The 57,015-nt window shown below is 65.3% G+C and carries 52 protein-coding genes and 1 tRNA gene (2 of these 53 only partly in view); 21 read left to right on the top strand and 32 right to left on the bottom strand.

What is annotated here, in order from left to right:
* The 6 genes from ACUYV6_RS10310 to ACUYV6_RS10335 form a co-directional block, all read right to left on the bottom strand.
* Window positions 1–410 carry the beginning of a YidC/Oxa1 family membrane protein insertase gene (locus ACUYV6_RS10310; RefSeq protein ID WP_449278584.1) on the bottom strand. It extends 412 nt beyond the left edge of the window, so the window shows 410 of its 822 coding nt (coding positions 1–410); its start codon is at window positions 408–410; its stop codon lies off the left edge, out of view.
* A 194-nt stretch (window positions 411–604) separates the two neighbouring features.
* Window positions 605–913, bottom strand: a complete 309-nt coding sequence (locus ACUYV6_RS10315) for a hypothetical protein (protein WP_449278585.1) — start codon at window positions 911–913, stop codon at window positions 605–607.
* Window positions 914–1,003: 90 nt separating this feature from the next.
* Window positions 1,004–1,369 carry a DUF5655 domain-containing protein gene (locus tag ACUYV6_RS10320; protein ID WP_449278586.1) on the bottom strand — a complete coding sequence of 122 codons (366 nt, stop codon included), beginning with the start codon at window positions 1,367–1,369 and terminating at the stop codon, window positions 1,004–1,006.
* Window positions 1,370–1,429: 60 nt separating this feature from the next.
* Window positions 1,430–1,975 carry a nuclear transport factor 2 family protein gene (locus tag ACUYV6_RS10325; RefSeq protein WP_449278587.1) on the bottom strand — a complete coding sequence of 182 codons (546 nt, stop codon included), beginning with the start codon at window positions 1,973–1,975 and terminating at the stop codon, window positions 1,430–1,432.
* A 382-nt stretch (window positions 1,976–2,357) separates the two neighbouring features.
* Entirely contained in the window at window positions 2,358–2,546 is a 189-nt protein-coding gene (locus ACUYV6_RS10330; RefSeq protein ID WP_449278588.1) for a hypothetical protein, read from the bottom strand.
* Window positions 2,547–2,674: 128 nt separating this feature from the next.
* Window positions 2,675–2,750, bottom strand: a tRNA-His gene (locus ACUYV6_RS10335).
* 121 nt (window positions 2,751–2,871) lie between these two features.
* On the opposite strand from ACUYV6_RS10335, the gene ACUYV6_RS10340 reads away from it, so the two are divergent.
* From ACUYV6_RS10340 to ACUYV6_RS10350, 3 genes are read left to right on the top strand one after another with little or no spacing between them, the layout of a single operon-like run.
* A complete protein-coding gene (locus ACUYV6_RS10340) occupies window positions 2,872–3,219 on the top strand; it encodes a metallopeptidase family protein (protein ID WP_449278589.1) in 348 nt (115 codons plus the stop codon).
* A gap of 47 nt (window positions 3,220–3,266) precedes the next feature.
* Complete coding sequence (gene clpS, locus ACUYV6_RS10345) at window positions 3,267–3,524, top strand: ATP-dependent Clp protease adapter ClpS (protein ID WP_449278771.1); 258 nt, start codon at window positions 3,267–3,269, stop codon at window positions 3,522–3,524.
* On the top strand, window positions 3,521–4,186 hold the full coding sequence (locus ACUYV6_RS10350) for a DUF2017 family protein (RefSeq protein WP_449278590.1): 666 nt from the start codon (window positions 3,521–3,523) through the stop codon (window positions 4,184–4,186). The genes clpS and ACUYV6_RS10350 overlap by 4 nt, the downstream gene beginning before the upstream one ends.
* A 55-nt stretch (window positions 4,187–4,241) precedes the next feature.
* Here the strand turns inward: ACUYV6_RS10350 and dinB are convergent, their stop codons facing one another.
* A complete protein-coding gene (gene dinB, locus ACUYV6_RS10355; RefSeq protein ID WP_449278591.1) occupies window positions 4,242–5,453 on the bottom strand; it encodes a DNA polymerase IV in 1,212 nt (403 codons plus the stop codon).
* A gap of 94 nt (window positions 5,454–5,547) precedes the next feature.
* Here dinB and ACUYV6_RS10360 point away from each other — a divergent pair, with 94 nt between their 5' ends.
* Both ACUYV6_RS10360 and glpK read left to right on the top strand, forming a co-directional pair.
* A complete protein-coding gene (locus ACUYV6_RS10360) occupies window positions 5,548–7,287 on the top strand; it encodes an FAD-dependent oxidoreductase (RefSeq protein WP_449278592.1) in 1,740 nt (579 codons plus the stop codon).
* Window positions 7,288–7,361: 74 nt separating this feature from the next.
* Window positions 7,362–8,888, top strand: a complete 1,527-nt coding sequence (glpK, locus tag ACUYV6_RS10365) for a glycerol kinase GlpK (protein WP_449278593.1) — start codon at window positions 7,362–7,364, stop codon at window positions 8,886–8,888.
* A 108-nt stretch (window positions 8,889–8,996) separates the two neighbouring features.
* Here the strand turns inward: glpK and gatB are convergent, their stop codons facing one another.
* From gatB to ligA, 5 genes are all read right to left on the bottom strand, one after another.
* Window positions 8,997–10,508, bottom strand: coding sequence for an Asp-tRNA(Asn)/Glu-tRNA(Gln) amidotransferase subunit GatB (gatB, locus tag ACUYV6_RS10370; protein ID WP_449278594.1), 1,512 nt, complete (start codon window positions 10,506–10,508; stop codon window positions 8,997–8,999).
* Entirely contained in the window at window positions 10,508–12,028 is a 1,521-nt protein-coding gene (gene gatA / locus ACUYV6_RS10375) for an Asp-tRNA(Asn)/Glu-tRNA(Gln) amidotransferase subunit GatA (RefSeq protein ID WP_449278595.1), read from the bottom strand. The genes gatB and gatA overlap by 1 nt, the downstream gene beginning before the upstream one ends.
* An 8-nt stretch (window positions 12,029–12,036) precedes the next feature.
* Window positions 12,037–12,357 (bottom strand): Asp-tRNA(Asn)/Glu-tRNA(Gln) amidotransferase subunit GatC, encoded by a 321-nt coding sequence (gatC, locus tag ACUYV6_RS10380; protein ID WP_449278596.1) that lies wholly within the window; start codon window positions 12,355–12,357, stop codon window positions 12,037–12,039.
* Window positions 12,358–12,459: 102 nt separating this feature from the next.
* On the bottom strand, window positions 12,460–13,101 hold the full coding sequence (locus ACUYV6_RS10385) for a DNA-3-methyladenine glycosylase I (RefSeq protein ID WP_449278597.1): 642 nt from the start codon (window positions 13,099–13,101) through the stop codon (window positions 12,460–12,462).
* Between the two features lie 133 nt (window positions 13,102–13,234).
* The gene (gene ligA, locus ACUYV6_RS10390) at window positions 13,235–15,598 is read right to left on the bottom strand and encodes an NAD-dependent DNA ligase LigA (protein ID WP_449278598.1); all 2,364 of its coding nucleotides are present in this window, start codon (window positions 15,596–15,598) and stop codon (window positions 13,235–13,237) included.
* A gap of 171 nt (window positions 15,599–15,769) precedes the next feature.
* Here ligA and ACUYV6_RS10395 point away from each other — a divergent pair, with 171 nt between their 5' ends.
* The 3 genes from ACUYV6_RS10395 to ACUYV6_RS10405 all read left to right on the top strand — a co-directional run bounded on the left by ACUYV6_RS10395 (window position 15,770) and on the right by ACUYV6_RS10405 (window position 18,884).
* On the top strand, window positions 15,770–16,756 hold the full coding sequence (locus tag ACUYV6_RS10395; RefSeq protein ID WP_449278599.1) for an alpha/beta hydrolase: 987 nt from the start codon (window positions 15,770–15,772) through the stop codon (window positions 16,754–16,756).
* A gap of 99 nt (window positions 16,757–16,855) precedes the next feature.
* Window positions 16,856–17,863 (top strand): hypothetical protein, encoded by a 1,008-nt coding sequence (locus ACUYV6_RS10400; protein ID WP_449278600.1) that lies wholly within the window; start codon window positions 16,856–16,858, stop codon window positions 17,861–17,863.
* Window positions 17,864–18,020: 157 nt separating this feature from the next.
* Window positions 18,021–18,884: a substrate-binding periplasmic protein gene (locus ACUYV6_RS10405; protein ID WP_449278601.1), complete on the top strand. Its 864-nt coding sequence runs from the start codon at window positions 18,021–18,023 to the stop codon at window positions 18,882–18,884.
* 44 nt (window positions 18,885–18,928) lie between these two features.
* On the opposite strand, the gene mnmA is transcribed toward ACUYV6_RS10405, so the two are convergent.
* Genes mnmA through ACUYV6_RS10425 form a run of 4 tightly spaced genes read right to left on the bottom strand, consistent with a single transcriptional unit; the run spans window position 18,929 to window position 24,300 of the window.
* Window positions 18,929–20,095, bottom strand: coding sequence for a tRNA 2-thiouridine(34) synthase MnmA (gene mnmA / locus ACUYV6_RS10410; RefSeq protein WP_449278602.1), 1,167 nt, complete (start codon window positions 20,093–20,095; stop codon window positions 18,929–18,931).
* A 53-nt stretch (window positions 20,096–20,148) separates the two neighbouring features.
* On the bottom strand, window positions 20,149–21,336 hold the full coding sequence (locus tag ACUYV6_RS10415) for a cysteine desulfurase family protein (protein ID WP_449278603.1): 1,188 nt from the start codon (window positions 21,334–21,336) through the stop codon (window positions 20,149–20,151).
* A gap of 31 nt (window positions 21,337–21,367) precedes the next feature.
* Window positions 21,368–22,366 (bottom strand): tetratricopeptide repeat protein, encoded by a 999-nt coding sequence (locus ACUYV6_RS10420; protein WP_449278604.1) that lies wholly within the window; start codon window positions 22,364–22,366, stop codon window positions 21,368–21,370.
* A 2-nt stretch (window positions 22,367–22,368) separates the two neighbouring features.
* Window positions 22,369–24,300, bottom strand: a complete 1,932-nt coding sequence (locus tag ACUYV6_RS10425; RefSeq protein ID WP_449278605.1) for a glycosyltransferase — start codon at window positions 24,298–24,300, stop codon at window positions 22,369–22,371.
* A 258-nt stretch (window positions 24,301–24,558) separates the two neighbouring features.
* Here ACUYV6_RS10425 and ACUYV6_RS10430 point away from each other — a divergent pair, with 258 nt between their 5' ends.
* A complete protein-coding gene (locus tag ACUYV6_RS10430) occupies window positions 24,559–27,534 on the top strand; it encodes a hypothetical protein (RefSeq protein WP_449278606.1) in 2,976 nt (991 codons plus the stop codon).
* Window positions 27,535–27,539: 5 nt separating this feature from the next.
* Entirely contained in the window at window positions 27,540–28,061 is a 522-nt protein-coding gene (locus ACUYV6_RS10435; protein ID WP_449278607.1) for a ribonuclease H family protein, read from the top strand.
* A 13-nt stretch (window positions 28,062–28,074) separates the two neighbouring features.
* On the opposite strand, the gene ACUYV6_RS10440 is transcribed toward ACUYV6_RS10435, so the two are convergent.
* From ACUYV6_RS10440 to rpsB, 8 genes are all read right to left on the bottom strand, one after another.
* On the bottom strand, window positions 28,075–28,311 hold the full coding sequence (locus tag ACUYV6_RS10440; protein ID WP_449278608.1) for an ATP/GTP-binding protein: 237 nt from the start codon (window positions 28,309–28,311) through the stop codon (window positions 28,075–28,077).
* Between the two features lie 75 nt (window positions 28,312–28,386).
* A complete protein-coding gene (locus tag ACUYV6_RS10445; protein ID WP_449278609.1) occupies window positions 28,387–29,013 on the bottom strand; it encodes an aggregation-promoting factor C-terminal-like domain-containing protein in 627 nt (208 codons plus the stop codon).
* Between the two features lie 83 nt (window positions 29,014–29,096).
* On the bottom strand, window positions 29,097–29,696 hold the full coding sequence (locus tag ACUYV6_RS10450) for a DivIVA domain-containing protein (RefSeq protein WP_449278610.1): 600 nt from the start codon (window positions 29,694–29,696) through the stop codon (window positions 29,097–29,099).
* A complete protein-coding gene (locus tag ACUYV6_RS10455; RefSeq protein WP_449278611.1) occupies window positions 29,693–30,610 on the bottom strand; it encodes a phosphatidate cytidylyltransferase in 918 nt (305 codons plus the stop codon). Before ACUYV6_RS10455 ends, ACUYV6_RS10450 begins: the two co-directional genes overlap by 4 nt.
* A gap of 5 nt (window positions 30,611–30,615) precedes the next feature.
* Entirely contained in the window at window positions 30,616–31,170 is a 555-nt protein-coding gene (frr, locus tag ACUYV6_RS10460; RefSeq protein ID WP_449278612.1) for a ribosome recycling factor, read from the bottom strand.
* A gap of 52 nt (window positions 31,171–31,222) precedes the next feature.
* Window positions 31,223–31,942, bottom strand: a complete 720-nt coding sequence (gene pyrH / locus ACUYV6_RS10465) for a UMP kinase (protein ID WP_449278613.1) — start codon at window positions 31,940–31,942, stop codon at window positions 31,223–31,225.
* Window positions 31,943–32,077: 135 nt separating this feature from the next.
* Window positions 32,078–32,908: a translation elongation factor Ts gene (tsf, locus tag ACUYV6_RS10470; protein ID WP_449278614.1), complete on the bottom strand. Its 831-nt coding sequence runs from the start codon at window positions 32,906–32,908 to the stop codon at window positions 32,078–32,080.
* Window positions 32,909–32,972: 64 nt separating this feature from the next.
* Window positions 32,973–33,863, bottom strand: a complete 891-nt coding sequence (gene rpsB, locus ACUYV6_RS10475; RefSeq protein WP_449278615.1) for a 30S ribosomal protein S2 — start codon at window positions 33,861–33,863, stop codon at window positions 32,973–32,975.
* A 295-nt stretch (window positions 33,864–34,158) separates the two neighbouring features.
* Here rpsB and ACUYV6_RS10480 point away from each other — a divergent pair, with 295 nt between their 5' ends.
* Genes ACUYV6_RS10480 through ACUYV6_RS10495 form a run of 4 tightly spaced genes read left to right on the top strand, consistent with a single transcriptional unit; the run spans window position 34,159 to window position 38,432 of the window.
* Window positions 34,159–34,545: a YraN family protein gene (locus ACUYV6_RS10480; protein WP_449278616.1), complete on the top strand. Its 387-nt coding sequence runs from the start codon at window positions 34,159–34,161 to the stop codon at window positions 34,543–34,545.
* On the top strand, window positions 34,542–36,209 hold the full coding sequence (locus ACUYV6_RS10485; RefSeq protein WP_449278617.1) for a YifB family Mg chelatase-like AAA ATPase: 1,668 nt from the start codon (window positions 34,542–34,544) through the stop codon (window positions 36,207–36,209). Before ACUYV6_RS10480 ends, ACUYV6_RS10485 begins: the two co-directional genes overlap by 4 nt.
* Window positions 36,206–37,489 carry a DNA-processing protein DprA gene (gene dprA, locus ACUYV6_RS10490; RefSeq protein ID WP_449278618.1) on the top strand — a complete coding sequence of 428 codons (1,284 nt, stop codon included), beginning with the start codon at window positions 36,206–36,208 and terminating at the stop codon, window positions 37,487–37,489. Before ACUYV6_RS10485 ends, dprA begins: the two co-directional genes overlap by 4 nt.
* A gap of 10 nt (window positions 37,490–37,499) precedes the next feature.
* Entirely contained in the window at window positions 37,500–38,432 is a 933-nt protein-coding gene (locus ACUYV6_RS10495; RefSeq protein ID WP_449278619.1) for a tyrosine recombinase, read from the top strand.
* 128 nt (window positions 38,433–38,560) lie between these two features.
* Here the strand turns inward: ACUYV6_RS10495 and ACUYV6_RS10500 are convergent, their stop codons facing one another.
* Window positions 38,561–39,184 (bottom strand): M23 family metallopeptidase, encoded by a 624-nt coding sequence (locus ACUYV6_RS10500; RefSeq protein WP_449278620.1) that lies wholly within the window; start codon window positions 39,182–39,184, stop codon window positions 38,561–38,563.
* A gap of 199 nt (window positions 39,185–39,383) precedes the next feature.
* Window positions 39,384–39,707 (bottom strand): DUF2469 domain-containing protein, encoded by a 324-nt coding sequence (locus tag ACUYV6_RS10505; protein WP_449278621.1) that lies wholly within the window; start codon window positions 39,705–39,707, stop codon window positions 39,384–39,386.
* 110 nt (window positions 39,708–39,817) lie between these two features.
* Between ACUYV6_RS10505 and ACUYV6_RS10510 the strand changes: the two genes are divergently transcribed.
* The 4 genes from ACUYV6_RS10510 (at window position 39,818) to ACUYV6_RS10525 (ending at window position 47,203) form a co-directional block, all read left to right on the top strand.
* Complete coding sequence (locus tag ACUYV6_RS10510; RefSeq protein ID WP_449278622.1) at window positions 39,818–40,546, top strand: hypothetical protein; 729 nt, start codon at window positions 39,818–39,820, stop codon at window positions 40,544–40,546.
* Window positions 40,543–42,234, top strand: a complete 1,692-nt coding sequence (locus tag ACUYV6_RS10515) for a DNA polymerase Y family protein (protein ID WP_449278623.1) — start codon at window positions 40,543–40,545, stop codon at window positions 42,232–42,234. The genes ACUYV6_RS10510 and ACUYV6_RS10515 overlap by 4 nt, the downstream gene beginning before the upstream one ends.
* Window positions 42,234–45,761: an error-prone DNA polymerase gene (locus tag ACUYV6_RS10520; RefSeq protein WP_449278624.1), complete on the top strand. Its 3,528-nt coding sequence runs from the start codon at window positions 42,234–42,236 to the stop codon at window positions 45,759–45,761. Before ACUYV6_RS10515 ends, ACUYV6_RS10520 begins: the two co-directional genes overlap by 1 nt.
* A 164-nt stretch (window positions 45,762–45,925) precedes the next feature.
* A complete protein-coding gene (locus tag ACUYV6_RS10525; RefSeq protein ID WP_449278772.1) occupies window positions 45,926–47,203 on the top strand; it encodes a nicotinate phosphoribosyltransferase in 1,278 nt (425 codons plus the stop codon).
* Window positions 47,204–47,241: 38 nt separating this feature from the next.
* On the opposite strand, the gene ACUYV6_RS10530 is transcribed toward ACUYV6_RS10525, so the two are convergent.
* From ACUYV6_RS10530 to ACUYV6_RS10540, 3 genes are all read right to left on the bottom strand, one after another.
* Complete coding sequence (locus ACUYV6_RS10530) at window positions 47,242–47,529, bottom strand: DUF3039 domain-containing protein (protein WP_449278625.1); 288 nt, start codon at window positions 47,527–47,529, stop codon at window positions 47,242–47,244.
* Between the two features lie 68 nt (window positions 47,530–47,597).
* Window positions 47,598–49,169: a hypothetical protein gene (locus ACUYV6_RS10535; protein WP_449278626.1), complete on the bottom strand. Its 1,572-nt coding sequence runs from the start codon at window positions 49,167–49,169 to the stop codon at window positions 47,598–47,600.
* A complete protein-coding gene (locus tag ACUYV6_RS10540) occupies window positions 49,139–50,359 on the bottom strand; it encodes an ATP-binding cassette domain-containing protein (RefSeq protein WP_449278627.1) in 1,221 nt (406 codons plus the stop codon). The genes ACUYV6_RS10535 and ACUYV6_RS10540 overlap by 31 nt, the downstream gene beginning before the upstream one ends.
* 64 nt (window positions 50,360–50,423) lie before the next feature.
* Here ACUYV6_RS10540 and ACUYV6_RS10545 point away from each other — a divergent pair, with 64 nt between their 5' ends.
* Both ACUYV6_RS10545 and ACUYV6_RS10550 read left to right on the top strand, forming a co-directional pair.
* On the top strand, window positions 50,424–51,212 hold the full coding sequence (locus tag ACUYV6_RS10545; protein ID WP_449278628.1) for an ABC transporter permease: 789 nt from the start codon (window positions 50,424–50,426) through the stop codon (window positions 51,210–51,212).
* 61 nt (window positions 51,213–51,273) lie between these two features.
* On the top strand, window positions 51,274–51,975 hold the full coding sequence (locus ACUYV6_RS10550; RefSeq protein WP_449278773.1) for an ABC transporter ATP-binding protein: 702 nt from the start codon (window positions 51,274–51,276) through the stop codon (window positions 51,973–51,975).
* On the opposite strand, the gene ACUYV6_RS10555 is transcribed toward ACUYV6_RS10550, so the two are convergent.
* On the bottom strand, window positions 51,963–52,847 hold the full coding sequence (locus tag ACUYV6_RS10555) for a sulfurtransferase (protein WP_449278629.1): 885 nt from the start codon (window positions 52,845–52,847) through the stop codon (window positions 51,963–51,965). The genes ACUYV6_RS10550 and ACUYV6_RS10555 overlap by 13 nt on opposite strands.
* On the bottom strand, window positions 52,844–54,115 hold the full coding sequence (locus ACUYV6_RS10560; protein ID WP_449278630.1) for a hypothetical protein: 1,272 nt from the start codon (window positions 54,113–54,115) through the stop codon (window positions 52,844–52,846). The genes ACUYV6_RS10555 and ACUYV6_RS10560 overlap by 4 nt, the downstream gene beginning before the upstream one ends.
* 84 nt (window positions 54,116–54,199) lie before the next feature.
* Between ACUYV6_RS10560 and ACUYV6_RS10565 the strand changes: the two genes are divergently transcribed.
* A complete protein-coding gene (locus tag ACUYV6_RS10565) occupies window positions 54,200–55,264 on the top strand; it encodes a glycosyltransferase family 2 protein (protein ID WP_449278631.1) in 1,065 nt (354 codons plus the stop codon).
* A gap of 12 nt (window positions 55,265–55,276) precedes the next feature.
* On the opposite strand, the gene ACUYV6_RS10570 is transcribed toward ACUYV6_RS10565, so the two are convergent.
* Window positions 55,277–57,015: the 3' portion of a CDP-glycerol glycerophosphotransferase family protein gene (locus ACUYV6_RS10570; protein WP_449278632.1), read on the bottom strand. It continues 637 nt past the right edge of the window; only the last 1,739 of its 2,376 coding nucleotides appear in the window; the start codon falls outside the window, past its right edge — the gene reads right to left on this strand; it ends in the stop codon at window positions 55,277–55,279.

The raw sequence follows: 57,015 nt of genomic DNA on the forward strand, positions 1-57,015 counted from the left end.
TGCCCCAATAGCTCGTTCGGTGACCCCGCAATCTCAGGCAAGATGAAGAGCCCGTACACGCTCATCAGTACGGGCATCTGCGCGAGCACCGGCAGGCATCCGGCGAAAGGAGACGCTCGTTCCGCCGAGTAGAGCTCCATGGTCTTGCGCTGCAACAGTTCGGGGTTCTTCGAGTAACGCTTGCGGAGCTCAGCAATACGCGGTGCGAGACGTTCTCGCGTCAGACTGGCCCGCACCTGCGAGATGCCGACGGGGATAAGGATCACGCGGACCAGCAACGTCAGCGCGATCACCGCGAGCGCCGCGCTCGAGGCCCCAGCAATCGGAGCCAGCAGATCACTGATGCCATTCACCAGCCAAGCTGCCGCGGTGATGAGTGCTTTGATAGGGGCGAATTCGTAGATGTTCATGGGCTCACCATTCGTTTGTGCCAACCGGCGGTGCCGGTCAGCCGTGCCTGGCAGCCGCGCTCTGCAGCACGGGTGCTCGGCAGCGCCGTGTAGCGGTGCCGTTCGGCGGTGCAGCCGGCGCGAGCACAATGAGTGCCGGCAGGCGTGCGGAAACGGGGTCGACGGAGTGCGCTGGCACGCCCGGTCAGGGCGAGTCAGGCGCGGTGAGCCTCCGCAGGAGCACGAACCCTGATGCTGCCGGAGGTGCCCGGAGCAGCGGGAAGCCCTGTCCCCCTGACAAGATGGTGCGGGCAACGGCGCGCTGGACGGCCCAGTGCGCCCGCGAGTGCGGTGAGCGCGGCACGGAGCGATGCACGCACGGCGGGAGCGAGCGGCACGAGGATCAGCGCACCGACCAGTGCGATGATCGTGGCTCCGACGATGTCGCCGGAGAGCTGTGGCCCCGCCCAGACGAGCGCGCCGACAGCGAAGAACTGGAGCATCAGCCAGACAGCGGTCAGCATCCGCGCCTCACCTCCGCTCGCTCGTGGGACTCCCACTCTAGGCGCCTGGACGACATGTTGGCTGGGTGCTCTGCTTCAGGATAGATGGGTCTACTGGCAGGCGAACTCGTACCCGGCCCGTATCAGGCGGTGCAGCCACTTGCTGTTCGCTGCCCCCTCGGACTTCACCACAACATGGTGGTTCCATCGGTTCTTGCTGACCTGATTCACAATGTGGAAGTGCGGATCATCGACTTGCTCATCCAGTGCGACATTGAGATACAGCGTTCCGTCTGCAGTCTTTTCGTATGCCCAGAGCCACAGAAACTTGCGGTTCACGAAGAAGCTCGTTTGCGCCTTGAGCTCGGACTCGACGGGGCCCAGCGAAGCGGTGTACTGCGCAATGGCATCGAAAAATGCCTGCATCTTCGGCTTGTCAGGGAAGACGCCAATCATCTTGTTTGTGTCATTGGCCATTGCAGCTCCTGATCCCAGGCGGCTTCGGTGAGGGTGGGACAACTCCTGCAACCATGTTGTTCAGTAGCCCGACTCAATGCAGTAGCTCCGAAGTTCTGCGATCTTCGCAGTCTTGGAGGTACTGGCGAAGTGGATCGCGTGACTGAAGTCGATGCGCCGTCCCTCAGCTTCGAGATAGCCGTCGCAGGAGGCGAGCCGCCCGTGCGTGATCACCGAGAGAACTTCGATGCGCTCCGGAGCGAAGGGCGGGCCGACTGCGTGCACGGCCTCATCTCCGGTATAGGTTCCCCTCCCCACGAGCTTCCAGCTCGCTTCGTCGGCGAGCCATTCACTGAGGCCCTCAGTATCCCCTTCGGCCCAGCTCACCGCGAACTGCCCGACGATACCGAGCCGAGGTGCATTACCGCAATCGCTCGGGAGCTTCACATCCATGATGAGTTCCTCGCCTCCAGACGCTCCTTGCCTTCCGGGCTCGACGTGCTCATCGCGTCGATCCTGCGTCTCGAGTGTCTCAGGCAGCGACGATTTACGACACCCCGGAATGAAGCCGACGCCATGACAGAACCAGTTGACGGGTTGACCACGTCGCTGAAAGGGTGTTCGCATGCACTCTCCCGCCGCACGGCTCTCCGACTCACTTCAGCAGACGGATCCCTCTGCTCGTCTTCAAGCAGCCATGTCGGCGGGAACCCATCCTGACGACGAATTCTTGGAGCCGCTGGTGGTCAGGTGCGCGGTAGAACCGGATTTCTCCGTGCGGGAGATGTTGACATGGGCGCTCACCCGTCTCTCGCACGAACAAGTAGTTGACCGTGTTGTCGTGGAACTTGCTTCACCTATTGGGCAGGCTCGGTCTCAGGCGCTCCACACGCTTTCGAAGCTTCGAGATGCACGTGCCTGGTCTGCGATCACCAGAGAGCATCTCCACGATGTACATGATGAGGTCGCACGCACTGCGTGGCGAACAGCGGTTGGCCTCGCCCCTCCGTCAGAGCACGATTCGCTCGCCAACGAGCTGCAGCTTGAATTGGGACGGGGCGATCTCGAAGTCCAGCGCAGTCTTGCCCGAGCTCTTGCTGAACTCGGTGATCCAGGCGAGCAGGTTGCACAGGCCTCGCTTTCCGATCGTGACCCGGCGGTTCGCATGCATGCCGCAGCAGTCATCCGCCTCATTCACGATCCAGAAGCCACGTTCTACCTCGACCCCAACGACAGCTGAGCTGGGCGTCCGAGGCAAAGAAGAAGGCGAGGTCCAAACCTTCGCGAGAGTGGTTCCTCTCGTCGAGGGTTTGAACCTCGCCGCAATGGGGTGGACGACGGGACTTGAACCCGCGACCACCGGCACCACAAGCCGGTGCTCTACCAACTGAGCTACGCCCACCATGCTGACCACGGGAACCACTCGGGCCTCGAGGCAACTCTACGAGTATAGCCCATTCCGTACCTGCAAATGCACACCTGCAACACTGCACGCATGAGGCCTCGATGTGTAGGCTGAAGCCATGCTCGACGTCCCTCATGATGAGTTCGAGGCGCTCGTATCCGAGGGTCTCGACTCGTTGCATGATGACATGCTCGCCGAGCTCGACAACGTGATCTTCCTCGTCGAGGACCGCCCAGAGGACGGCAGCGACGTCCTCGGCATCTACGAGGGATTCTCGCTCGCGGAGCGTCAGGTCTACGGTTACGGTGAGGAACCGGATCGCATCATCCTGTTCCGCGAGAACCTTCTCGCGCACTGCAATGATCACGATCACCTGGTTGCCGAGATTCGCATCACGCTCGTCCATGAGATCGCCCATTTCTATGGTCTCGACGAAGCACGAATCCATGAGCTGGGGTGGGGCTGATGTCGTCGCCGTCGACGGATCGCACTCCGGGCACCGCGTCATCGGCGATGCTCGCCGAGCAGGCCGAGCGTCCGTGGCAGACCGTCGTCTGGGATGATCCAGTCAACCTCATGTCGTACGTGTCGTACGTCTTTCGCACGCATTTCGGCTTCTCCGCAGACCGGGCTGAACGTCTCATGATGCGCGTCCACACGCAGGGCCGAGCTGTCGTCGCCGAGGGTGGACGGGAGGCCATGGAAATGCATGTCGAGGCGATGCACGGCTACGGTCTCTGGGCCACGGTGCGGCAGGGGGACGAGACATGAGGATCCTCCCCCGGCACAGCGGCGGGCTTCGCCTGAGACTCGACACCGATGAGGGGGCACTGCTCGGGGCTCTCACGTCTCAGCTCATCGCGCTGCTCGACAGCCACAGTGGAACCGCGCTGGATCCGGATCCACTCTTCGCGAGTCTCGAGGTCGGAGGATCCGACACGACGCCGGAGGATCCGGCACTCGCGCGTCTACTGCCCGATGCCTATACCGATGATGCCGATGCCTCGCAGTTCCGCCGCATCACTGAGCAGGGGCTCCTCAATCGGAAACTGCAGGACGCGCTGGTCATTACCCGTGCGCTCGGCATCGACACGTATTCCTCAAACGGTGACCTCATCACAGACCAGCCTGATATTCAGAGCTTCGCGGTGGGCGAGGTCGAAGTCGAGATCACCGCTGAGACGCTCCCGGCCTGGGTGCGAACCATCACGGCTCTCCGTCTCGCGATCGCGGCTCGCATCGGGCTTGAAGAAGAAGCCGATCACGACCGTCTGGCAAACGATGAAGAGGCCCGCGGCACCGTGTTCGTGTTCGACTGGCTCGCAGCGCTCCTCGATTCGATTCTGCACCTCGGCGAGTCGACAACTGAGGAATCGGGAAGCGGCGAGTCAGGCACCGGCGAGTCAGGCACCGACGCGTCTGGCACCGAGTAAACAGCTCGCGCACCCCGTATCGTCGCCCTGCCCCAGGCCGACGGGAACGGCGGCACTACGTCGGAGGCTGCAGTGAGCGCGGATCCACCACTTCCTCACGCCCGCGCAAGAGCCGCGCGGGCACCACGCCCGCGGAGCCGAATCGATCCCTGACCTCGTCCACCGCCTGATCGACCGCGCGCCACTCTTCGTCCTCGCTCCACAGCGCTGCGGGTTCGCTTCCGGCCGGCACCAGTTGCTCGGCGCGCACGCCGATGAGACGCACCGGGCGTGGCGGCCCGAGCCCTGCGAAGAGCTCTCGCGCCGTACGGTACACGCGCTGCGTGGAATTCGTCGCTTCCTGCAAAGTGCGCGATCGCGTGACGGTCTCGAAGTCAGACCACCGCACCTTGATCGCAATCGTCCTCGCTTCCGCCCCATGGCGACGCAAGCGCTCTCCGGTACGTGTCGCAAGCCGGAGCAACTCGGATTCGAGGAATTCCGGATCCGACTGGTCCTCAGCGAAGGTCTCCTCGTGCCCGATGCTCTTCTCGATGCGCGAGGTCTCCACCCGACGAGTGTCACGCCCGTTGGCGAGGTCGTGCAGACGCTGCGCATTTGCGGCGCCGACGATGCGTCGGAGGCTCTCAAGCGGTTCGGCCGCGAGAGCTCCAACGGTCGAGATTGCTCGGGATCGCAGGGCACGGTTGGTCGCCTGCCCCACGCCCCACATCGCATCGACGGGCAGTGGGTGGAGGAAGTCGAGCGTGCGTTCCGGCGGAATCTCGAGAACACCGTCGGGCTTCGCGCGCTGCGAGGCGAGCTTCGCAACGAACTTAGTGCCCGCGAGTCCAACCGAGCAGGGCAATCCGGTCTGCTCCCGCACGCGGGCACGCAGCAGCCTCGCGATCTCACCGGGCGGCCCGAATAATCGCACGCTTCCCGCGACATCGAGGAATGCCTCGTCGATGCTCAACGGTTCGACGAGCGGCGTGAACTCGGTGAAGACCTCCATCACCTGCTGCGATGCTCGCCGATACTTTGCCATCTCCGGGGCGACCAGCACGAGCTGCGGGCACAGCTGCTTCGCCCGAGCGACTGGCATCGCTGAACGCACCCCGAAGCGCCGGGCCTCGTAGCTCGCACTCGACACGACCGAACGCGGCGTGTCATTCGCCGCAGCAACGGGGAGGCCGATCAGTTCGGGCCGCTCCAACAGCTCTACTGAGACGAAGAAGGAGTCCATGTCGACGTGCAGCATCGAAGCGATGTCACGCGTGCCGTCCATGCTCCAATTGGATCACATAAAGCGATCGACTCGCTGTCCGTCTGCCAGCCAGGTCTTGTAGCGTGGAGACACACGCTGGGGAGGGGTCGCCATCATGTCCGATCAGGAGGAATCACGCTCAGCAGTTCGGGCACTCCGCGTACGCCCGAACGCCGAAGTACTGGTCGTCGGTGCGGGCATCAACGGCATCGCCGTGTTCCGGGAACTTTCGCTGCAGGGCATCGATGTCGCCCTCGTCGATCGCAATGATTTCGTCTCCGGAGCGTCGTCTGCATCGAGCCACATGGTGCACGGCGGGATCCGCTACCTCGAGAACGGTGAACTGCGGCTGGTGCGCGAGGCGGTGCAGGAGCGCAACCGCCTGATCCGAAACGCACCGCACTACGTGCGACCGCTGGAGACCACGATCCCGATCTTCTCGACCTTCTCCGGCCTGCTCACTGCTCCCTTCCGGCTCCTGGTCTCGCACGGACGCGGACGTCCCCGAGAACGCGGCGCCCTGCTCATCAAGATCGGACTCGAGATCTACGACACCTTCTCCCGCGGTGGTGGGCGTGTCCCCCGTCATCGCTTCCACGGCCGCGGACGTTCGCTGAGAGATCTGCCTCGCCTGAACCGTGCGGTGAAGTACACCGCGACCTACTACGACGCTTCGATGCCGGATCCCGAGCGTCTCGCTCTCGACGTGCTCGCGGACGGTCTCGTCGCGGGGCACGCGCACGGCGACCCCGCATCTGCGACCGCCCGTGCCGCGAACTATACCTCGCTCGTGGGTTTCGAAGAAGGTCGTGCGGTGCTGCGGGACGAAACCACCGGCGAAGACTTCACGTTCACCGCACAGACCATCATCAATGCGAGCGGCCCGTGGACCGATCTCACGAACGAGGCACTCGGATCGCCATCACGCTACATGGGCGGCACCCGCGGTTCGCACATCGTGCTCGACCACCCCGAGCTGCTTGCCGCAACCGGTGGTCGCGAGATCTTCTTCGAGCATTCCGATGGTCGAGTCGTGCTCATCTACCCCGTCAAGGATCGCGTCATGGTCGGCACTACAGACATCGATGCGAACCCGCGGGTAACTTCGGTCTGCACCGACGACGAGATCTCATACTTCATCGACCTCGTCGCCCACGTCTTCCCCGACATCACTGTCGAGAGATCGCAGATCGTCTACACCTTCTCGGGAATTCGCCCGCTCCCGCGTCACGACGACACTGCCCCCGGCTTCGTCTCACGCGACTACCGCATCGAGCAGAACCTCGTCGGCGGTGTCCCGGTGCTCAGTCTGGTCGGCGGCAAATGGACGACCTTCCGCGCGCTCGCTGAGCACCTCGGCGATGAGACGCTACGGGTACTCAGGCGTCGGCGACGCGTGAGCACCCGCACGACGCCGATCGGCGGTGCGGTGGGCCTCCCCCGCGATGCGGCGAGCCGGCGACTCTGGATCGCACGTCATGGCGGCGATCACGGGGAGGCACTGACCGGGCGGATGCTCGACCGCTACGGCACGCGGGCGAGCGAGGTGTTGGCCGCGCTGCCGCCCTCGCCCGAACCTCTGCGTCACACGCCCGACTACCTCGCCGCTGAGCTTGCTCACCTTGCCACGACCGAGCACGTCGTACATCTCGATGATCTGCTGCTCAGACGAACTTCGATCGCCTTCACCGGTGGACTCAGCCGCACCGCACTCGAAGAGATCGCCGCTGCAATCGCTCCCGCGCTCGGTTGGGATCATGACCGGCAAGAAGCCGAAGTCGACCGTACCACTGAGCTTCTGCTGACACGGCACCGCGTACGCCTCGACGGCCCCGGTGTCGCACCACTCCCGTAGACTCGGCGCGAAGACCGGGTCCGGGATCCGCACCCCGCCTCACCTGTCACCTGCAGCGCAGCGAAGGAGCTCCTATGGCCGACCACATCATCGCCATCGACCAGGGCACGACCTCGACCCGTGCGATCGTCTTCGATCGCACGGGCTCCGTCGTATCGCTCGCACAGAAGGAGCACCGACAGATCATGCCGCGGGCCGGGTGGGTCGAACACGATCCGCTCGAGATCTGGCGCAACACGCAGGAAGTCGTCGGCACCGCCCTCGGCAAGGCCGACCTCACTCGCGACGACATCGCTGCCGTGGGCATTACGAACCAGCGAGAAACCACCGTGGTGTGGGATCGACGCACCGGGCACCCCATACACAATGCCATCGTGTGGCAAGACACGCGCACGCAGGAGATCGTGGATCAGTTGGCCGCCGAAGGTGCTTCCGACGGCGGTGTCGACCGCTTCAAGAAGATCACCGGACTCCCCCTCGCCAGCTATTTCTCCGCGTCGAAGATCGCGTGGATCCTCGACCATGTCGACGGTGCACGAGCCGCTGCTGAACGCGGCGACCTGCTCTTCGGCACCGCCGACTGCTGGGTGCTGTGGAACCTCACCGGCGGAGTCGACGGCGGAGTGCACGTCACCGATGTCACCAACGCTTCACGTACGTCGCTGATGGATCTCGAAACACTCGATTGGCACGACGAACTCCTCTCGGCATTCGACGTGCCGCGCGCGATGCTGCCCGAGATCCGATCCTCATCTGAGATCTACGGGAAGGCCGAATACTCCTCGCTGCTGCGCGGCGCTCCCATTGCCGGCATCCTCGGCGATCAGCAGGCAGCCACCTTCGGGCAGGCCGCGTTCGAGGCCGGCGAAAGCAAGAACACGTACGGCACCGGATGCTTCCTCATCGTGCAGACCGGCACCGACATCGTCAGGTCATCGAACGGTCTGCTCACCACGGTCGGGTACCAATTGGGCGACTCACCCGCACACTACGCGCTTGAGGGGTCCATCGCCGTCACAGGCTCCCTCGTGCAGTGGCTGCGAGATCAGCTCGGGATCATCTCCTCGGCCTCTGAGGTCGAACGACTCGCGAACGACGTCCCCGACAACGGCGGCGTCTACATCGTTCCGGCGTTCTCCGGCTTGTTCGCCCCGTACTGGCGCCCCGACGCCCGTGGCACCATCGTCGGGCTCACTCGATACTCCGACCGCCGACACCTCGCGCGCGCGGCCCTCGAAGCCGTCGCATTCCAAACCCGCGACGTGCTCGACGCCGTGAATGCCGACTCCCGCGTACCGATGCCAGAACTCCGCGTCGACGGCGGCATGGTCGTCAATGAGACGCTCATGCAGTTCCAAGCAGACCTGCTCGGGGTGCCTGTCGTGCGCCCGGCCGTCATCGAGACCACCGCGCTTGGCGCCGCCTATGCTGCCGGGCTCGCCGTCGGCTTCTGGTCAGGGCTCGATGAGTTGCGTGCGAACTGGCGAGAAGATCACCGCTGGGAGCCGTCTCTCGACCACACCGAACGGGAACGGCTCCTGCGCCAGTGGCGCAAGGCCATCACCAAATCGATGGACTGGGTCGACGACGACTCCCAGTAGGGAGGAAGGCTACGCGTACCGCTATCCGGCCGCCCGTCACCCCTCGCTCCGCTCCGTAGGCTGCCGCCGTGGACGGCACAACGGGCGCGACGAACGCTCCGCGTCCGTCTACTGCGCCCGTTCCAGCACGAGCTCGCGCACGCGCGCGGCGTCGGCCTGACCGCGCATGGCCTTCATGACGGCGCCGATGATCGCACCGGCGGCTTGCACCTTGCCGTCGCGGATCTTCTCGAGCACGTCGGGCTGCTGCGCGAGCGCGGCATCGACCGCTTCGATCAGCGCGCCGTCATCCGACACGATCGCGAGCCCACGGGCCTCCACGATCTCGGAGGCCGTGCCTTCTCCGTCGATGAGGCCCGCGATCACCTGGCGTGCGAGCTTGTCGTTGAGCGTGCCGGCATCGACGAGTTCCACGACCGACACGATCTGCTCGGGAGTGATGAGGTCGGTCGGCTGAGCTTCACGTTCGTTGGCAATGCGCGCGATCTCGCCGGTCCACCACTTACGCGCAGTCTGCGCAGGCACTCCGGCAGCCACGGTCGCTTCGATGGCGCCGATGAGCCCCGCATTGACGACGTCGCGGAACTCGAACGGAGAGAACTCCCACTCGGCCCTCAGCCGACGACGGCGCAGCGTCGGGTGCTCGGGCAGTTCGGCCCGCAGCTCCTCGACAAGCTCGCGCGACGGCGTGAGCGGGGCGAGATCGGGTTCAGGGAAGTAACGGTAATCATCGGCGTCGCTCTTCGGGCGGCCCGGTGAGGTCTCGCCGGTGTCCTCGTGCCAGTGACGGGTCTCCTGGGTGATGCTGCCACCATCGGAGAGGATCTGCGCCTGACGCTGGATCTCGAACCGTACCGCGCGTTCGATCGAGCGCAGGGAGTTCACGTTCTTGGTCTCGGTGCGCGTGCCGAGCACACTCATACCGGCGTCCTCGTTGCCGCGGAGCCTCAGGGAGACGTTCGCGTCGCAGCGGATGTTGCCGCGCTCCATACGCGCGTCCGAGATGCCGAGGGCGACGACGATGTCACGGATGGTCGAGACGTAGGCAGACGCGATCTCGGGCACATCGGCCTCGCCGCCGAAGATCGGACGGGTCACGATCTCGACGAGGGGTACGCCCGCACGGTTGTAGTCGACGAGCGAGTACTCGGCTCCCTGAATACGGCCGGTCGATCCACCGACGTGGTTCAGCTTGCCCGCGTCTTCTTCCATGTGTGCGCGCTCGATCGGCACGTGCACGACGCGACCCGATTCGAGTTCGATCTCGACGGAGCCGTCGTGGGCGATCGGGTCGTCGTACTGCGAGATCTGGTAGTTCTTGCCCATGTCGGGGTAGAAGTAGTTCTTGCGCGCGAACCCCGAGTGTTCCGCGATCTCGCAGCCGAGAGCCAGCCCCAGGCTGATCGAGTAGCGAACGGCCTGCTCGTTGAGCACCGGCAGCGAGCCAGGGAGACCGAGGCACACCGGCGCGAGGTTCGTGTTCGGATCCGAGCCGAAGATGTTCGGCGCGGTCGAGAACATTTTGGTTTTGGTGTTCAGCTCGACGTGCACTTCAAGGCCGATTACCGGCTCGTACAGTTCGAGCGCGCGGTCGAAGTCCATCAGCTTGGTCTTGGCCATCAGCGGGCCCCTCCTTCGATCAACGGGTTCTGTTGCCAGAAGGCACCGCCGTCACGATCTGCGATCAGCGACTCGATCGCCGCACCTGCACGGTAGAGTCGCGCATCCTCGAATGCCGGAGCCATGAGCTGCAGGCCGACGGGCAGCCCGTCTTCGTCTGCAAGGCCGATCGGCAAACTGAGTCCGGGAATCCCGGCGAGGTTCGCGGGAATCGTCGTCGCGTCATTCAGGTAGTCCTGCATCGGATCACCGGAGTGCTCCCCCAGTTTCCACGCGGTGGTCGGCGCGGTCGGCGACGCAATCACGTCGACCTGAGCGAAGGCCGCAGCGAAGTCCCGCTGGATCAGCGTGCGCACCTTCTGCGCGCTGCCATAGTAGGCATCGTAATAGCCTGCGGAGAGCGCATAGGTGCCGAGGATGATGCGTCGCTTCACCTCAGTACCGAACCCCTGGGCCCGTGTCGCGCTCATGACGTCTTCGACGGTTCCGCGCCCCTCGGGCACGACGCGGAGGCCGAAGCGCACCGAGTCGTACTTGGCGAGGTTGCTGGAGGCCTCGGCGGGGAGGATCAGATAGTAGGCGGCGACCGCGTACTCGAAGTGCGGTGCATCGATCTCGACGATCTCCGCGCCCTGAGCCTGCAGCAGTGCGAGCGACTCCTCGAAGCGAGCCTTGACGCCCGGCTGCACACCGTCGAGCATGAGTTGCTTGACGACGCCGATCCGGAGCCCCTTCAGGGAGGCAGGATCACCGCCGTCGCGCGCTGCCTCGGCCATTGACGGCCAGGCGAAGTCGAGAGAAGTGGAGTCGTGCACGTCGTGCCCGGTGATGACATCGTGCAGCAGTGCGGTGTCGAGCACCGTGCGTGCACACGGGCCGATCTGGTCGAGCGATGAAGCGAGCGCGATAGCTCCGTAGCGGCTCACTCCGCCGTAGGTCGGCTTGGCTCCGACGGAGCCGGTGAGCGCGGCGGGCTGACGGATCGATCCGCCGGTGTCGCTGCCGAGCGCGAGCGGAGCCTCGAACGCCGACACTGCCGCAGCCGAGCCGCCGCCGGAACCGCCGGGAACGCGGTCGAGCGACCACGGGTTGCGGGTCGGCCCATAGGCGGAGTTCTCGGTGGAGGATCCCATCGCGAACTCGTCCATGTTGGTCTTGCCGATCGAGACGAGACCGGCGGCGCGGGACTTCGCGACCGCGGTCGCGTCGAATGGCGAGCGGTATCCCTCGAGGATCTTGGACCCGGAGGTCGAGGGCATGTCGGTGGTGACGAGCACGTCCTTCACCGCGAGCGGAACACCTGCGAGCTCGCCGAGCCGTTCGCCGGCTGCCCGGCGCTCGTCGATGCGCTTCGCCGCGGAGAGCGAGGCTTCCTCATCGGTGGCGAGGAACGCGTTCAGGTCCCCGTCCACCGCTGCGATGCGGTCGAGGTGAGCACGGGTGGCCTCGACGGCCGATACTTCGCCGGAGGAGAGCTTCGCCGCGAGTTCGGCCGCGGTCAGTCTGGTCAGTTCGGTCATCGTCTCCCCTACTGCTCTTCGCCGAGAATCGACGCCACGCGGAACATGCCGTCGGCCGCATCAGGCGCGTTCCTGAGGGCCTCTTCGCGGCTCAGTACGTCAGCGACCTCGTCGGGCCGCGTCACGTTGCTGAGCGGGATCGGGTGGCTCGTCGCAGGCACTCCAGGGCCGGCAACCTCGCTCACCTTGGCGATGTTGGTCAGGATCGACCCGAGTTCGCTCGTGAGAGACTCGAGTTCGGCGTCGGTGAGTGCGATCCTGGAGAGGCCTGCGAGATGCTGCACGGTCTGAGCCGTGATCTCGCCGTTCGCCCCATTGGTTTCAGACATGCTGCTCCATCGGGAAGGGTCGACATGGGAACCTCCTCATCCTAGCCGACCGGCCTGCTGCTCCTCCGCCGCGCGCCCGTGCCACCGGGCAAACTCGGGCGATCACGCGGTTGAGACGCCTGCAGCCGCCGGAACTGCACCGCGAACGACACCCGGAGCCAGCTCGCCCGACTTCGTCCACAGCCCTGAGCATCCCCGGCGATGACTCTCCACGAGATGCGCGTCGACGATGCCGATCGCAGTCATCATGGCGTACAGGATGGTCGGCCCGACGAACGAGAAGCCGCGTCGTTTCAGGTCTCGAGACAGCGCTTCCGCTTCTGGCGAGGTTGAGGGGACCTGCGCATCGCTCGTCGGTGCGGGCGAGCGGTCGGGCATGTACGACCAGAGCACGGCGGCCAACCCACCCTCCTCACGCAGTTGCTGCACGATGGCCGCGTTTGAAATCGCAGCGTGAATCTTTCGGCGGTTGCGGATGATGCCGCTGTCAGCCATGAGGCGCTGCACATCGCTCTCATCGAACGCCGCGACCTGATCGACCTTGAAGCCCGCGAAAGCGCGGCGAAACGCCTCGCGTTTCCGCAGCACGGTCAGCCATGAGAGACCCGCCTGAAACCCCTCGAGTGTCATCCGTTCGAACAAGCCGTCTTCGTCGGTGACCGGCATGCCCCATTCGGTGTCGTAATACTCGGTGAGTAGCGGATCCTGCTCCGCCCAGGCTGCTCGTCTCAGTGCTTCACTCATGCTTCTCCGCTCCGTTTCAGTCGATATCTCTGAACCCCGTTTCCTCATCCCGGTCCCACTCTAGGAAGAAGTCACGGGTGTCAGGCGCGTTCAACTGAATCTGTGGATAACTCCGGAAGTGCTCGGGCGACGATCAGAGATCCAACGCGTCCGGGCCTTCGGTGACGAGGGTGCGGAACTGGTCGGCATCGAGCACAGGAATCCCGAGTTCCTCGGCCTTCCCGAGTTTCGATCCCGCCCCGGGGCCTGCAGCGACGTAGTCCGTCTTCTTCGAGACGCTCGACGCTGCCTTGCCACCCGCCGAGATGATCGCTTCCTTCGCTCCGTCTCGGGTGAAGCCTTCGAGGGAACCGGTGGCGACGACCGTGAGGCCGGCAAGTACCCCTCCGCTTTCAGCAACGGCTCCCGGCCCAGGGTGCCCGGGAGTCGTCCACTGCACGCCGGCCGACCCCCAACGGTCGACGATCTCCCGATGCCAATCAATCTCGAACCACTCCTGAAGCGATTCGGCGATGATTCCACCGACGCCATCAACCGCGGAGAGCTCCTCGAGCGAAGCAGCACGGATCGCGTCGAGCGACCCGAACCAGTCGGCCAATGCGCGCGCCGCCACCGGCCCGACATGGCGGATGTTCAGTGCCACGAGCAGGCGCCACAGCGGCTTCGTCTTCGCCTTCTCGAGCTCGGCCAGCAACGTATCGACGTCCTTGGAGGGCTCCGACATACGGTAGTTCTTCTTGACACCGGCCTTGCGGCGCTCGGCCGGGGTCGCATCTTCCCAGCCGGGCGGGTACATCGCCGCGCTCAACTTCTGGAACGGCGTGCGACGTCGTGGCTCGCCACTCTCATCATCCATCACCGGTTCGCCGGTCTCGCTGTCGCGCACCACGACGACGATCGGCACGAGCTGCTCGCGTGTGAGCTCGAAGAGCCCGGCCTCGGTCACCAACGGCGGCTCGGCGGGCTCCTCGGGCTGTGTCAGAGCCGCTGCAGTGATCTCGCCGAGTACCTCGATATCGAGGGCGCCGCGGGAGCCGATGTGCTCGACCCTGCCGCGTACCTGCGCCGGACACGTGCGCGCGTTCGGGCAGCGGAGGTCGATGTCGCCCTCTTTCATCGGACGCAGCTCCGCCCCGCACTCCGGGCAGTCCTTCGGCATCCGCCATTCGACCTCCGAGCCGTCGCGACGTTCCAGAACTGCACCGAGCACTTCAGGAATCACGTCGCCCGCCTTCCGCAGCACGACGGTATCGCCGATGAGCACTCCCTTCGCCTTCACAACCTGCTGATTGTGCAGCGTCGCCTGTCGCACGGTCGAACCTGCGACCTTGACCGGTTTCATGACCGCATAGGGAGTCGCTCGCCCGGTACGCCCGACACCGACGCGGATATCCAGAAGCTCGGTGTGCACTTCCTCCGGCGGATACTTGTAGGCGATCGCCCATCGCGGTGCACGACTGGTCTCCCCCAGTTCGGCATGCAGCTCCAGCTCGTCGACCTTCACCACGATGCCGTCGATCTCATGTTCGGCGCCACCATGCGCAGCGTCGTCGTGACGATGCGCCCCCCGCTCCTCGATGAACGCGACAACGTCATCGATCTCGTCGAAGACCCGTGAGTGCGGAGAAACGGGGAGGCCCCAAGCCGAGAGCAGACGATACGCATCCGATTGATTCGCGAACGCCGGGTGCTCCCAGGCTCCGATGCCGTGCACGTGAAGCGACAGACGCCCCAGGCGATCCCGCATCAGATCAAGCTCGGCCGGAGTCTTATTGTCAGAACGCTGTCGCAGACTGCCCGCAGCCGTATTGCGTGCGTTTGCGAACTCGGGATATCGCACGGAAATGCGCTCCTCGGCGACACCCTTCGCCCGCTGATCCGCTGCGAATGCTTCCTGCAGCTCGTGCTGGCGATGGTTCAGGGCCTCGAAGTCTTCGGTGGTCAGGAATACCTCGCCCCGAGCTTCGAAGAACTCCGGGAGATCCTCACCGCTCAACTCTGTCGGGATCACCGGAATGAACTTCACGTTCTCGGTGATGTCTTCGCCGACACGACCGTCGCCCCGGGTGGTCGCGGTCTCAAGTTTCCCGTTCCGATAGGCGAGGCTGATGGCGAGCCCATCGATCTTCAGCTCGCTGAGCCAGCGCACCCGGCGTCCGGCGGAGGCCTGCGTCTTGACCGCCCAGTCGCGGAATTCATCGAGCGTGAACACGTTGTCGAGACTGAGCATGCGTTCCGCGTGCTCATGCTCGGGGAAGCCCGCCGACACGATCGCCGCTCCGACCTCCTGGGTCGGACTGTCTTGCCCGGCAAGCTCCGGGAAGGCGCGTTCGATCGCCTCGAGACGGTGGAACATCTCGTCGTATTCGGCGTCGGAAACCAGACTCGTCGCCTCGGAGTAATACGCCGTACGGAGACGCTCGATCTCAGCGGTCAAGCGTTCGGCCTCGGATCGGGCCGCCTCGAAGTCTTCAGGGATCGCGGGAGAATTGCTCACGAGAACAGTCTAGAGACCGTCTCGCGCCAGATGGCGGCGATCTGCCGCATCATCAGAGCAACTCGGCGGATGCACTGGGGCATCGCCTGGAGCAGACTGGACAATGGCCGGTTCTGCCCATTGAGGCGATCCACTCGGACGGCCGGTGACCCTCGAATGAACGGAGCAACGGTGATCGATCAGCCCCATGCCGCAGCAGCACCTTTTCCGAGACCACCGTTCGACCCGGAGCTTCGTGCCGCTCTCGCCGTGCTCGCCGATACGATCCCACCATCGATCACCCCCGAGATGATCGATGATGTTCGCGCCCGACAGGTCCTCACCGTGACCGATGAGACGCTGCGCGAGGCCGGTATTGAGGCCCGAGACGTCGTCATTCCGTCGTTTGGCGGGACGGAGATCACCGGATCGGTGCTGCAGCCGATCGGCCGCACCGGAACCGGTCCTGCCATCTACTACGTGCATGGCGGAGGCATGATCTTCGGTGATCGTTGGACCGGACTTTCGGTCATCTTCGACTGGATCATCCGCCATAATGCCGTCGCGCTGACGATCGACTACCGTCTTGCACCTGAGTTCCCTGATCCGCATCCGATCGAAGATGTCTATGCCGGGCTCTGCTGGTTCGCAGCCCAGTCCGAACACCTCGGGTTCGACCGCAGCCGCCTGCTGATCGCCGGAGGAAGCGCCGGCGGCGGCCTCGCTGCCGGTGCGACGCTGCTCGCCCGAGACCGCGGTGGTCCCGAAATCTGCGGGCAGATGCTCATGTATCCGATGCTCGATGACCGAAACGACACCGTTTCCTCACACCAGATCGACGGACTCGGCGGCTGGGACCGTGGGAGCAATGCGACAGGATGGGGCGCACTGCTCGGCGACCGACGGTCCACCGATGACGTGTCTTTCTATAGCGCTCCGGCGCGCGCCACCGACCTCAGAGGGCTCCCTCCCACCTTCATCGACTGCGGGAGCGCAGAGGTGTTCCGGGATGAGGATGTCGCATTCGCAAGCGCGATCTGGGCTGCCGGAGGCCAGGCCGAACTCCACGTCTGGCCGGGCGGATTCCACGCCTTCGAGAAGCACGTTCCCCAAGCAGCCCTCTCGCAGTCCGCTGCGAGCGCACGGCTGCTCTGGCTCGAGCGGGTGCTCGGCTCATAGCTCGGACTCCCGCACCGGCGCAGGCTCACCCGTCCATGCAGCCACTCGCCATGACGACAGAATCACTACGATGATTCCTGGAACGGCAACGGAGTAGATATGCAGGAACTGTTCGGCCGAGTCGCCGCACTCGACTCGGAGGCGAGTGAGAGCCTCAAGGTCATTGCCTACTTCGATGCTCTCGTCGCAGGCGATGTCGGCGTCGAATCCCTCACCAGAGGGGCTGCGGTCTTGAGCGGCGTCACCGCGGGTGCGGAGGTCGCGGGGCGGATGTTCCGGATCACTCCAGAAGGCAGACCTGCCGCCCCGGGGCCCGATACCGTCTGGCCAACCGAGAAACAGATCGATGCAGACACCCGTGTGTGGCTCGAACGAGTCGGCACGACTCACGCGAACGACACCATGATCCTGGAACGGTTCTCATTCGCGGTCACAGTGCTGCAAGCCCGACGACGTGCAGTCGCAGATGACCCGGTCCTCGCAGTGATCGACGCGACGCGACCCGAAAGCCAGCGCCTTTCCTATGCAACTCGGCTGCGGCTCGACTCCGGAAGGTGGCGCGTCATCGCATCTCTGCCGGAAGGGGAACCCCTCGGATCGAGTACCCTTGTCGCTACTCCTCACGGGATCGTCCGGGCGAGCATCGTCTCCGAGGATCATCTCGTCGAGCAGCGTCCGGCTGGGCTCGGACCCGTGGTGGAGGCCGCGGACCTGACTCGATCGTGGGCCGATGCCAGGCTCGCGCTCCGGCTCACCGATGCAGATCACGACAGCGTCGACGCCTCCGACCTCGGAATCCTGACCTCCGCGGTCCGCGGACTCGAACAGGAGGCTGAGCGCTCCGGTATTCAGCACCCGGACGTTCGTGCGCTGCTCTCGCTTCCGCCGCAACGCCGTCGTATGCTCGATGCCCTCGCCCGGTTCCCGAGCGTGCGGGCTGCGGCTTCGGCGCTCGGTTTCCATCACTCCACCCTGCAGTCATTTCACGAGGCGGTCACCCCCGAGCTCGGATATGACCCGCGCTCACCGGAGGGGTATGCACGGTACGAGGTCGCTGCCCTGCTGGCCAGACTGGAGGAGCCGATTTGGACTCCCCCAGATCTCTGAGACGACTCGGTCAGCCATCTGGCGGCGAGCATCATCTGAATCAGGGCTGAACGGCGGATGCCCGCGCAGGAGAACACGGGAAGACTGGAAGTGCGTTCGAAGAAGTGCGCTCACTCTCCGCAGCAAACAATCTGCGTCCCATGGAAGGAAGTAGACGATGTCCTCACCTTGGCAGCACCGGATCCGCCCCGCGGTTCTCGTCGCCGCGACCGCACTGATCCTGCCTCTTACGGCCTGCTCGAGCTCGGATGACTCCGCGGATGCCGCCGAAGACTGCACCCCGGCACATGAATTAGAGACACTCACCCCGGGTGAACTGACCGTCGCGAGTTACGACTATCCGCCCCTTTCTGTCGTCGATGGGGACACCTACACCGGCGTCGAGGGCGACCTCCTCACCGAGATCGCAGAGCGCGAATGCCTGACGCTGACCATCGAATCTGCCGGCGGTGCGAGCGCGGCGATCCCTTCAGTGCAATCCGGTCGCGCTGATATCGCCTCCGGGTCGTGGTTCCGCACCGATGAGCGGGAAGAAATCGTCCGCCTCAGCACTCCGGTGTTCCTTGCTTCGCCTGCGATCGTCTCCTTCGACGAACTCACCTCGAAAGACCTCAAGGGCAAGAAGGTCGGCTCGGTCGCAGGAAACCTCTGGAACGAGGAGTTCCAGAACGAACTCGGCGACGACTTCACCATTTATCAGGACGAGGAATCGATATACAAGGATCTCGAAGCCGGACGCATTGACGCGATCGCCGCAGCACAGGCGTCAGCCGTCGCCCGTTTCGCAGATCACCCACTCGAAGGCGCATCCGTGATTGTCGCCGAACCCAATGGCTACATCTCGTCATTCGAGCGCATCGGCCAGATCGGCTGGATGACTTCCTACGACAACGAAGCGCTCGGTACCGCGATCGACGAGGATATCGAAGCTCTTCGTGAGGAGGGTGTGATCGCGCAGAAGCTCGAAGAGTACGACCTCAATCCCGAGGATGCCGAGCCGGGCGAGCCCTTCAATCTGTGAGTCGTCGCCGGGAACGGCGGCCGCTCTCCAGGAACGGCCGCCGTTCAGCCGGCAGTGACCGGCGCCTCGGCGGGCAGTGCACGGTCGATGGTGAACTGTCCGAGCACTCTCGTGCCCACGTAGAGCACAGCGGACTGTCCTGGAGCGACTCCGAGCAAGGGGTCCGTACGATCCAGATCGATATCGACGACGATCTCGTGGGTCGCGTCGGCCCGATGCTGCTCGGTGCGATCCTCATCAAGAATCTCGACGAGCCTGGCGAACGCGTGCACCGGATCGGCGTGTGCGCGAATCTGCACCTCGCACTCGATGCGCTCGTGCTCCCCGAACCCCGGAGTGCCGGCCCAACTGAACCGGCCGCCTGCGATGCGGGCGATCGCGAGATGCTCCTTCGGGCCGACCACGACCTGGTTCGAGACCGGTCGGATCGACAACACGTAGCGCGGCTTACCGTCGGGCGCGGGTCGGCCGAGCTGGAGGCCTCGCCGCTGTCCGACCGTGTAGCCGTTCGCGCCGTCATGACTCCCGACCACTGCTCCTGACTCATCGAGGATCTCCCCCGGCTCGCGTTCGAGATGATCGGAGAGCCAACCGCGAGTATCGCCATCGGGGATGAAGCAGATGTCGTGACTATCGGGCTTCTGCGCGACCTGCAGTCCGCGCTCAGCGGCCTCGGCGCGCACAAGCTCCTTGGAGGGGGTATCTCCGAGTGGGAAGTAGCAGTGGGCCAGCTGGTCGCCGGTCAGCACTCCGAGCACATACGATTGATCCTTCGCCCAGGCGCTGGCCCGATGCAGCTCACGGCCGCCAGGGCCGTCAACGAGGGTCGCGTAGTGGCCCGTCGCGACGGCATCGAAACCCAGCGCGATCGCTTTGTCGAGCAAAGCCGCGAACTTGATCTTCTCATTGCACCGCAGGCACGGGTTCGGTGTGCGCCCTGCCGCGTACTCGGCGATGAAATCGTCGACGACGTCTTCTTTGAAGCGTTCGCTGAAGTCCCACACATAGAAGGGGATGCCGAGCAGATTCGCTGCCCGCCGCGCATCCATCGCATCTTCGATCGTGCAGCAGCCCCGGGATCCGGTACGTAGCGTGCCGGGCATACGGCTCAGCGCGAGATGCACGCCGACGACCTCGTGCCCCGCCTCAACAGCGCGGGCAGCCGCCACCGCGGAGTCGACGCCGCCGCTCATCGCTGCCAGAACCTTCACCGCACACTCCTCAATACTTCATCGTCGACTGATCTACCGTCGACCACGCCATCCTAAGTGAGGCCTGCTGCCCTCGCACGCTCGACGGCATCCGGCAGTGCGCGGAGCAGTGCATCGATCTCATCTTCGGTCGTTTCCGGCCCAAGCGTGAAACGCAGCGCACCGGCGGCCTCCAGCTCCGGCACTCCCATCGCAAGGAGCACATGCGAGGCCTGCACAACGCCTGCCTGGCATGCGGAGCCGACCGAGGCCGAGACGCCTGCTTGATCGAGCAGGAATACCAGCGAATCCCCCTGGCACCCGGGGAAGGTGAAGTGCGCGTTCCCCGGCAGGCGTGCCCCTGGTTCGGCAGGATCAGCACCCCGCAGTACGGCATCCGGAACCGCCGCGAGCACCCCGGCGACGAGACGGTCGCGAAGCGCTGCGAGATGCGCCGTATACCGCGCGTCAGGTCGTCCTGTCTCGTCACGCGTCAGCTCCAACGCTGCGGCGAACCCCACGGCACCCGCAACATTCTGGGTGCCCGAACGGGAGCGCTGCTGAGCTCCGCCGTGAAACAGCTCATCGGCAACCGTGCGGCGACCGAGCACGAGCGCACCGACGCCAACCGGGCCACCGACCTTGTGCGCCGAGACGCTCAGCGCCGATGCACCCGAGGCCGCAAAATCGATCGCCACTTGCGGCAGCGCGGCAACTGCGTCGACGTGTACCGGGATACCGGCCTCTGCAGCGACCGCGCACAGTTCGGCGACGGGAGCGATGCTGCCCACCTCGTTGTTCGCCCAGAGGAACGAGACGAGAGCGATCCGCTCAGCCCCTTCTTCTGCGATCGCCCGACGCAGAGTATCCGGCCGCAGCACGCCGCACTCATCGATCTCGAGCATGCGCAGCTGGGCACCCTGTGCATCGCGCAACCACTCCGCGGCGTCGGTCGTCGCATGATGCTCACCCTCCGCGACGAGGACCACGGGGCCCGCGCCAGCTCGCCTGCGCGCCCAGTAGATCCCCTTGAGCGCGAGATTGATCGACTCGGTTCCCCCCGAATTCAGGATGGTTTCCGACGAGTCGCAGCCGAGCGCTCGCGCGATCCTCTCCCTGGCGTCTTCGAGCGAATCACGGGCGACCTGGCCATGACCGTGCGCCGAAGCAGGGTTGCCCACGATCCCGAGCGCAGCCGAGTACACCTCGAGCACGGGATCGGGCATCGGTGAAGTGGAAGCGTGATCGAGATATGCGCGCATGATCGTTCTCCTCGTGCGGTGACGTGGGAGGTCAGTAGAGCAGATTGGCCAGCTGCCGCCGAGCCGTCACGACGCGGGGGTCAGTCACACCGACCACTTCGAAGAGTTCAAGCAATCGCTCCCGGATACGCGTGCGATCGTCTTCCTCGGAACGTGCCGTGTAGAGGTCGAGCAGCCGGAGGAACCCGTCCTCGATATGCCCACCGGAGACGTCGAGGTCTGCGACGAGCATCTGAGCATCGAGATCTTCGGGCAGGCCGGCTGCAGCGGTGCGGATCTCGTCCATCGTGCGTCCCTGCAAGCGGTGGAGCAGCTTGACCTGCACGAGGGCCGCCCGTGCCTCGGCATCGGCCGGTGCCTGCTTCAGCACCTGCTCCCACTCCGCAACGGCGCGCGCATAGTCGCCCGCCTCGGCGGCTTCCACTGCCGGCCGGTGAGCCTCAGGAATCTCGGGCTCGGCGGGAGTCTCGGTCTCATCGCTCTGAGCGTCGGTCGCCGCTACGCGGCCGGACACTCCCTGCTGCACTGCGAGCTCCAGCAGCCGTTCGAAGAAGTCCCGCACCTGATCCTCAGGCAACGCGCCCTGGAACAGCGGTACCGGTCGTCCGGCGACGAGTGCCACGACGGTCGGGATCGACTGGGCCTGGAAGGCCTGGGCGAGCCCCGGGTTCGCTTCGACATCGACTTTGGCGAGCAGCACACGTCCGCCGAACTCCTGCGTGACGCGTTCCAGGATCGGCCCCAGTGTCTTGCACGGTTCGCACCACTCGGCCCACAGGTCGAAGACGACCGGAACCGTCGCAGAGAGCTGAGCCACCTGCTCGAACAGCTGGTCGGTGACATCGAGTACCAGCGAGGGAACCTCAACGATGCCCCCGGCACCAGCGGCCCCTGCGCCCGCGCCTCCGGCATGGCCTGCGCCCACCTGACCGGCCCCGGCCGGGCCGGGTTCCGCTCCTCGACCCCGCGCCGCGAGGTGGCTCAGATCAACGCCTCCGCCAGGAATCCGTTCGGGTATCTGCTGCGACATACTTACTTCCTCGCTCCCACTAGCTCACTGGTCGCGCCGAGAATCTGAATCTTTTCACCGCTGTCTTCGCTCGGCACGAAGAACAGCATCTGATGGGCCAGCTGACGCACGAGCTTCGGATGGCTCCCCTCAAGGCCCGACAGCGCTGAGACGCTGCCGACAGCAGTCGGCTTCCAGTTGTCTTCGCCAGCCTCGGTGCGCTCCTCGATCACGGTCGCCGCGACGAGCGCGCCATCGGTACCCGTCGACAGGCTCACTGTGGGCTCGCCACCCTGCTCAGCTACGACGGAATAGGTCACCTTCTGGTCTTCGTCGTCAGCCGCCTTCTGCGCCTGGCGCACCCAAGCCGACCCGCTCTTCTCGAGCAGCACATCATCGGTGAGGTCGAACAGCTTCGCGTCTTCCTCCTCGGTGCCGTTCACGAGGATCTTCGCATAGGTCTCGCCCACACGACGCGGCTCGAGCGCCAACGACTGCAGATCATCGGGAAGCAGCGCAGTTCCCTCGCTCACCGGAGCCGCAGGAGGCATCGCGATACCGCCGCGCAAGGAGATCACCCTGGATACCAGGAAATTCTCAAACGGTGAATCCTGCCGCAGGATCAGCGCGAGCGACGGAGAATTCTGTGCGGATTCCTCGGCGGCCGAATCATCAGCAGGGGCATCCTCACCGTTCTCCTCGTCGCCCGTATCGTCGCTTCCGGTCTCGCTCGTCGACGCGACGGTGACGAAGAGCGTGCGCGGCCACCCCTCGGTGCTCTGCACGAGCTCGTACCCGAGAGCCTCGTCAGTGATGGTCGGCGGCACGATCTCGTAATCGGGAACCGACTTGCGGATCTTATAGTTCGCCTCGCGCTGCGCGAGCGCATCACCGGTGAAACGTGCCGACAACTCGTCAACGTCGAGGTTCTCGTCTCCGACCGCGGCGGCCTCGGCTACGCGCGTCAGAATGCGATCAATCTGCCCCTCGGTCACAGGAACCGGGGCAGCGTTCTCGTCGGCTTCCGGCTCCGCAGTCGCTTCGACCTCGGCCTGCGAGAAGTCCGGCCAGTACCCAGCGGAGCAAGAGGACAGTCCGAGCGCCAAACCGAGCCCGAGGGCAGGCACGAAGATCTTCGAGGAGCGACGAACCGATGCCCGAACACCGGTGCGCTGCAGGGAGGTGCGCTGCAGGTTTCGCTTGCGGGAGCCGCCGAACATATTGCGAATGCCCTGCAGCGGCCCCTTGCGCCCGCGACGCGGCCCCAGACCGCGCCGATCGTGGTCGAAGGCCAGGAGGTACAGGATTCCGCCCACGAGTGCGAAGAGTGCTCCCCCGGCCAGCAGCGGGCCGGCGAGCGGCGTATTGCGATCCTGCATCCATGACACCGAGATGTCTTCAGATACCGGCGCCTCACCGTCTGTCGCAATGAGCACGGACTGGCCCGAGCTCAGGGATACGGGCATACGTACCGTCTGCTGGCCCGTCGAATCCTCCTCGGAGGCCTCAGTGTCGCCATTCTGGCCAGGATTCGTGCTGCGTTCCTCGAGCCAGAGATCGCTCCCGCGCGGATTCACGGGATCGGCCTGAGCTCCCTCGGACTCTCCTTCGTCCGACGCATAACTGATCTCAGGATCTCCCGGCAGCACAGTGGCCACCAGCTCATTGCCGCTGCCGGCGGTGAGTAGCTCCCGGTCGAAGGGCGCCACCCAGGCCTCGACGTCGCGGGTTGCCCCCACGGCCACGAACGCATCAGTGCCGGAGACGACCACGTTTGCCTGCCCTGGTTCGGCATTGAGCTCCTCCGCGGGAATCACCGCGTACGCAGCAGACCCGGCGCCGCTCGCCTGGTACGAGATCTCAGCGGGACCCGCAAGGAACGTACGCTGTCCGATACCGAGGAGGAGGAGCACACCGGAGAGAACGAGCGCCGAAATCGCAAAAACGTATCGCACGGTGGCTCCTCGGTTGATTCGTATCTGTTCTTCGCTGCCGAGGGTGACCCGGGGCAGGACGGAACCGTGCCGGGCGGCCCGGATCCGATTCGATATGCACTCAACGGTACCGGAGGGAGCCTGAAGAATGGTGCGCATCGAAGTCTCGAAGGTCAAGCACAGGCCCGAGAAGCATGAAACCAGTATCATGGTCGGGCAAGGCCGCTGGCACCGGTGATCGGCTGCAGGCGCCGATGTAGCAACCAACCCGGAGGGCCTGTGTCTGAGGCAGCATCGCAATTCTCGTCCGCATTTCGCGGCTACAACCGCGACGAAGTGGACGATCGCGTCGGCTCTCTCGTCCAGCACATCGAGACGCTGCAGTCCCATCTCGAATCGCTGCAACAGGCGCACCGGCACGCGGCGCAGACCGGCGAAGAGCAGCGTTCGCTCATCGCTGATCTGCAGGAGCAGGTCGCCGAGCTCGGTGCGAGCGGCTATTCGGGGCTCGGCCTGCGTGTGGAGAAAAGTCTCCAGGCAGCTGAGGATCACGCGCAGCGGCTCATGGCCCAAGCCGATCTCGACGCGGAGAAGCTGCGCCGCTCCACCGAAGAGGAAACGCAGCGGCTGCTCACCCAGGCCCAGCAGCGCGCCGACGAGATCATCAGCACCGCGAATGAGCAGTACGAGGTTCTGATCACCGGTGCGCGCACCGACGTCGCACAGCAGTCCGCCGCCGCGAATACCGAGCGCGAACGTCTCCTCGAAGAGGCTCGCACCGCACTCGAGCAAGCGAAGGCGTCCGCCGAGCGTGAGAGCTCGACGGTGCGGGAGCGAGCTGAGCGTGCCGCCGCATCAGCACTGACGGAGGCCGAGTCGGAGGCGACCCGCCTGCTCGAATCGGCCCGCAGCGAGGCCGCGCAACTGCGCGCCAAGAACGAACGCATCGCCGAGAACCTTGAACGGGACCAGGCCGAAGCACGACGCGAGGCCGAGCTCGAACGCAGCCGTCTCGCACACGAAGCAGAACAGGCGCGGGCCGAGTTCGAAGCAAAGCAGCAGCGCGAGGAAGCCGAGCTCGAGGAACGATTCACGGAGCGCAGCCGCACGCTCGCCGACGAGGTCGAAGCGCAGAAGCGCACCCTCGCCACCGAACTCGAGAATCAGCGCGCGCGGATCGCGCAAGAACGCGAAGAGCACGAGACTGCGATCGCCGACGAGCGTGCCCAGCACGATCGAGCTCTCGCCGCTGAGCTGAGCGCGCACGAAGAACGTCTCGCCCAGCAGCAGAGCGAACAGCGCGCCGAGCAGCAGCGATCCGCCGAAACCCACCGGGTGCGCCTCGCCTCATTGGGAGAGCAGGCAGAACGTGAACGCACGCGCGCTGCCGAACAGCTTGCGGCCCGCCTGACCGAAGACCGTGAGGCCCAGGAGCAGCAGCTGTCCGCCGAGCTCGAGCAGCATCGATCGTTGCTGGCCGGAGAACGCGATCATCATGACGCAAGACTGGCCGAGGAGCGGGAGGCGCACGAACGCGCGCTCGAGACCGAGCGCGAAGAGCACGAACAGCGCATCGCCACGGAGCGCGAGGCATTCGATGCCGCTCTGGCCGAAGAACGCAGCCGACACGACGAGCGCATCGCCACGGAATCCGAGAGCCATGAGCAGCGCATCCTGCGTGAGAGCGAGACCCACGAGCAGCGCATTGCCCGTGAGAGTGAGGCGCACACTGCTCGCCTGACCCGAGAGTCCGAGGCCCAGGCCGCGCGACTGACCGAGGAGCGGGAGACGCAAGAGGCGCAGCTCGAGCGCGAGCGCGAGGAACAGCGAACCGAGCTCGCCTCCATCAAGGAGCAGCAGGAAGTCGACCTCGCGAACGCCCGCGAACAGCAGGAACTGCAGCTCACCACACAGCTCGAAGAGCACGAGGCCCGATTGCGGGAAGAACTGCAGACTCACGAGCGACGTCTCGCCGAGGAGCGGGAGACCCACGAGCAGCGCATCGCCACCGAGCGCACCTCCCAGGCCAGACGGCTCGATGAGGAACGCAGCGCGCTTGCCCAGGAGCTGGCCGCCGAACGCGAACACCACGACGCGACCATTGCGCAGGAGCGAGCCGAGCACGATCAGCGCCTCGCCGCTGAACTGTCCGAGCACAAGCGCACCATCGCGGATGAACGAACGGCTCACGAGGCCGGTCTCGCCGACGAGCGCACGATGCAGCAGCAGCGCTTGGAGGCGGAATTCTCGGAGCATGAGCAGCGCCTCGCCGACGAGCAAGCAGCGCATGCCGAGAAACTGCGCATCGATCGCGAAGACTCGCTGACGCACATCGGCCTGCAGCGGGAGAGCCTCGAGCTCGAGATCGACCGAGAGCGCACCAAGCTCGCAGCCGATGTCGCACGAGAGCGGGAAGAACAGGAGCGTCTGCTCGCCGCGGCTGCCGAGCAGCAGTCTGAGTCCCTGCGCAGTGCACGCGAAGCCGCTGAAGCCGCGATCGAGCGCGAGATCGCCGCGAAACGCGCCGAGGTGATCGAGGAGACCGATCTGCTCCGCACCAATACGGTCGCTGAACTCGCAGAGCAACGCGCGCAGCAGGAGGCCGAGATCGCTGCGCTGCGCGACCGCACCCATGACGAAGTCCGTGAGGAACGCGACCGCATCGCCGAGGAACGGAGCACCTTCGACAAAGATCACGCCGAGCGCCGCGAGACGCTTGAGCGCACGCTCGCAGAGCGCCATCTCGAAGCAACCGAGACCCTGCAACAGCAGGTCGAGAGCGCCCAGGCGGAACTCGCGCGACTGCGTTCCGATCTCGACCGGGCACGGGAAGAGCATCTGCGTCTGACAAGCGATGCCAAGCAGCAGGCGCTCCGTATTCGCAGCGATGCCGAGCAGGAGGCCACCACCATCGTGCAGGAGGCCCAGCATCGGGCACACGTCACCTTCACGAGCGCAGAAGATCGTGCGACGAAGGTGCTTGCCGCAGCGGAAGACCGGATGGCTCAGCTGAAGGTGGAACGGGGTGCCGTCGCCCGGTATTTCGAGAGCCTGGGCGAAGTCATCACCAACGCTCAGAAGATGGGTATCGTCGCGCAGAACGCAACCGACGTCACTGTCACACCGAACAGCCCAGACGCACCGAACATCCCGGACGCGTCGAGCACGCCGGGGAATCCCGTGAGCTCGGACGATTCGCGCGACGCAGCGAGCGTTGCCTCGGAGTCGCAGCAGTCCGATCACTCGGAGGCGTAGCACGCATGACGATCACTGCTGCAGCAGACGGCTCGGCACTCGGCAATCCTGGCCCTGCCGGCTGGGCCTGGTACATCGACGATGAGCGGTGGCGCGCTGGCGGCTGGCCGAGAGCCACCAATAATCAGGGCGAGCTCATGGCCGTCCTGGATCTGCTGCGCGCAACTTCCGAGCGCGCGTCGGAGCCGCTCGTCGTACTCTGCGACAGTCAGTACGTCATCAACTCTCTGACTCAGTGGATGCCGGGATGGAAACGCCGAGGCTGGCGCAAAGCCGACGGCAAACCCGTACTCAACACAGATCTGCTGCAGCAGCTCGATGAGGCGCTGCATGAGAGACAGGTGCGCTTCGAATGGGTGAAGGGTCACGCAGGTCACCCGCTCAACGAAGCCGCCGATCTCCGGGCTCGGAACGCAGCGACCGCGTTTCAAGCGGGGATCGCGCCCGACTACGGGCCGGGACTCGGCGGGGATCCTGCACCAGCGATCGAAATCGAATCCCCCGCTGCGCCTCCCACGCTTTTCTGAGCAGGTCTCCCCGTTAGAGCATGCCCCAGCAGTGCGCGTGATAGTGCCTGCGGTCACGTACCGCGGCCTCGTCTCCGAAGAGATGCTCGGCGCTCCAGGCGACCACATGCGCTTGGCCGACCGGCACCTCGAGCGAACAGGCCGGGCAGCGATAGGTTTTTTCAGCCCGGTGCACCGGAATCTCGCGGACGAACCACTCTCGCCCTGAGCGCCATTCCTTGCGCGCTCCTCCGTGCGCCAAACGAGTCACATCACGGGGAGGATCCTGCGCCGCCCGCTGATACTTGCTCGGTCCCCGTCTACGCCCCACGGCCGTACCCCATGGTTACCACCAGTGGTTGGAAGACCAGAACGCATAGGCCTTGGCCCAGCTGCCGTAGCGGCCGGTCGCATAACCGTTGGCCCACTTCAGGTTGTCGACAGGGTCGAAGCAGCTTCCGGGAACTTTGCTGCAGGGAAGCGCCTGCACGAGCCCTGAGGCGCCGGAAGAGGAATTGACCGCGTTCGGATTCCAGCCGGATTCCTTGCTCACGATGTAATCGACGTAGCCCCAGTCGCTTTCGGCGATGCCGGCCGCCTTCATCCATTCGGCCGGCGAGCCACCGCCGGTGTACTTCGGTACCTCCTGCGCACCGGTCTCGACTGCTTCTTCCGCGCCTTCGTTCTCGTCCGGCTCCGGTTCGGGTTCGGGTTCCGGTTCGGGCTCTTCGAGCGGCGAGATGCCGAGATCAATCTGCTGCGTGCCGGCCGCTTCGGGCACGAACTCCTGATGCAGCCGCTGATCTCGCGTCGCGAAGAATACAGCCTCCGCAGAGGTAGGCACTTCCATTGCAAATGGGGCCACGACTGCGGTGCCGAAGAAGGCCACCACAGTAACCACTGCACCAATGCCTCGCACCCGTGCCCATGCGGTGAGCGAGCGAGACTTTCGAGGAGAGGTGGCGGCATTCACGATGCCCTCGAGTCTAGCGCAGCGTCGTCTCCCAGAACACCGTGCGGCGATCAGACTGCATCAATGCAACCACGCCAGGTCATTCAACGGGTTGCCAGGATGAGCTCGACCACGCTGTCGAGCAGAGCATCGACCTGCTCCTCGTCGTAGCCGCGCAGCTGCGAATGGAAGACGACGTCGCGCACTTCAGACGGCTGCAGCGGGAGCTCCTTGTTCTCGAGCATTGCAGACACCCGGTCGAGGAATGCGTCGACCTGAGTCTTGCGATAGCCGGTCGCGAAGATACCGCGCACGCGGAATCGCTTGCCGCGGGGCCGCTGCAGCCTGCCTCGCACCTCAGAGAGCAGCTGACGAGTTTCCGCCCACCACGCGTCCTCTCCGAGCGCCCGCATCTTGGTGCGTCGTTCGCGCTCGTAGAACACTTCCTCGAGCCGATCCATCGCGGCATCCACATAGCGGGCCGCGTACCCGCCCTTCTTCACACCGAAGGCAGTACGCCGCACCTCCTCCGAGCTGACCGGAGAGCCGACAAGGCTGCCACCCTCGTACGTCGACCGTGCCCGATCAAGGAAGTCCTCCACCTGCTCCGGGTCATAACCGAGCTGCTTCTTTCGAGCAAGCGGGAACGCGGTGTGCCCGCTCTGCTCCCCTGACTTCGGTTCCGCCGTCGTGTTCGTATTCATGCCAGTACCCCCAGGCTCAGCGCGACGCCATAGACCCCGACGGCCGACGGCAGAAGAGAATCGAGGCGGTCAAGGAAGCCGCCGTGTCCAGGGATCCAGGTACTCATGTCTTTCACCCCGAGATTGCGTTTGATCAGAGATTCGGTGAGATCGCCACCCGTAGCAGTCAGCAAGACGACCACGCCCAGTACGAGCCCGACCCACCAGGGCTGTTGCAGCGCCGTCACCGATACGATGACGCCCGCCGCCGCCGCGATCACGGCGCCTCCCGCGAAGCCCTCCCAGGTCTTGTTCGGGCTGATCCGCGGCGTCATCTTGTGCCTGCCGAGGGTCACGCCGGCAGCGTAGGCACCGATATCGACCGAGACGACGACCAGAACCAGCGAGAAGACCCACCACTCGCCGCGCTCAGCCTGCAACAGCAGTATGGCGAACGAGCCCAGAAAGGCGATGTAGACCAGCGTGAAGAGGCCCGAGAACACATCCCGGACCACAGTACGTGCCGGCGCCTCCCAACGCGGTAAGAGCGCCTCGACGAGGCGCCACGCGGTCAGCAGAAGCGAGCCCGCGAACAGCCCGAGCAGCATGCCTTCGGCTTCACGGAAGTAGGCCCCTGCGACGATCACGAGCCCACCGATGACGACCCCGACGCGCGGCACGCGCCGCCCGGCTACCCGGAATGCTCCCGCCAGTTCAACGAGCGCAATCGATACCAGTGCGGCAACCAGCACGACGAAGAGCTGCTTCTGAAAGAAGAGGCTCGCCAGGAACGCCGCTGCGAAGACGACCCCGGATACGACCGCGAAGAACAGGTTTCGACCCGCGCGTGCTTCGATCTTGGCGTTCGTCGCCTCGAACTGGGCTCGCCTGGACTCGAGATGCGCTCGAATGTCGCCCCGCGGGTCGCCGGACATGGAGGTCAGACCTCCAGCAGTTCGGCTTCTTTGCGCTTCATCGCATCATCGATCTGCTCGACGTACTGCTTGGTCAGCGCCTCGAGCTCCTTCTCTGCGCGGGCGACATCGTCTTCGCCGACCTCGCTCTTGAGCGCGTCCAGGTCGTCCTTCGCACTCCGTCGCACGTTGCGCACCGCCACGCGTGCGTCTTCTGCGCGGCCCTTGACGATCTTGACGAATTCCTTCCGTCGATCCTCCGTGAGCTCCGGAAGCGCAACGCGAATGACGTTACCGTCGTTCGAGGGGTTCGCCCCGAGGTTCGGCATATCGCGGATGGCCTGCTCAATGTCCTTCATCGCACCCTTGTCGTACGGAGTGATGAGCAGACTGCGCGCATCCTGGTTCTGCACCGAGGCAAGCTGCGGCAGCGGCGTCGGCGTACCGTAGTAACTCACCTGCAGCCCCTGCAACAGGGACGGGTTCGCACGCCCGGTGCGCACGGTCGCGAAGTTCTCCTTCGCAGCCTCGACTGCTTTCGTCATGCGCTCTTCGGCGTCTGCGAAGACCTCATCAATCACGGTGTTCTCCATTCTCCGCGCGAAACGCTTCCAGCATATCGGCGCGCGGTCCTCAACTGTGAACCAGGGTGCCCAACTGCTCGCCCCGGATCGCGGCTGTCACATTACCCGCGGGCTCCATCCCGAACACACGCATCGGCATGCCGTTGTCCATGCAGAGGCTGAACGCGGTCGAATCGACGACCTTGAGCCCTCGCACAAGCGCATCGCCGTAGCTGATCTGCTCGATGAGGGTCGCGTCGGGATGCTGGTGCGGATCGGCGGTGTACACACCATCGACACCGTTCTTGGCGACGAGCACCTGCTCGGCATGGATCTCGAGCGCGCGCTGCGCAGCAACAGTGTCCGTGGAGAAGTAGGGCAGCCCTGCGCCAGCGCCGAAGATCACGACGCGGCCCTTCTCCATGTGCCGGATGGCACGCAAGGGAATGTAGGTCTCGGCGACCTGTGTCATGGTGATCGCAGACTGCACTCGGCTATCGACCCCGGCCTGCTCCAAGAAGTCCTGCAGCGCGAGCGCATTCATGACGGTACCGAGCATGCCCATGTAGTCGGCCCGGGCACGATCCATTCCGCGCTGCGAGAGCTCAGCACCCCGGAAGAAGTTGCCGCCACCGACGACTACGGCAACCTCCGCTGAATCCGCGGCCGCCGCGATCTCACGCGCGATCTGGCTCACCACGTCAGGGTTCACCCCCAGCGTTCCGGCTCCGAAGGCCTCACCCGAGAGCTTGAGCAGAACGCGACGCTTGCGGGCAGTGGACTCGGACATGTATTGACTCCTTCGGTGGTGGGCTGTTCTCCAGCTTAGAGGTTGAGTTGCGGTAGCGACTGACGCGGCTCGCGGCATCCGTGCGCAGCGCAAGGGCCCGGGTCGTTGTCACGACCCGGGCCCTTGCTGAAGCGGTTAGGCTCCGACCTTGCTGCGGGCGAACCCGGTCACGGTGATGCCTGCGGCATCCGCGACCTTCTTCACCTCGCGCTTGTCAGCGTCGAGCGCGTGGACCTGCTCGTTGAGCGCGACCTGCTTGAAGAACGCGGTCAGGCGACCCTCGACGATCTTCGGCAGGGCGGCCTCGGGCTTGCCCTCGTTCTTCGAGATCTCGGTGACGAGCGCGCGCTCCTTCTCCACGTCGGCCTCGGGCACGTCCTCGCGGTTCAGGTAGAGCGGGTCTGCGAACGAGATGTGACGGGCGATGCTCAGTGCGGCATCGGCGTCGGCGCCCTCGTAGCCCACGACCACGCCGATCTGCGGGGGCAGATCCTTCGAGGTCTGGTGGAGGTAGACCGCCGTCGCCGGAGCCTCGACCCGTGAGACCTTGCGCAGCACAATACGCTCACCGATGATGGCGGCCTCGTCGGTGATGACCTCGCCGATGGTGCGCCCCTCGGCGGGTGCGGCCAGCGCCGCCTCCGTGTCTGCGGCACCCGCGGCGACGATCGCGTCGAGTACGCGGTCGGCGAGCGCGATGAACTTCTCGTTCTTCGCGACGAAGTCAGTCTCGCAGACGAGCTCGATCATCGTCGCAGCACCCTCGGACTGGCGCACGGCGACGAGACCCTCGCTCGCCTCGCGGTCGCCGCGCTTGGCGACGCCCTTCAGACCCTTGAGTCGGAGGATCTCGATGGCCTTCTCGATGTCGCCATCCGCCTCTATGAGAGCGTTCTTGCTGTCGAGCATGCCGGCGCCAAGACGCTCGCGCAGCTCCTTCACAGCAGCCATGCTGACTGCAGCCATGTGTGTCTCCTTATTCATTCATCCTGCGCGTGGCACAGGATCTACGGTGATGTGCGGGCGATCTTTACTCGGCGGCGGGAGCGGCCTCGGCGGGAGCCTCGGTCGTCTCGGCCTGAGCTTCAGCAGCTTCGGTGTTCTCCGCCTGGGCCTCGGCCTCAGCAGGTGCCTCGGCGGAAGCCTCTTCGGTCTTCTGCTCAGCGTTCAGCAGCTCGACCTCCCACTCAGCGAGCGGCTCAGCAGCAGCCTCGGATCCCTCGGCAGGCTTCTGGTGGCGCTCCATGAGCCCCTCGGCCGCGGCGTCGGCGATCACACGGGTAAGCAGCGAGACGGAGCGGATCGCGTCGTCGTTACCCGGAATCGGGTAGGTGACCTCGTCGGGGTCGCAGTTGGTATCGAGGATGGCGATCACGGGAATGCCGAGCTTCTTCGCCTCATCGATGGCGAGGTGCTCCTTCTTCGTGTCAACCACCCAAAGCGCCGACGGCGTCTTGGTCATGTTGCGGATGCCGCCGAGCGACTTCTGCAGCTTCTCGAGCTCGCGCCTCTTGAGCAGCAGCTCCTTCTTGGTGAAGCCGGTGGTGCCACCCTCGAAGTCGAGCTGCTCGAGCTCCTTCATGCGGTCGAGACGCTTGGTGACGGTCTGAAAGTTGGTCAGCAGACCACCGAGCCAGCGCTGGTTCACATAGGGCTGGTTGACACGATCGGCCTGCTCGGCGATGGTCTCCTGGGCCTGCTTCTTGGTTCCGACGAAGAGGATGTTGCCGCCGCGGGCGACAGTGTTCTTCACGAACTCGTAGGCCTCATCGATGTATCCGAGCGACTGCTGGAGATCGATGATGTAGATGCCCGAGCGCTCAGTGAAGATGAAGCGCTTCATCTTGGGGTTCCAGCGGCGGGTCTGGTGTCCGAAGTGGACGCCGCTGTCGAGCAGCTGGCGAATGGTGACGACGGCCATTGCCGTTCTCCTGTTCTGCGCACCCCGATGGGCGCGCGCTTGCGGTTATTATTCGGCCGCGGGTGCGGCCTAATCCTGGTGCCCGTGGTCGCCGCCGCTTCTAGTGAAGACCGGTGGCCGCGATCCATGTTTCGGGCACGCGAAGTCACCTCGCACGAGGTGCTCCGAGTAGTTTAGCACCGCTTGCCACGCTCATGCCTCACATCCCGCTTTCGCGGCCGATTCCCTCCACAGCACGTGCTTTCCCGTGTATTCCACTACGCCGAGAACGGAGGATGGTCGCAGGAGGTACCGCATGAACAGCTCACAGCCCGAACGACCCCGGTCCCGCGAGCGGCGCCGGCTCGGAGCCCACGGAGAAGAGATCGCGGCCGCGTACCTCGCCGAGCAGGGCTACCGGATCCTGGCCCGCAACTGGCGCATACGCGAAGGCGAACTCGACATCGTGGCGCTCGATACGGAGTGCATCGTGGCCGTCGAAGTAAAGACGCGTAGCGGAACAGGATACGGTTCCCCGCTCGAGGCGATCACCGCGACCAAGGCCAGCCGCTTGCGACGGCTCCTCGGCGAATGGGCCCGCGAAACCGTCCCGAATACTCAGGCGCTGCGGATCGACGCCATCGGCATCACGATGCTGCCCGGGGAGCGCCCGCGCATCGATCACCTCCGAGGCATCGGATGAACGGCACCGTCAGCCGCGCTGCGGCAATCGCGCTCACCGGGCTGGAGGGCACGGCCGTGCTCGTCGAGGCCGCCGTGTCACAGCAACTGCCGGGAATGGCAATCATCGGCCTGCCCGATACTGCGCTCGCCGAAGCGAAACTGCGGGTTCGTACCGCCACGACCCAGGCGCAGCTCCCGCTCACGACCCGCTTCCTCACCATCAACCTTTCTCCGGCTTCGCTCCCGAAGCACGGTTCCGGTTTCGACCTCGCCATCGCACTCGCCGCACTCGCCGCCTCCAAGCATCTTCCCGCAGAACGGCTCTCGCGCACGGCGCACATCGGAGAACTCGGGCTCGACGGTGGGCTGAGACGCCCGGCCGGTCTTTTGAGCGCCGTCCTCGCCGCCCAGCAACTGGAGTTTGACACCGTCATGGTCCCCGAAGTCTGCGCGCAAGAGGCAGCCCTCGTACCCGGTATACGGATCATCGCGGTTCCGCACCTGAGAGGAGCCGTCGCCTGGCACCGCGGCGAACATCAGGGCTGGCGCGTCGCCGATGAGTCAGAGCATCGCAACGCAGAACAGCACGGCACTGGGCCCCACAGCACTGGGCCCCACAGCACTGGGCCCCACAGCACTGAGCGCACCGGCACCGAGCACCACAGCACCAAGCAGCGCAACCACTCCCCCTCGGCGGAGCCCGGCCGCGAGCGCACCGCGCCCGACATCTCCGACGTGGTGGGCCAACCGGAGGCCGTCGAAGCGCTCACCATCGCGGCCGCAGGCAGGCACCACCTTTCGATGATCGGCCCTCCCGGGGCAGGCAAGACGATGCTCGCCACACGCCTACCGACGATCCTGCCCGACCTCACGCCCGAGGAGTCACTGACCGCGAGCAGCATCGCATCGCTCGGCGGTTCTCCGCTGACCGGGCTCATCACCCGACCGCCCTTCGAGAACCCGCACCACACCGCGTCGGCCGTCTCGCTCATCGGGGGCGGAGATAGCCGGGGTGTGCGTCCGGGCGCGATCACACGAGCCTGCTACGGCGTGCTCTTCCTCGACGAGGCCCCGGAGTTCTCACGCACGACGCTCGACGGGCTTCGAGAGTCGCTCGAGTCGGGCACTGTCGAGATCCACCGTGCACGCGTGCGCACCGCGCTACCGGCACGGGTGCAGCTCATTCTCGCTGCGAATCCGTGCCCGTGCGGCAACGCCGGGTCTCCGGATCGGGCGACTCCGTGCGTCTGCACGCCCTACACCAGGATGCGCTACCAGCAGCGCATCTCGGGGCCGCTCAGCGATCGCATCGACCTGCGGCTCATACTGCGCCGTGTCTCGAGTGTGCTGCACCGAATCGACGACGAACCACGGCTCACCAGCGCAGAGCTGCGGGATCGCGTGACCGCTGCCCGAGCCCGAGCCACGGAGCGGCTGCACAACACTCCCTGGAGCACCAACGCCGAAGTCAGCGGCACCTGGTTGCGCAGCGAGAAGATGCGGCTTCCCGCAGACGACACCACCGTCATCGATCGCGCAGTGGCTCGCGGAGCGCTCACCGCACGCGGCTACGATCGCACGCTCAGAATCGCCTGGACGATCTCCGACCTCACCGGCTCCGAACGCCCCGGTCGCAATGAGATTGCCCGCGCGCTCGCACTGCGCGGAGGGAATCAGCCATGACCAAAGACGCATCACCGGTACGCGCAGACGCAGAGCTGCTCACGAAGATCGCAGCGCTCGTGCCCCACGAAGACGATGCCGTGACACCCCTCACGCAAGATCGTGCGAACGGCCTCCTCGCACGCATCGTCTGGTCACGCCTGCTCGAGCCGGGCGACCGCATCGCCGGAACCCTCACCGCAGCGCTCGGAGCCGAAGAGCTGCTCCGCCTGGTCGCTACAGGAGCAACACCACGGAAGATCCTCGCACTCGCGACAGAGGCACACCCCGATCTCGATCTTCCCCAACGCAGTATCACCGCCGCGCTCACACGTTGGAGACCCCGGCTCGACCGCTCCAAGACCATCGCAGATATCGAACTCGGAATCCGTTGCGGCTTACGCATCCTGGACCCGGAAAGCAGTTTCTGGCCGGCATCACTGGATGACCTCGGCGCGCACGCACCGCTCGCACTGTGGCTGCGCGGAGATCCTCGATTACTCTCCTCCTGCGCCCTTGCCGTGGTCGGCGCGCGCGCCGCGAGCAGGTACGGAACCGAAGTCACCGCCGAGATCGTCGAAGGCGTGTGCGCCGCCGGAGCGCCGATCGTCTCGGGTGCCGCGTACGGCATCGATGCCGTTGCGCACCGCACCGCACTGGCATGCTCCGCCCCGACCATCGCAGTACTCGCTGGCGGGCTCGACCGTCCCTACCCGGAAGCGCACCGGGAGCTGATCGAGCGCATCGCCACGAGCGGAGCGGTCTGCTCCGAACTCGCCCCGGGGTCCGCGCCGACCCGATGGAGATTTCTGCAGCGCAACCGACTGATAGCGGCGCTCGCCGCAGGAACGCTCGTGACCGAAGCAGGGGTCCGATCCGGCTCTCTCAACACAGCAGGACACGCAGCCGAAACTGGCCGCGCCCTCGGAGCGGTTCCAGGCCCGGTCACGTCGTCGACTTCCAGCGGCTGCCACTTACTGATCCGTGAGTACGGTGCAGCTCTGGTCGCCTCAGCGTCTGACGCGCTGGAGTTGCTCGGTCTCTCTGCTGATCCGGAGATCGCTGCCGGGTCAGACCGGACCGCTTCGGCGGAATCACGCCAGCCCGCAGCGCATCGGCGCCTACTCGATGCGCTGCCGCTTCGCGGAACCCGCACGCTGCCGGAGGCAGCCGGGCTCGCGGGTCTCACCGTCGATGAGGCTCGCAGCACGATGGCCGAGCTCGAACTGCTCGGTTTCGTTTCCCGCAGCGAAACGCCGCTCGATTCCGAGACCCGTTGGGCCCTCGAACGACGACAATGAAGGTATGCGAATGGCGGATGCGATAGCGGGGTTCCTCTCCGCGGTGGAAATCGAGTACGGGTACTCGCCCCATACGCTGCGCTCCTACCGACGGGACCTGCGGTCGTTCGCCGAGCACGCTGAACAGCGAGGAACCATCGAGATCAGCGGCCTCGATCTCGACCTCATGCGCGACTGGCTCTGGGAACGGCAAGAGGCCGGTCTCGCCCCGAGCACCATCGCCCGCAATGTCGCCACGCTGAAGTCGTTCGGCGGATGGCTCGAGACCGCTGGCCTCGTCCCGGGCAACCCGGCATCCCGCCTCCGCGCCCCCAAACGACCGCAACAGTTGCCGCGAGTACTCGCCGAGGAACAGATCGCCCGCATCCTCGAGCGCGCTGCTGGCCGGGCCGCGGACGGCGACCCGAGTCAGGTTCGAGACCGCGCAATCCTCGAACTGCTCTATGCCACGGCACTGCGAGTTTCTGAACTGTGCTCCCTCACCATCGCCGGCCTCGACTTGCGCGAACGCCTCGTCCGTGTGATCGGGAAGGGAAACAAAGAACGCGTCGTTCCCTTCGGCGCCCCCGCGGCTACGGCGCTCACCGCCTACGTCGAAGAAGCCCGCTCCGCCCTGGCCATGCGCGCGGACTCGGATGCAAGGCAGACCGAAGCCGCACACGCTGCTCCGTCACTCTTCCTGAATAATGAGGGCCGGCCTCTCGCCTCTCACACCGTCTACCGACTCGTCGCCCGGGAACTCTCGCAGGAGCCGGGAAGCGGCCCCCATGGCCCGCACACGCTCAGGCATACCGCAGCGACCCATCTCCTGAACGGGGGCGCCGATCTACGCGTCGTACAAGAGGTACTCGGCCACTCCAGTCTGGCAAGTACTCAGGTCTACACGCATGTCTCCACCGAGCGCCTCGCACAGGCCTATCTGCAGGCGCACCCACGGGCCTGACTCCGCAGATGCGCGCCTGCCGGTCAGCCCTCGCCGCCTCATCCCTCTGCGTATGACTCCCCATTCGCTGCGCTCTGACTCATTGTCCACCGTCCTCGATGCATCGGTCGCTGCTCATTGATCGGCCATCATTGCTCGGCCCACGGCAGCAGTTTCGGTCGTTCAAGAAAGAAGCGCAGCGGATTCACATAGTCTCCGTTGACTCGGACACCGAGGTGGACGCAGGCATCATCGCAGTGTCCACCAGTTCCCACTCGTCCGAGTAACTGTCCCTGTTCGACTGCATTCCCTTTCGATATACCGCTTGCACTGAGCTGCTCAACAGGTTCGAGCGATACCACTGTTCGTTCATCGATCCGGATCGACACCACCCCGCGATCAACAACCCGCCCCACGAACGACACCGTGCCACCTGTCGGTGCCACCACTTCGAACCCCGGCTGCGCAGGGAGATCAACCCCGCGGTGCCCCGAACCGAAACGGTGCGGTGGGGCGCGGAACGGTGAGCTGACCCTCACGGAACCGCCAACTGGAACGGTCCACAGGTCGCGATCGGGAGCTACGGCCATCCTCGATACTGCAGAACTCGCCGTAGTGCCGCTCCTCTGCTGCACAGTCGCCACGGAACCCACGCTGAACCCCGGGAACATGTTGGACTCCGGGAGCGCACTGAATATCGGGACCACACTGAGTGCGCTGATCACGCAGATCAGAGTCGTGCGGAGCCAGAGTGTGGCGGGCAAGATCGGCATGGCCTGACTCTGCCAGGCTCAGCCGCCCCAAGAGCTGCGAGGCGGCGTTCTGTGGAGAACATCCGCAATCGCCGTGCACAGATACGCTCTGTGAGGCAGGATCAGCAGGCAGGGTGAGAAGGTAAAGCCACAGGCAGCAACCACAAAGCAGGAACACGCACGCTCGACGAGCACGCAAGCTCACGCGTGGAGCACAAACTCACTCGTCGAGCGCAAGCTCCTCGGGAAGCTTCAACTCCCGGGTCGTCAGTTCCTCGACGTTCACATCTTTGAAGGTGAGCACCCGCACTGCTTTGACGAAACGGTCGGCACGGTATACGTCCCACACCCATACGTCATGCATCGAAAGCTCGAAGTAGTAATCGGCACCGGCGTCCTGACGCTTCAGCTCAACCTCGTTCGCCAGATAGAAACGTCGCTCGGTCTCCACGACATACCGGAACTGGCTGGCGACGTCACGGTATTCGCGGAACAGCGAAAGCTCGGCTTCGCGTTCGTAATCGTCCAGGTCATCCTCGTTCATCATCCCCATCCTACGCGTTCCGCACGCTTCTCGCGGGCACCTCCAAAACACCTGCCGAACTCCTCGGAGCGTCGATTGACATATTCGAACATATATTCGAATATGTGTGCATGTCCTCCGCCCCGACCGTCCGAGAGCTGCAGCAGCGCATCACCGAGATGCAGCCGGTGCGGCTGGGCGAGCACGTGCTTCCGACGGCCCCCGAGATCGCCCCTCTGCTCCCCGACCGCGCGCTCCGTCCCGGCGCGAGCTACGCAGTGCACGGCTCGACGATGCTCGCGATGGCGCTGCTCGCAGAGGCGTCATGCCATGGTTCCTGGTGCGGAGTCATCGGTGTCCCTCACTTCGGCGCAGAAGCCGCCGCTTCACTGGGCGTGGCGCTCGACCGCTGCGTGATGATCCCTCAGCCCGGTGCGCACGACCTGAGCATCGTCCATTCGCTGAGCGAGGTCTTCACGCTCCTCCTCGTACAGCCATCTTCCAAGCCCTCTGCAGGCGAAGTCGAACGCATATCGGCGCGACTGCGCGACCACGGGGCGGCACTCGTCGTGCTCGGCGATTGGCCCCGTACCGATGCCGCGTTACAGGTCACGGAGTCGTCATGGTCGGGTCTCGACACCGGCCACGGGATCTTGCGCATCCGTGATCTCACCGTACAGGCCAGGAGCAGGAAAGGGCTCGTCCGCCGTACGCTGCGCTTCGCCGACGGTGCAATCGTGCCGCATCTCACCGCACCCGGCCGTTTCCCCGCCCCGCTGCCGCTGCATCCGAACCATCCCGAGCACGCCGGGCGATCCAATTCCGCTAATCATGCATTCGCCGAGGGTGCGACCGCATGAGTCAGAATCATCTACCGAATACTTCGCGCTCAGGCAGTCCGCCGCCGCGAGTCATCGCGCTCTGGGTCCCCGACTGGCCTATCCGGGCGCGCATCATGGAACTCGTCGAGCAGAAACTCACTCCGCCTCCGCCCGACCGCCCTGTAGCCCTGCTCAGCAAGAACCGGGTCACCGTCTGCTCTGCGGCGGCTCGAGCAGCCGGAGTGCGCGTCGGCCTGCGCGAGCGCGAGGCGCAGGTCCGTTGCCCAGATCTCGAGCTGCACCCCCACGCCCCCGCCACTGACGAGCGTCACTTCCAAGGAGTGCTCACGGCGATCGAGCAGATCATCCCAGGCGTTGAACCGGTGCGTCCGGGCCTGTGCCTCATGCGGGCTCGAGGGCCAGCACGCTACTTCGGGAGCGAGGCCGCAGCAGCGGAAGAAGTGCTTCGCACTCTGGACAACATCGATATTCCCGAGGCTCGTGTGGGGATCGCCTGCGGCCGCTTCGCCGCGGAGCATTCGGCCAGGTCCCCGTCGTCCATGCCGCACATCGATACGCCTTTCCCGAACGTGCACATCGTTCCCGAGGAGTCCACCGCTGCGTTCCTCCACGGGCTCCCGGTGGAACGCGCCTGCGACGAACGTCTCTCCGAGGTACTCCGCAGCCTTGGCATCCACACCCTCGGGGCACTTGCCGCACTACCTGCGCCAGCGATCGCGGAGCGCTTCGGACCCCCCGGAGTCGCGGCCCATCGCCTTGCGAGCGGCGCAGACCCCGGCCCGTCTTCTGACCCCGAGGTTTCACCGCGCACGCCGCCCGTGGAACTCTCAGATCAGATCGAGTTCGACCCTCCAATCGACGGAGCAGATACGCTCGCCTTTGCGTGCAGCTCATTCGCTGATCGTTTTTCCCAGCGTGTGCTGCAGCAGGGACGTGTGTGTACCGACATCCGCATCGAGCTCGTGGATGACATTGGAGTTCGGCATGAGCGGCAGTGGACGCACCCCCGCCACTTCACCGGCTCAGATGTGCTCAACCGCATCCGCTGGCAGACTGCCGCACTGCCTTCCGCACCGGAACGCACCGGTTCCGGCATCGTCCGAGTCTCGCTCGCCCCGATCCGCACTGCACGCGCAGCCGATCATGAACCCGGTCTCTGGAACGACGAGGCCGACGCTCGAGTACATCACCATCTCGGCCGCGTGCAGAGCCTGCTTGGCCCGGAAGGGGTCGTGAGCATTGAACTGACTGGCGGACGCATGCTCGCGGAGCGCACCCGCACCGTCCCCTGGGGAAGCCGCGCGGGAGCACCGGGGAGCGGCGCAGGAGCACCGGGAAGCCGCGCGGGAGCACCGGGTCGGTCTGGGCCGTCCATGCCCTCCGGATCTTGGCCGGGGGCCCTTCCGCCTCCCCTGCCGTCCACGGTCTTTGACCCACCCCGGCCGGTCGAATTGCGTGACGCCACCGGAAACACCGTCGGCATTGATGATGACGAGTTGCTCTCGACGGCTCCTGCGATGCTGCATCTGCGAGACGTGCAAGACGGTGGCCCGGTATCAATGTGGTCTGCGCCTTGGCCTCTTCGAGAACGCTGGTGGACTCGGCGCCCCCACCGTTTTCGCTTGCAGATAGTGCTGCACGATGGGGAGGCGTGGCTCCTGGTGCACCAGCGCGGTTCCTGGTTCGCGGAGGGGCGGTACGACTGATGAAGTGGAGCAGATCGCATCTGTCTTGGAGCGAGTTCGAGCGCACCCTCTCAGGCCGCGCCGGACACGAAGACACAGGTCTCACCGAGCACACCGGCGCCGCAGAGCGCACAAACATAACAGAGCGCACAGACGCAGCAGAGCACACAGATCGGCAGGATCCTCCCCCTCCCCCGATAGATCCCACCGAACATGTGCCCTACGCCGAGCTGCACGTGCATTCCCACTACAGCTTTCTCGACGGAGCGTCGTCTCCCGAAGCCCTCGTCGCCGAAGCAACCCGGCTCCGCCTCTCCGGGCTCGCGATCACCGACCACGACGGTTTCTACGGAGCCGCCCGCTTCGCCGAAGCCGCCGAGATGCAAACGCGCACCGACCGGGAGCAGGCGGAGCAGAACGGGGAGCCCGTTCCCCCAGGTCTCCTCACCGTCTACGGAGCGGAGCTCTCGCTCGGCCTTGATGCCCCGCAACTCGGTGTTGCCGACCCGGCGGGCTCCCACCTGCTCGTACTTGCGCGCGGTGCCGAGGGCTATCGACGTCTCGCAGGTGCCATCACAGAAGCGCAGCTCTCAGGCGGGGCGAAGGGCCGCCCAATCTACGACCTTGAGCAACTCGCCGAGCAGTCCAGCGGCGAATGGGTGATCCTCACCGGCTGCCGCAAAGGACACGTGCGTCGCGCCCTCGACCACGCGAGCACCCGTGCTGAGGGTGAGGCCGCGGCCGCTCGCGAGCTCGACCGTCTCACTGCGCTCTTCGGGCGCGACCGCGTCTTCGTGGAGCTGACCGACCATGGCCATCCGGGAGACGACGCCCGGTGCGACCGCCTCGCCGAACTCGCGCGCAGCGCACGACTGCCGGCACTCGTCACCGGCGCCGTGCACTACGCGCATCGAGGCCACGCATCGCTCGCAGAGGCTGTCGCCGCGGTACGTGCCAGACGCAGCCTCGACGAACTCGACCCCTTCCTCCCCGCAACCGGAACCGCGTATCTCCGTTCCGGCCGCGCAATGCTCCGACGTTTCGCCCGGCATCGCGATGCCATCGCGCGTACCGTCCCACTCGCCCGTGAGCTCGCATTCCCGCTGCGGTCAGCCCGCCCTGATCTGCCGTGCATCCCACTGCCTGAGCCGCACACGCAGATGAGCTGGTTGCGTCGCCTCGTCTTCACAGGCATGCAGGAACGGTATGAGCCTCACGAGCACGAACACGTACGCGAGCGCCTCGAACGCGAACTGCTCGTGATCGAGCAGAAGGATTTCCCCGGCTACTTCCTGATCGTGCACGACATCGTGCAGTACGCGAGGCAACGGGGCATCCTTTGCCAAGGCCGAGGATCCGCAGCGAATTCGGCCGTGTGCTACGCGCTCGGCATCACCGACGTCGATTCGGTCTTCTACGACCTGCCTTTCGAGCGCTTCCTCTCGAGCCTGCGCGATGAGGAACCAGATATCGATGTCGACTTCGACTCGAATCGGCGCGAGGAAGTCATCCAGTACGTGTATGAGCGCTACGGTCGCCGCGGTGCAGCCCAGGTATCGAACGTCATCAGCTACCGACCGAAAGCTGCCCTACGCGATGCCGCGAAGGCACTCGGCTATGGCCCCGGGCAGCAGCGCGCCTGGACTCGGACGGTAGAGAGTTGGAGCAGCATTGGTGCCGCAGGATCAGCCGAACGCGCATCGGGCGTTCCGGAGCCCGTGCTCGATCTCGCCAAGCAGCTCCTGAAAGCACCACGACATCTCGGCATCCATTCGGGCGGCATGGTGCTCACCCGGCAGCCAGTCGGCGAAGTATGCCCCATCGAGCACGCACGCATGGAGAACCGCACCGTGCTGCAGTGGGACAAAGACGACTGCGCCGCGATGGGGCTCGTGAAGTTCGACCTCCTGGGACTCGGCATGCTGCACGCGCTGAGCACCATGATGGATCTGATCAGCGAGGCGACCGGCGAATCATGGACGCTCGCAACGATTCCGAAGGAGGAGGCCGCGGTCTACGACATGCTGTGCCGCGCCGATGCGATCGGCGTATTCCAGCTTGAGAGCCGTGCCCAATTGAACACGCTGCCACGCCTGCGCCCCAGAAGCTTCTACGACCTCGTCATCGAGATCGCTTTGATCCGGCCCGGCCCGATGCAGGGCGGCGCTGTCCACCCGTATCTTCGGCGGAGGAGCGGACAGGAGGATGTTGATTACCCGCACCCCCTCCTGATCCCGGTACTCAAACGCACGCTCGGTGTCCCGCTTTTCCAAGAGCAGCTCATGCAGATGGCCACCGCCGTCGCCGACTGCACTCCTGCGGATGCGGACCTGCTGCGCCGCTCCATGGGTTCGAAACGCGGCAAGGAGAAGATCGACAGCCTCCGCAAGAAGATGTTCGCCGGCATGCAGGAGAACGGCATTGCAGATGACGTCGCGAAAGGCGTCTACGCCCAAATCGAAGCGTTCGCCGATTTCGGCTTCGCCGAAAGCCACTCGATCAGCTTCGCGCTGCTCGTCTACGCGAGTTCCTGGTTCAAGCTGCACTACCCCGCGGCCTTTCTCGCGGGTCTCCTCCGTGCGCAGCCAATGGGCTTCTACGCGCCGCGCACACTCGTCGAAGACGCCAAGCGGCACGGCGTCGAAGTGCGAGGCCCCGACGTGCAGTTCTCGGGTGTGCAGGCCGGCCTCGAGGCGATGCAAGAGGCGACGCAAGAGGCGACGAGCACGGACCGGTCTCCCAGCCCCACCGGTCTGCCGGAATGCGCGGACAGCAAGCAACCGCAGGTCCCCGAGTTCGATCCCGATGCACCCGATGACGGTGCTCGGCATCGTCGCGACGGCGCCTACGCGGTCAGGCTCGGGCTTGCGGAGATACGCGGCATTGAAGAGGGTACTGCGCAGCGCATCGTCACTGCCCGCGAGGTCGCCCCGTTCTCTGACCTCGCAGATCTTGCCCGTCGCGCTGACCTCGATCGTGCTCGGATCGAAGCCCTCGCTTCCGCCGGTGCCCTCGCGAGCCTCGACCTCGACAGGCGCGAAGCACTCTGGTCGGCCGGTCCCGCTGCAGAGAACCGCGAACGCTTCCTCCCCGGCATCGCAGTAGAGGTGCAGCCGCCGCTCCTCCCCGTACTCACTCCGGCAGAGCAAACCGCGCTCGATCTCTGGTCCACGGGGATCGTCTCCGGCATGCATCCGGTGGCGCTGCTGCGTGGCATGCTCGATGCCCGTGGTATCGTCCGCTCGGATCGTATCCTGGAGGCCCCCGTCGGTTCCCTCATCGAAGTTGCGGGTCTTGTCACGCACAGACAACGGCCGGGTACGGCCGGTGGAGTCACCTTCCTCACTCTCGAAGATGAGAGCGGCAGTGTGAACATCGTCACCTGGGCGAATATCTGGCAACGGTATCGACTCGTGGCCCGATCCTCACCGGCTCTCATCATCCGTGGCCGACTCGAGCGCACCGCCGAGGGAGTTGCCAATGTCATCGCCGACCGGTTCGAACCGTTGCCGTCGCCGAACGGAGTCTCCTCCCGCGACTTCCAGTGAGGTAGCGGAAGCCCCCGGCGACGGTACGCGACTGCGGGGAATTCCGGTTCAGGCGGCAGTCTCGGCGCTATGCTGGCGTCGTGCAGAACTCGACCGCGCTCCATTCGATCGCCTCCGGCTCCACCGGCTCGACCGCGCTCCTCACAGACCACTACGAACTGACGATGGTCGACGCGGCACTCGCGGCCGGCACCGCGCACCGCGACAGCGCGTTCGAGCTCTTCGCCCGACGTCTTTCGGGCGCCCGCCGGTACGGGGTCGTCGCGGGCACGGGACGATTGCTCGAGGCAATCGGCCGTTTCCGCTTCGGTGATGCCGAGCTGGACTGGCTGCGCTCGCAGAACTTCCTGCGCACCGAAACACTGGACTGGTTGGCAGACTTCCGCTTCGGCGGCAATATCTGGGGGTACCCCGAGGGTGAGGTCTTCTTCCCAGGATCTCCACTACTCACGGTCGAAGCCTCCTTTGCCGAGGGCGTGCTGCTCGAGACGCTCGCGCTGAGCGTGCTCAACGCCGACTCCGCAGTGGCCACGGCGGCTTCTCGTATGAGCTACGCCGCGCAGGGCAAGCCGCTCGCGGAGATGGGGTCGCGGCGCACCGGCGAGTACAGTGCTGTCGCCGCCGCCCGTGCAGCCTATATCGCCGGGTTCAGCGCCACTTCGAACCTCGAGGCGGGCCGCAGCTACGGCATTCCGACCATGGGCACCGCGGCGCACAGCTTCACCCTGCTTCATGACAGCGAACGGGAAGCATTCGAAGCACAGGTCGCAGCACTCGGCACGGACACCACCCTCCTCGTCGATACGTATGACATCGAACAAGGCGTCCGCACCGCGATCGAAGTCGCAGGCACCGGGCTCGGCGCGGTACGCATCGACTCCGGCGACCTGCCCGTCGTCGTCGCGCAGGTGCGCCGTCTGCTCGACGACCTCGGTGCAACGAATACTCGTATCACCGTGACGAACGACCTCGACGAGCACACCGTCGCCGCGCTCTCCTCCTCACCGGTCGATAGTTTCGGCGTCGGCACCTCCGTGGTGGTCGGATCGGGTACTCCGACGATGGGCATGGTCTACAAGCTCGTGGCGCACGTCGATGATCACGGCGATTGGGTTTCAGTCGCAAAGAAATCTGCTGACAAGGCCTCCGTGGGTGGCCGCAAGAGTGTGCGCCGCCGGTACGACGCTGCGGGCACCGCCCGCAGCGAATACATACTGCTCGGCGACGGCCCGGGTGGCGAACCCGAGGGCACCGATCTCGAGTCGTCCGCTCGAGAGGTACTCGTGCCGCTCATGCGCAGCGGAGAGCTGCAACCGGGGCACACCGGCACGGAGGGCATCGCAGCCGCTCGCGCACGTCACGCACAGCGCGTCGCCGAGCTGCCGCCCGTTGCGATGAGCCTGACACGGGGTGACCCCGCGATCCCCACCGAATACCGGTAGCCGGTCCCGATACCTCCAGGCGCGCAGATCGGATCCGGCTACTTCTTCATCCGCTCGTAGACTTTCTTGCAGTCGGGGCACACCGGAAACTTCTCCGGATCACGCGAGGGCGTCCACTTCTTTCCGCACAGGGCTCGGACCGGCTTCCCAGTCATCGCGGACTCCAGGATCTTGTCCTTCGGTACATAGTGCGAGAACCGCTCATGGTCACCGTCTTCGATCTGCGAATCCTCGAGCAGCTTCTCGAGCTCACGATCAAGCACATCAGTGCCCCCTGCCGCGCCCGGACCAGCAGGGTCGGACTTGTCACGCGTGAAGATACCCATGCGAAGATTCTACTCCCGCTGCCGAGGATCCGCTTCGCCTGCACATCAGCCGAGCACCCGCGGAGTGATCAGTCGAACACTTGCGTGACGGCGATGAGCTCCGGAGCGCTGCGTTCGAAGATACGGCCGCCGATGAGCACTCCGAGCAACATCACGAGCAGGCCATACCCGATACCGAAGCCGAGAGCCCACATGTGCTCCATGAAATCGACGTTCTCCACGGCGAGCACCGCGAACCAGGCCGCCGGCACCGCAAGCACGATACTCAGCGCCATCGAGAGTACCTGCGCGACGCCAGACCCTGACCCCGACCACTGGGGCTGCACGAACGGGCTATCACCCGGACGGGTCGACGGGTAGGGCATCAGGGCGGAGAACACGCTCGAGACCCCGCACGTCACGAACAGGACGGCGAAATTCATTCCGACGATGGCAGGGAGATCTCGCCAGTCGCCGAGCACCGTGGCGGTGAGGCTCGATCCGATCAGCACAAGCGGCACACCGATGAGCAGCACCGGCGCGAGTCGGCCCGCCCGATCCTCGCGACCGCGAATGCCGCTCGCCACATGCGACCAGATCGCCGTGGAATCCATGGCGACGTCGTTGTGGAGGGACCAGGCGAACAACAGCAGGATCACCGGCAGCGGAATCATCGCGAGCGGGCGAAGTTCGGCACCCGCGATCCAGAATGCGAGCAGCATGACCGCCGGAGCGAACGGAATCGCTGCGAGACCGATCCGGTAGCGCGGGTCCCTCGCCCAGTAAGTCAGCGCGCGCGCCCCGATCACCGGTGCAGGTCGGGCGCTGAAGCGTTCGAACCAGCCGAGCCCCCGTCGCGCCATGGCCGGGTTGCCCGGCCGGTCGATGCGGTTATTGCTCGCAGCCACGATCACCGGCCACAGCACGAGCAGCAGCAGCAGGAATCCGGCAGCAACTCCGAAGTGCTGCAGCGCGCTGGCGGAATCGCCTGCGGAGACATAGTAGAGACCAGCGAACGGCGCACCGAATGGCGTCCAGGCAAACACTTCGACCGTCTCGACTGAAAGTGCTTCCGTTCCGGCTCCGAGCGTCGTCGCAACCGCGAAGACGACGATCGGCAAGACTGCGACGAGCAGTACTGCACCGACCGCACGCAGCACGCCGGCACGATCAGGCCCGATCAGGAGCTTCGACAGCGCAGACATGACTCGGGCGCTCAGCATCGCGAGCACCGCAACCCCGACGAGCACGACAGGCGCGAGCCATGCCGGCTCCGCCCACTCCGGCCGGGTGATACCGAGCGCGATCAACCATACGAGCAGCAGCAGGAACGGCCAACTCACAACGGTCGTCAGCAGCAGTGCGACCCCCACCGTTCCAGATCCGTAGGGATACTGCGCGAACTGACGCGGCTCGAGATGCCGCCGATTGGTGAAGAACGGCACGAAGAACACGCCGCCGAGCAGCAGGGTACCGACCGCGACATCCAGCGTCGCGCGGAGCATGTCTGAGTCGATGAGGCGAGCGGGGAGCACGGCGGCTGCCACGGCAAGCGCGAACAGTGCCAACAGTCCGAGAGAGGTGCGCAGCGCCCCGCCGAACGACCCACGGAACTCTGCGATCAGCAGTGTCAGACGGATCCGGGTGAGCCGTGCAACCACTCGAGCCCCTTTCCAGCTTCTCCGGCATCGGTGAGATGTTTGAACCGTTCTTCCAGGCTCAGTCCGTCGCGCACCTCATCGACGGTTCCCTGTGCGATAACGCTTCCTTCGACAATCACCGACACGTGATCGCAGACCCGCTGAATCAGGTCAAGGCTGTGGCTAGACATCACCACGCTGCCGCCGCCGGCGACAAACTTCTCGAGGATCTCGGTGACATTCGACGCGGAGACCGGGTCGATCGCCTCGAACGGCTCATCGAGTACGAGTACCTCAGGTGCATGGATCATCGAACATGCGAGCGCGATCTTCTTCTGCATGCCAGCGGAGTAGTCGGAGACGAGTCGCCCCAACGCCGACTCGAGCGTGAAGGCCTCGGCGAGCTCAGCGACACGCTGGGCGACGAGCGCCTCGGAAACGCCCTGGAGCACGCCCGAGTAGTAGAGCAGCTGAGCACCCGTGAGCCGGTCGAACAGCCGGAGTCGGTCGGGCAGGGTACCGATGAGCCGCTTCGCTGCGGGGCCGTCTGACCACACATCGACGTCGCGCACCGTCACTCGTCCGGAACTGGGCCGAAGCAAACCGCTGATCATCGACAGCGTCGTCGTCTTGCCCGCTCCGTTGGGGCCGACGACTCCGGTGAAGGATCCGGCGTGCACTTCGATCGAGACCTCGTTGGCGGCGACGACAGAGCCATACGTCTTCGTCAGCGCTTCCGTGCGCAGCACCACCGGGTTCTGCGCGGCAATACGTCCACGCTCTCGAGCTCGCACGACCGACGGGATCGGCACCTGGATGCGCCCCGTGCGGGTCGGCTCTGCACGCTCGGCTTCCGTGCCCGACGAGCTCGATGCTCCGGCACCATCCGTGGTTGCACGTTCGGCGGCAGGCCGAGGCGCGGGCTGCTGAGCCGACGCGGAACCGGCGCTCTTCGTCGAGTCCGCCGAACCGCCTCCGGCAGCTGTTCTCGGATGCCGCTTCACGCGACTCGGGCGCACACGCGATGCGCTGTCACCGCGCTCGACGGTGCGAGGTGCGGGGGTGCGAGGCGCAGCAATCCGAGACGTCTCAGTAGGAGCCGAGTCGGAGCGAGACGACTCGCGCGAGGCCTCCTCGGCCGCCGTCGCCTCGTCGCCTCCCGACGCTTGAGAGTCGGGCGAGGTCTGGGCAGACGGGTTTTCGGGCGGCACGCACCTAACCCTACCAAACCATTTCCGACATCCGCGCGGTGCGGAAGACGGCAGAATAGGGTGTGTGACCTCTCCCTCAGAACGCAGAACCGGGCGCGCACGATCGTGGGCCTCGCTGCGGCTCCTCACCGTGCGCGACCTCAAGGTGCGCTACTCGACGTCGCTGCTCGGATACCTCTGGTCGATCCTCGATCCTCTGCTGATGTCCCTCATCTACTGGTTCATCTTCACCCAGGTATTCAGCCGTTCCGTAGGCGAAGAGCCGTACATCGTGTTCCTCCTCACCGCACTGTTGCCGTGGGTATGGTGCAATGGCGCGATCTCGGACTGCACCCGCGCGTTCCTTCGCGACGTGAAGCTCGTACGCTCCATTGCATTGCCGCGCTGGATTTGGGTCGGCCGCATCGTCGCGTCGAAGGGCATCGAGTTCCTACTCAGCCTCCCCGTGCTTGTGGTCTTCGCGATCTTCTCCGGAGCCCAGGTCGGCCCGGCACTCGCGCTCTTCCCGCTCGGGGTGATCCTGCTGGCAGCGCTCATTCTCGGGTTCGGCCTGCTCATCGCCCCGCTCGTCGTCTTCTTCCGTGATCTTGAGCGCGCCACGAAGCTCATGCTGCGGGTCCTGTTCTACGCCTCCCCGATCATCTATGGCGCGGCTGATCTCCCTGATTTCGCCCGTCCGCTCGCCTGGCTGAACCCGCTGTCGGGAATCTTCGCGCTCTTCCGCGCCGGCTTCTTCCCTGATCAGCTCGACTGGCACCTGGTCATCTCATCGACAATCATTACCGCGGCGTTCCTCGTCGCGGGCGCACTCGTCTTCCGCCGCACCATCGGCGGCGTACTCAAGGAGCTGTGACGTGACCGATCACCAACCGACGCCTCCGGGGGCTGCGATCATCGCCGCGAAGGGTCTCGGCATGCGCTTCCGCCGCAATCGTGGCTCACGACGCAGCTTCAAGGACCTATTCGCCTCCCGATCACGTCGATCACTTCCGGGCGAGTTCTGGGCCCTGCGAAACCTCTCATTTACGGTGCAGCCGGGCGAGGCGATCGGCGTGGTGGGACGCAACGGACAGGGCAAGTCAACGCTGCTGAAGCTCGTGGCCGGCGTACTCCTCCCGGATGAAGGCTCGGTGCGCGTGCACGGCGGCGTTGCGCCCCTCATCGAGATCACCGGAGGATTCGCCGGTGACTTGACCGTGCGCGACAACATCGAGCTCGCCGCAGGGTTGCGCGGCTTCGGCAAGCGCGAGCTTGCCGAACGCTTCACTGCGATCACCGAGTTCGCCGGCGCTTCAGACGTGCTCGACACTCCGTACAAACACCTCTCGAGCGGCATGAAAGTGCGAGTGGCGTTCTCGGTGATTTCACAGCTCGACGAGCCCGTACTGCTCGTCGACGAGGTGCTCGCCGTCGGCGACAGAGCTTTCCGCGAAAAGTGTTATCGGCGCATCGAAGCACTGCTCGCCGAGGGCAAGACCCTCTTCCTGGTCTCCCACAACGAACGAGACCTCCGACGCTTCTGCACGCGTGGCCTCTACCTCGATCGTGGAGCGCTCGTGCTCGATTCAGGCATCGAAGAAGTGCTGGAGCGCTACAACGAGGATCACCCTGTGTGATCCGGAACGGCGCCGGTCTCGACAGGCAATTCCGGATGATTCGACCACTGCGACCACGAGCCCGGGTAGAGCGCCGCGTCGACCCCAGCCAGCGCGAGTGCGACGAGTTGATGCGCCGCGGTCACACCCGAACCGCAGTACGTCGCGGCCGGGCGGCCCGCATTGACCCCGAGCGAGGCAAATCGCTGCCGGAGCTCGGCAGCTGAGAGAAATGATCCGGTCTCATCAAGATTCTCGGTCGTCGGTGAGCTGAGTGCTCCAGGAATGTGCCCGGCACGCGGATCGATCGGCTCCTGCTCTCCGCGATAGCGCTCCCCCGCGCGTGCATCGAGCAGCACGCCACCGTCGGCGACGAACGCTGCAACGTTCGCGAACGGGAGGACTGGCATTCGATCTTCCGCGAGGGTGACATCGCCCTGGAGAGGCTCCGTCGGTCCGGCTTCAAGCTCATATCCTGCGCGTTCCCACGCGGGGAGCGCTCCGTCGAGCAGTCGTACACGCTCGAGCCCTGCATTCTTCAGAAGCCACCATGCGCGTGCCGCTGCCAGATTGCCGCCGCCGTCGACGACCACGACCATGTCACCGTTTCGGATTCCCCACCGTCTGGCTGCGGCTTCCAGATCTGCCCGCGCTGGCAAGGGGTGCCGCCCATCCTGCGGCCTTCCGTGACCGGAGAGCTCGTGTTCGAGGTCGACATACACCGCAGTGGGGATGTGACCTGCTTCAAAGTGCGGGCGACCGTCTGGCTGAGGGAGCGTCCAACGCACGTCAAGCACCCGCGTACGCGGAGCGTCAACGGGAAGATGTCGTTCGAGCCGGAGGCGATCCCGCAGACCAGGAGCATCGATGAGGATCAGGTCTCGCGCAGTCATCCCTCGCCCTTCTCCGCGGCGTGCGACGCTTCCTCGGCCGCATGCATCTCCGCAGCTTTGCAATCGTCCGACCGACGCAGCAGGGCTTCGACGGCCTCATGGAAGCGCCGGGTCGGACTTCCGGGCGTGGTGTCACCGAAGTAGTGCTGCGACCAGGTGCCGAGGCGCTCGCGTGCGGCATCGTCCCCGATCACGCCGTCGAGCACTCGTACAATGTCCCGAGTCTCGCCGGCATCGAGCCATTCGCAGACGCCCAGATAGCCGCCCGCATCGATCTCCGCTTCCGGAGCAAGCGGACGAGTGACCATGAGCGGCTTCCCCGTCGCGAGACGGTCGTAGACCATCGCTGAGATATCGCAGATCGCGACGTCCGGTCGACTCAGCTGCCAGCCGAGGGTCGCCGCCTGGTCGTAGACGTGATGCGCGGCAGGATCAGAGCGGTTCGCCTCCTCGAGCATCGAGATGATGCGTCGATTGCCGTCTCCGAAAGCTGGGTCGACGACGCCACTGCGCGGGTGCGGTCGATAGACGACCCGATGGCGCCCGGAGGCCACGAGCTGGCGCACGATCTCCTCGCCATGGCTGACCACCGAACCATAACTGGCGGCCGGCCGATCCCCCTCCCATGTCGGCGCGTAGAGCACGACGGTGCGCGCATCATCAGGGAAGGGCGGTTCACCCGTGAGATGGTCAGTCTGCGGCCGACCAATCGCCACCGTGGACCGTTCGACGTCGTAGTCCCAGAGCGCGCGTGCCAGACGAGCCCGCGCCGCATCACCGGCGACGAAGGCGCAGTCGTATGCCTTGTGCTGGTTGCTCGTCATATACATCTTGTCGCTTTCGCCATGGTTGACGAAGACGTGCCAGCGGCGCCCGTAGCGCATCATCTGGAAGTTGCGGGTGTTCTGATTGACGTACAAGATCACGTCGAGGGGCTGATCCTCGACCAGCTGTTCAAGATGGGTCACCTTCGGTACGAATGCGACGTCGAGTCCGCTCTCGTGCAAGAGTTGGCGCGCACCCGCCGCGTTTCTCGAGATCAGAAGCACCGGCCACTGCTTGTGCAATTCTGCGAGCGGCGCGTACCACTGCCGCATCTGATAGATGTTCACGTCGCTGTCGGCGAAGTAGACGCCGATTCGATAGCGCTGCAAAGGAAGCGGTCCGCGCTCACCGATGAGTCGGGACACTTCGAAGTAGGATCGGCGCCCCTTGAGCACCCGCTTCACCAGACGAGAGGCTCGTTTGACGTCCTTGGAGAACTGCATCGCCCCAGTTTAACGTCGCGTGCCGAAGCGATCCCGTGAGTCGCCTTCACCCCGGAACCGTTGGATTCGTGGGAGGATCATCGAGTGACTTCCCCGCCTCGCGATGCGCCGCTTCTGCCCGAGCTGCCGCAGCGCCCGGCCGTGAGCTACGTGATGCCGGTGCTGAACGAAGAGGGCTACCTCGCCGACGCCGTCCGCACCATCCTCGAGCAAGACTACGACGGCGAAAAAGAGATCGTGCTTGCACTCGGCCCGTCGCGCGATCGCAGCACCGAGATCGCGCAGGCGTTGGCAGCGGCAGATCCGCGGGTGCGCCTGGTCGATAATCCCGACCCCAATATCCCTGCCGGCCTCAACCGCGCCATCGCTGCGAGTTCCCATCCTGTCGTCATTCGGGTAGACGCGCATTCCGAGCTCACCCCCGATTACACGAGCCGCGGAATCGAGTCGCTTCGCGCGACGAACGCCGCGAACGTCGGGGGCGTCATGCGCGCCGAAGGCCGCACCCCGGTACAACGGGCCATCGCCCGCGGCTACAACAGCCCATTCGGGCTCGGCGGCGGCGCGTATCACGGGGACGGCACGCCGGGTCCAGCGGAGTCGGCGTACCTCGGGATCTTCCGGCGCGAAGCGATCGACGCGGTTGGCGGCTACGATCCGGGGATCCTGCGCGGCGAGGATTGGGAACTGAATCTCCGCATCCGTCGCGCCGGCGGCAGTGTGTGGTTCGATCCGTCACTCCGGGTGACCTATTGGCCACGGGCAAGCTTTCGCGACCTGTCCCGCCAGTTCTTCGCGACGGGTACGTGGCGCGCCGTACTCGTCCGGCGCTACGGCCGCGCCAACCCCTGGCGCTTCTTTGCGCCCGGAACCCTCGTGATCATGCTCATCATCTCGATCGTCGGGCTCGGTCTGCTCGCGTTCGGCGCACTCCCATGGGCTTCAGGGTGGTCAGTGCTCCCCGTGCCCGCGGCCCTGTACCTCCTCGGGATCGTCTACGCCACGATGAGGATCCCGGCTCACAGGAATCTGCGCGAGCGCGGCCTCACCGCTGCGACACTCGTCACGATGCACACAGCTTGGGGAACAGGGTTCCTCCGCGGGATCCTCTTCGGCGGTGGCCGCACCGTCGACCGCTCGCGCGCCTAGGGGCGATGCCACTCAGCCGAGCGAACCTCGTCGCACCAGCTCGTCGACGACCCGCTCCGCCGCATGTCCGTCGTCATGAGGTACGAAGCGCTCTCGCCAGGCGGCGTAGGACTCGGAATACGCGACTCCACGGCGTGCGGTCGCAATGAGTTCATCGCGAGAACTGATCAGCGGGCCGGGTGCGCTCTCTTCGAAGTCGAAGGTGAAGCCTCGCTCACGGTCTCGGTAGTCGGCGAGATCCGGCACGAAGAACGCCATCGGCACCGCCGCAACCGCCGCATCGAACATCACCGAGGAGTAATCCGTGACGAGCAGATCGGCCGCGAGAAATACATCATTGACGTCGGGATGACGCGAGACGTCAATGACTCGTGAATCGAGACCGCCATATCCACCGAAGTGAAGGGTGCGGATGTGCCCACGCACGAGCACCACCCACGGATCCGCTTCGGTGTCGAGCTCTGCGGCGAGCGCGCGCACGTCGAGCAGATCGACGAGGCCGGCCGCCTGACCTCTCGTCCGTTCGCGCCAGGTCGGCGCGTAGACGAGCACGCGAGCGCCGTCAGGTACCCCGAGCTCGCGGCGGGCAGACTGCATCAAGAAGCTGATTCGTTCCGGCCCATTCGGCGATTCGACGGTGGATCGCGCCAGACGGTCATCTCGTGGGTACCCTGTCTCGATGACCTCCCCGGAGTAGACGTAGCTTCGCCTGAACTGTGCCGTCGAGTGCGGGTTCTGCGACAGGAGCAGGCTCCATCGGCGGCTCTCGCGTCTGACTGCGATGCGGGTCTGCAACCCTGGCGACGGTCGGGTGAGCGCGAGGTGCTTGAGCATCGTCCCATGCCAGGTCTGCAAGACCGTCTGTCCGCGCCGGCGCGAGAATCCGTAGCGAAGCCAGTCGTTCACGACGAGTAGTCGGGCGCGGCGTCTCGCGGCGAACCAATCCGAGCCACCGACGAGTAACGGGATCGCGCCTTCCGGCACGACCACTCGTTCGCTCGTCACGCTCCAATAACGAGGCAAGCTCGGAAACCTTGCAGCGATCTCGCGGTCGATGGCGAGGGGATTGCAATTGGCTTCGCGGCCTTCGAAGCTCTCGAAGAAGATTCCTTCAGCGACTCTCTGGTCTGCGGGGAGGTCGAGTCGCCGGATCTCTGCGAGTACTCGCGCGGCAGCACCGCCCTCGGGGTAAGCGTGGAACCTGGCAGCGAGGGCCCTTGCTTCGGCTTCAGCTTCTCGAGCTCCTGCCGGGCTGAGGACTGCGCCGAGCCGCGACAGCGTGGACTCCCAGGTATCGAGTATCCGCCCCGCCGCAGTGACTTCGAGCGGCTCGTAGAGGCCTCGCGTACTCGAATAGTGGCGAAGGTCGGGAGCAAACCAGAGGATCGGTCTGCCGAGCAGCGCGTAGTCGATGGCGATGGACGAGTAGTCGCTGATCAGTACGTCGAAAGCCCCGAGTAACGGGGTGATGTCGGCGGCGAGCCCCGAATGCAGGGAGTGCACTCGTTCGTGCCCTGCGAAGACTTCCGCGTATGCACCGCGCCCACGCGGGTGAGAACGGATGACGAGCCTCGCTCCGAGTTCCGCAAGCCGGGCGCTGATTGCTGCAGCTTCGTCCGGCGTCGGAACGGCAGGATCAGCTTCGCCGTCACGCCAGGTCGGCGCGTAGAACACGAGTATTTCGGGACTCCCGACGCCGGTACTCGCCTCATGCGGGAGTTCCAGCAGTCTCCGCACCTCGGCGCGCGCAG

This window comes from Leucobacter sp. GX24907, from assembly GCF_053567335.1.

What these genes read in the sequence shown, in the direction of transcription:
- gatA (WP_449278595.1), bottom strand. Translation starts at nt 12,028, where the DNA reads ATGACCGAACTGACCAGACTGACCGCGGCCGAACTCGCGGCGAAGCTC.
- ACUYV6_RS10515 (WP_449278623.1), top strand. Translation starts at nt 40,543, where the DNA reads ATGAGTCAGAATCATCTACCGAATACTTCGCGCTCAGGCAGTCCGCCG.
- ACUYV6_RS10385 (WP_449278597.1), bottom strand. Translation starts at nt 13,101, where the DNA reads ATGAGTGAAGCACTGAGACGAGCAGCCTGGGCGGAGCAGGATCCGCTA.
- ACUYV6_RS10455 (WP_449278611.1), bottom strand. Translation starts at nt 30,610, where the DNA reads ATGTCCGGCGACCCGCGGGGCGACATTCGAGCGCATCTCGAGTCCAGG.
- tsf (WP_449278614.1), bottom strand. Translation starts at nt 32,908, where the DNA reads ATGGCTGCAGTCAGCATGGCTGCTGTGAAGGAGCTGCGCGAGCGTCTT.
- clpS (WP_449278771.1), top strand. Translation starts at nt 3,267, where the DNA reads ATGCTCGCCGAGCAGGCCGAGCGTCCGTGGCAGACCGTCGTCTGGGAT.
- ACUYV6_RS10350 (WP_449278590.1), top strand. Translation starts at nt 3,521, where the DNA reads ATGAGGATCCTCCCCCGGCACAGCGGCGGGCTTCGCCTGAGACTCGAC.
- dinB (WP_449278591.1), bottom strand. Translation starts at nt 5,453, where the DNA reads ATGGACGGCACGCGTGACATCGCTTCGATGCTGCACGTCGACATGGAC.
- rpsB (WP_449278615.1), bottom strand. Translation starts at nt 33,863, where the DNA reads ATGGCCGTCGTCACCATTCGCCAGCTGCTCGACAGCGGCGTCCACTTC.
- ACUYV6_RS10480 (WP_449278616.1), top strand. Translation starts at nt 34,159, where the DNA reads ATGAACAGCTCACAGCCCGAACGACCCCGGTCCCGCGAGCGGCGCCGG.
- ACUYV6_RS10510 (WP_449278622.1), top strand. Translation starts at nt 39,818, where the DNA reads ATGTCCTCCGCCCCGACCGTCCGAGAGCTGCAGCAGCGCATCACCGAG.
- ACUYV6_RS10315 (WP_449278585.1), bottom strand. Translation starts at nt 913, where the DNA reads ATGCTGACCGCTGTCTGGCTGATGCTCCAGTTCTTCGCTGTCGGCGCG.
- ACUYV6_RS10500 (WP_449278620.1), bottom strand. Translation starts at nt 39,184, where the DNA reads ATGCCGATCTTGCCCGCCACACTCTGGCTCCGCACGACTCTGATCTGC.
- ACUYV6_RS10520 (WP_449278624.1), top strand. Translation starts at nt 42,234, where the DNA reads ATGAAGTGGAGCAGATCGCATCTGTCTTGGAGCGAGTTCGAGCGCACC.
- ACUYV6_RS10405 (WP_449278601.1), top strand. Translation starts at nt 18,021, where the DNA reads ATGTCCTCACCTTGGCAGCACCGGATCCGCCCCGCGGTTCTCGTCGCC.
- ACUYV6_RS10340 (WP_449278589.1), top strand. Translation starts at nt 2,872, where the DNA reads ATGCTCGACGTCCCTCATGATGAGTTCGAGGCGCTCGTATCCGAGGGT.
- ACUYV6_RS10420 (WP_449278604.1), bottom strand. Translation starts at nt 22,366, where the DNA reads ATGTCGCAGCAGATACCCGAACGGATTCCTGGCGGAGGCGTTGATCTG.
- ACUYV6_RS10560 (WP_449278630.1), bottom strand. Translation starts at nt 54,115, where the DNA reads ATGCAGTTCTCCAAGGACGTCAAACGAGCCTCTCGTCTGGTGAAGCGG.
- ACUYV6_RS10320 (WP_449278586.1), bottom strand. Translation starts at nt 1,369, where the DNA reads ATGGCCAATGACACAAACAAGATGATTGGCGTCTTCCCTGACAAGCCG.
- ACUYV6_RS10435 (WP_449278607.1), top strand. Translation starts at nt 27,540, where the DNA reads ATGACGATCACTGCTGCAGCAGACGGCTCGGCACTCGGCAATCCTGGC.
- ACUYV6_RS10550 (WP_449278773.1), top strand. Translation starts at nt 51,274, where the DNA reads ATGCGCTTCCGCCGCAATCGTGGCTCACGACGCAGCTTCAAGGACCTA.
- ACUYV6_RS10400 (WP_449278600.1), top strand. Translation starts at nt 16,856, where the DNA reads ATGCAGGAACTGTTCGGCCGAGTCGCCGCACTCGACTCGGAGGCGAGT.
- ACUYV6_RS10555 (WP_449278629.1), bottom strand. Translation starts at nt 52,847, where the DNA reads ATGACTGCGCGAGACCTGATCCTCATCGATGCTCCTGGTCTGCGGGAT.
- ACUYV6_RS10325 (WP_449278587.1), bottom strand. Translation starts at nt 1,975, where the DNA reads ATGCGAACACCCTTTCAGCGACGTGGTCAACCCGTCAACTGGTTCTGT.
- ACUYV6_RS10360 (WP_449278592.1), top strand. Translation starts at nt 5,548, where the DNA reads ATGTCCGATCAGGAGGAATCACGCTCAGCAGTTCGGGCACTCCGCGTA.
- ACUYV6_RS10525 (WP_449278772.1), top strand. Translation starts at nt 45,926, where the DNA reads ATGGTCGACGCGGCACTCGCGGCCGGCACCGCGCACCGCGACAGCGCG.
- ACUYV6_RS10415 (WP_449278603.1), bottom strand. Translation starts at nt 21,336, where the DNA reads ATGCGCGCATATCTCGATCACGCTTCCACTTCACCGATGCCCGATCCC.
- ACUYV6_RS10450 (WP_449278610.1), bottom strand. Translation starts at nt 29,696, where the DNA reads ATGAATACGAACACGACGGCGGAACCGAAGTCAGGGGAGCAGAGCGGG.
- glpK (WP_449278593.1), top strand. Translation starts at nt 7,362, where the DNA reads ATGGCCGACCACATCATCGCCATCGACCAGGGCACGACCTCGACCCGT.
- dprA (WP_449278618.1), top strand. Translation starts at nt 36,206, where the DNA reads ATGACCAAAGACGCATCACCGGTACGCGCAGACGCAGAGCTGCTCACG.
- pyrH (WP_449278613.1), bottom strand. Translation starts at nt 31,942, where the DNA reads ATGTCCGAGTCCACTGCCCGCAAGCGTCGCGTTCTGCTCAAGCTCTCG.
- ACUYV6_RS10495 (WP_449278619.1), top strand. Translation starts at nt 37,500, where the DNA reads ATGGCGGATGCGATAGCGGGGTTCCTCTCCGCGGTGGAAATCGAGTAC.
- ACUYV6_RS10485 (WP_449278617.1), top strand. Translation starts at nt 34,542, where the DNA reads ATGAACGGCACCGTCAGCCGCGCTGCGGCAATCGCGCTCACCGGGCTG.
- ACUYV6_RS10530 (WP_449278625.1), bottom strand. Translation starts at nt 47,529, where the DNA reads ATGGGTATCTTCACGCGTGACAAGTCCGACCCTGCTGGTCCGGGCGCG.
- gatB (WP_449278594.1), bottom strand. Translation starts at nt 10,508, where the DNA reads ATGGCCAAGACCAAGCTGATGGACTTCGACCGCGCGCTCGAACTGTAC.
- gatC (WP_449278596.1), bottom strand. Translation starts at nt 12,357, where the DNA reads ATGTCTGAAACCAATGGGGCGAACGGCGAGATCACGGCTCAGACCGTG.
- ACUYV6_RS10505 (WP_449278621.1), bottom strand. Translation starts at nt 39,707, where the DNA reads ATGAACGAGGATGACCTGGACGATTACGAACGCGAAGCCGAGCTTTCG.